Below are 54,150 nucleotides of genomic sequence, written 5' to 3' on the forward strand. Positions count from 1 at the left end.
CGGCGCTGTGCGCCGGGGCCCTGGGTTTGGACTCTTCACCAACTACCAGCTCGTGAGCCGGCCTCTGCTACCGCTGTTCGCCGTACCGGCCGATCCAGCGGGGATCGCTTGACTGCGTAACCGAGAACCACCTCCGTACGACGATGGGACTGCGGTACCCGCCCGGCGAACTTCAGCCCCGGCGGGCGATCCTGGTGATGTCGTCCTCTCCTTCTCCTCGGTGATCTTCGTACTGCCACTTCGGTCTTGCGGTCTTCCGTCGGCCTTGCTCACTTACCCGGCCGACATGAGGAACATTAGCCACCTTGACGCCGAAAGTCTACTTCCGTCACGTTAGATTTTCGTTCAGGTCCGGCGGAGCTTCCCTCCGGCTCCGATGAAGGTTTCTTCAGCGGATCTTCATGGAGTTCTTCGGTAGCTCTGACGGGATCTTCAGCGGGTTCTCAGGTGCAGCCGCCAAGGTTGACCCATGACCGAGAACCAGCCGCCCCAGCCGCAGAACCAGCCCGGTGACGACACTCCGGCGCAGGGTTCGACGTTCGGCAACCAGCCTGCACAGCAAGCACAGCAGCCTGTGATGCCGACGTACGGCTCGGGCTCACCTGAGCGCACACAGCAGCTGCCGATGGGTGGCTACGGCCAGCACCAGCAGCAGTACGCGCCCCAAGGTGGGCAACAGTGGCCAGGGCAGCACCCCACGGGCGGTGGCGGTGCTGCTCACCAACAGGGCGGGCAGTTCGGGATGTCCGGGACGCATCAGGGGGCGTCACCGGGCCCGAACTGGCCGTTCGGCCCGCAACCGGCCCAGTCTGAGCCCCCGAAGCCGCTGAAGCGGCGCGGTCTGGCTCTGGTGGCAGCCACCGCGTTGCTGGTCGGTGCAGCCGGGGGTGTCGGCGCCGCAGCCGTCTACTCGGCTACGAACGACTCCAGTACTTCGGCCCCGTCGGTGACCGCTCCGCTCAACGGCAGCCAGGCCGCGCCGGTGTCGGCGCCGGACGGCTCCGTGCAGAACGCGGCCTCCAAGGTGCTGCCGAGCGTGGTGAAGATCGGCGTCGCCACTTCACAGGGTGCGGCCACCGGGTCCGGCATCGTGATCAGCAAGGACGGCCTGATCGTCACCAACAACCACGTGGTGGCGGGCGCCGGCAACGGCGGCAAGATCCAGGTGATGCTGAACGACGGCCGGACGATGAACGCGACGATCGTGGGCACCGACCCGCTGACCGACCTCGCGGTGATCCGGGCGGAGGCCAACGACCTCACCCCGGCCGTGCTCGGCAAGAGCGGCACCCTCGGTGTCGGCCAGGGCGTCGTCGCGATCGGTTCGCCGTTCGGGCTGGAGGCGACCGTGACCAGCGGGATCGTCTCCGCGCTCAACCGGCCGGTCACCTCGGGCGACGAGCAGCAGGACAGTACGACAGTCTTCCCAGCAATCCAGACAGACGCCGCCATCAACCCTGGTAACTCAGGCGGCGCACTGATCGACCTCGCCGGCCAAGTGGTCGGAATCAACAGCGCGATCAAGACCGCCGGAGGATCGGGACAATCCGAAGGCGGCAACATCGGCCTGGGCTTCGCAATCCCGATCGACCAGGCCAAGCCGATCATCGACGAGCTGGTGGCCAAGGGCAAGGCCACACATGCACGGCTCGGAGTGGGTGTCGGCGACGCGCAGTCTTCCGCGGCGTTCCAGCAAGGAGCGACGATCGGCGAGGTGACGTCCGGCGGTGCGGCGGACAAGGCCGGCCTGAAGACCGGTGACGTGGTCACCGCGATCGACGGCAAGGTGATCGCGTCAGGGGACGCGTTGGTCGCCGCGGTCCGTTCGCACCGCCCGGGCGATGAGGTGACCATCACCCTCACCCGCGCAGGCAAATCCCAGCAGGTCAAGGCCACCCTCGGCTCCGACAACGGAAACCCGACCGGCTGACCCCCCGATCTCCGTCGTCCCTATCCCCCCCGGGGACGGCGGAGCACCTCCCTGATAGGGACTCCGACCGCCCACCGAGCGGCCGGAGTCCCGTTTTTGTGGAGGTCAGATGTACTGGTTACGGAACGAAGCGAGGTCGCAGTTGATCACGTCGTTGCGCTGGACGTCCCGAAGGCACAGCTGAACCTCCATCCGCAGGATGTTCCTGTCCGGGTTCGAGAACCCGGAGCTGACGAAACCCTCCGTGTGATCCGCACATCCGGACGAGTCCCCCTGCCACGGCGACCACTCCGAGTACGCGCCGTTCCCCCAGATCACCCTCGACCGGACATACACGCCGTACCCGTCACCGGAACCGTCGCCGGCACAGTGGTCCTGGGCGTAGCCCTGCTGAAACACCTTGTGCTTCCCGGTGAAATCGACCGATCCCTCGGCGCTACCCCAGCCACTCGGGAACGGCGAGATCGCCGACGTCAAGTAGTAGTTTCCGTTGGCCGCGGCCGGCGTGGCACCGGCGAACAGCCCAGCGGCCAACAGCCCCACCACGGCCAGAATCCTGACGATCTTCACAGCCGATCACCCCTGTCATTCTCGCCGCCGGGACGGCGGCGTGGGCGGAACGAGTTGGCCGGACTGTAGCCGCCCGGTCCGCGCGCGGGAAGGCTCGGCGTGGGTGCTTTCCGGGGTTAATCACGTGCGGCGGTCAGGTCGAGGCGCTAGCGTCCGGGCCTATGACGATGTCTCGGGAGCGGCCGCCGTATGTGGCGGATGAGCGGACTCTGCTGGTCGGCTGGCTGGATCAGCAGCGGGCGCTGGTCCGGTGGAAGTGCGAGGGGCTGGCTGCGGCGGACGAGCAGCGGTCGGTACTACCGACCTCGCCGTTGATGACGGTGGCTGGGCTGGTCTCGCATATGCGCTGGACCGAGCACTGCTGGTTCAACGTGCTGTTCCTGGGTGAGTCGCATGCCGACAACCCGCAGTTCCGCGAGGAGCCCGAAGACCTCGACATGATGGTCCCCGGCGTCGTGCTGTCGACGCTGCTCGACGACTTCGAGGCCCAGTGCGCCAAGTCGAACGAGATCGTCGCGGCCCACTCCCTCGACGACACCGGCAAACACCCGGACTTCAAGGCCTCGCAGGCGACGCTGCGCTGGATGCTTCTCCACATGCTCGAGGAAACGGCCCGGCATGTCGGGCACCTGGACACCATCCGGGAGCTGCTCGACGGCGGCAAGGGCTACTACTAGTCGGTCATCTCCCAGAGGAGCACCTCGGCGCCTTGCGGGCCGGCGATCACGCGTTGACCGTCGGCTTGCGTCACGCGTGCCGCGTCGGCCGGGCCGAGCGCGACATCCTCCAGCATGACGTTGCCTGTAGCAACAAATAGGTGTGCGCGAGGCGCCTGCGGTAACTGGATCGCGTCACCGGGGGCGAGCCGGGCAACGGAGAGGCCGGCTCGCGGTTGGTTGATGGTGATGGCTGTGGTGGCCTTGTGCTTCGGCAGACCGGAGGCGATCGGCACGAGCTCGCCGACCGGGCTGACTTCCGCTTGCTGGTACGACGGCGTGAGGTCGTACTCGCCTGGGCGGACCCACATTTGCACGTACCGGACGGGTTCTTCGGCGTCGTTGCGTTCGGAGTGGAGAATGCCGCTGCCCGCGCTCATGCGCTGGACCAGGCCGGGGTAGATGATGCCGCTGTGGCCCTCCGAATCCTGGTGGAGCAGGGCTCCCCGTAGTACCCAGGTGACGATCTCCACGTCCTGATGCGGATGCGTGTCGAATCCAGTGCCGGGGGCAACTACCTCGTCGTTGTGGACCATCAGCAGGCCGAAGCCGACGTTCGCAGGATCGTAGTACGGGCCGAAGGAGAAGGAGTGTCGCGAGTCCAGCCAGTCGCTCCGCGTGCGGAACCGGTCGTCGGCACGATGGATCTCGACACTCATGCGCCCAGTCTCGCACTGCTCAGAACAGCGCCTCCTGGTCGTCTCGCCGCGGCGCTGGTTCGAGTTTCTCCAACGGGACGGTGAGTTCGGCATCGGCGGGTGCCCGCTCGAGCGTCCAACCGGCCAGCAGGTGGGTATCGAGCAAGAGCAGTCCGGCGGGCGTTTCGGCGTACAGGTCACTTCCGATCGCGCAGATGATCCGCCCGGCGATCACCCCACCTGCCACCGGCTCAGTCATCGCCACGTCGGTATGCAGTCCACCCTCGGGCAGCCCGTACCGCGCAACGTGATCGCTGACCCGAGCCTCACACCGAACCTGCCCCTCAGGCCAGTCCACTGCCGCTGCCCGCTCAACCACCTCCAAGAGCCCGGTACGACGCTCCGCCGCGCTCCCCGGCTGCACCCGCGCAGCCCTCTTCCGGCTGATCCCGACCCGATCCGGCAGCCCCAACGTCGCCCCCAGCGTCATCTCCACCCGCCGGGCCCCCACCAGACTCCCCGCCGAAATCATCACGGACGCCAACGCCCCCTGCTCCAGCAACCGAGCCTCACCCCGCTCGACCGCCGTGATCCCGACCTTGATCACGCTCCCGTGATGAGCCAGATAGACGTTGTACGGCCGAGGATCGTCCAGCCGGGTATCAGCCGCCACCGAGTTGGCCCGCTCCATCCCCTGACAGTCCACGCACTGCCCACTACGCCCACCCGCCGCCAACACCGTCCGCGTCGAGCACCCCAACCGCCGCCCGGCCCGCCAAAACCCCACACACCGCCGCTCCCCCACAAACCCAAACCCCAACTCACTCCCAAGCGCCAGCGGGCTACGACGGCTGACATCCCGCCCATCCACAACCCACTCCAGCTGGGCAACCCCATCCACCCACCCAACCCCACTAACCCGCCAGCCACCCTCACCCATCCAGCATTCCTACCACCGCCCACAGACACTCCCCGCCCGTCACCAGCCAACGCGAGCAGATCCCCACCACACCCGCACCCGCACCCGCACCCGCACCCGCACCCGCACCCGCACCCAAGGCCAAGGCGCCAACCCCGGAAGACTGCGCCATACCGGCCAGGCCAGCCGAGGCGGGGAGCGACGAGGCCGGCCGCGCCCGAGCCAACGCCGGAGTCCGGGTCAGGGGTGGGTGGGAGCGACCGGAGCAGAGAGCGACGAAGGAGCGAGCAGCGCAGGGCGCGTGGGCGAGTACCTGCCCCCGGCGTACTAGCTGGTTTGTTCGCTCATGGTCCAGACGTGGCGGAGGGCTTGGCCGCCCGCGCCGTCCGGGTTCTTGGCGAAGCTTTCGACGAACTGGCTCATGTGGTCTTGCCAGCGGCGGTCGATCGGGTCGTTGGACAGCTGGGCGACGGCGGCTTCGTAGTCGTCGCACTCGACCAGGTGGAACAGGTCGCGGCCGCTGCGCCAGATGCTCCAGTCGTGGATGCCGGCCTGGTTCATGACGGTGATCAGTTCGGGCCAGACGCGGGCGTGCTCGAGCTCGTAGGCCTCTTCGGTACCGGGGATCAGCCGGCTGTGCAGTGCTAGGCGGGTCACAATCGTGCAGGATACGCCGGGGCTTGACCGAACCGTTATCCGAACACCCCGTGATCGCCTCGACGTGGCCGGTAGTCCCTGGCAGGTTAAGGGGCTGTTCTGGACACCGCATTCCCGGCAGGAGGACCCATGCTCGAGCGGAGCGTTCCGTGGCCGCCCGGTACGCCGAACTGGGTGGACCTCGCCGCCGACGACGCGTGCGCCGCCGCCCGCTTCTACGCCGGCCTGTTCGGCTGGAGCTGCGAGCAGCAGAGCACCCGCGACTACCGGGTCTGCAAGCTGGACGGCTCGGATGTGGGCGGCATCGGCCCCAAGCAGCCAGGCACCGAGCACCTCCCGAGCCGCTGGACCACCTACCTGGCAACCGATCACCTAGACCGCACGCTCGACGCGGTGACGGCGCACGAGGGCACCGAGCTGCTTACCCGCGAGGTCGAGACGCACGGACGGATGGCGATCGCCGCCGACCCGAACGGCGCGATCTTCGGGCTGTGGCAGGCCGCCGAACACATCGGCACCGAACGCAGTACCGATCCCGGCATGCTCGTCTGGAGCGAGGCGCTCAGCGAGGACTTCGAGACGGCCAGGGCGTTCTACACCGCCGTGTTCGGCTATCGGGCAGAGGAGATCGGCGGTGACAACCGGTACGCCGCCCTGTACGCGGCCGACAAGCCCGTCGCGGGCACCGGCGAGCTCCGCCCCGACTTCCCGGCCGGTACGCCGCCGCACTGGCTCCCGTACTTCGCTGCGTCCAGTACCGACCAGACGGTCGACCAGGCCATCACATCAGGCGGGGAAATCCTCGGCGAACCACTGGAAACCGACTTCGGCCGGATGGCCGTCCTGGCCGACCCCGAAGGAGCCCGCTTCGCCGTCATCCAGCTGGGCTGACGATTCGGCTGACGGCTCGGCTGACGCCGGGAGCCAACTAGTAGCGGCAGCCGCGCGTCGTACGGAGGTATGGCCGGTGCCCGCGTGAGTATTTTCCCTCTCGTGGCAGGCTGGCCACACGCCGAAGACTGTTCCAGGTGTGTACCCGTCGCCGTGCGAGAGTTGAGAACGTGAAGCGAACTGCTGCCATCGTCTGTCTGAGTGCCGTCCTCGTCACCGCTGGTTGTACCGACAGCAAGTCGGACAGCGGGGGCAAGCCAGACCCCAACAACGAGAAGCAGGCCTCCGCGGAGGTGGTCAAGAACTTCGCCGCCGCCTGGGTCAAGGCGTGGGCGCCGGACGGCAAGCCCGACGCGGCCGCCGCGCTCACCGACACGCCGGCCACCTTCGGCAAGCGCCTGGACGAGGTCGACTCCGCGCTGGTCGCACAGTCCGTCACGGTCACGCCGCAAGGCGACCCGAAGTGCTCCGACGACAACAACTGCACCCAGGATCTCGCCGTCGAGGCCGTCCTGCGCGGCATCGGCACGATGAAGTGGACGAGCACGGCCGCCGCCGTGAAGACCGGTGACGCCTGGAAGATCAAGGCCTCCGGCGACACCATCTACCCGGGGCTGGGTGAGTCGAACTACCTGAAGCGCGTCCGCGCGCTGCCGGCCCGCGCGTCGATCCTCGACCGCAACGGCCAGCCGCTGACCGCGAACCGCCAGGTCGTCATCGTCGGAGTTGCCTCCGGCAACGTCGCGACCGCGGCGACGTACGCTGCTTTCAAGGCCAAGCTCGACGTCGACGGCGCCAAGCTGAAGGCGCGCGCGATCGCGGCGCCGGCCGGTCAGTTCGTGGACGCGATCACGATCCGGATGAACGAGTGGCAGGCGCTCGCGCCGACCTTCGGCAAGTTGCCCGGCGTGCTCACGATGGGCGGCACGCAGTCGCTCGCGGAGAGCCCGACGTTCGCCCGCTCGCTGCTCGGCACGATGAAGACGGCGACCGAGGAGACGTTGAAGAACGCCGGCCCGACAGCGTCGGCCGTCGACCAGGTCGGTACGACGGGCCTGCAGTACTCGTACCAGCAGCAACTCGCCGGTACGCCGGGCGGCACCGTCACCTTGCGCGACGGCAAGACCAAGCTGACCATCAAGACGGTCTTCTCCCAGCAGGGCAAGCCCGGTACGCCGGTGAAGACCACCATCGACCCGAAGCTGCAACGGTTCGCCGAGGCCGCGCTGGCGACGAGCAAGCTGCCCGCCTCGCTGGTCGCGATCCAGCCGTCGACCGGGCAGATCCTGGCCGCGGCGAACGGTCCGACCGCGACGAACTACAACCGCGCCTTCCTCGGCCGGTACGCGCCGGGCTCGACGTTCAAGATCGTCACCTCGGCCGCGCTGCTCGGCAGCGGGCTGACGGTCAACACGCCGCTGCCGTGCACCAACACGATCAACGTCTTCGGCAAGACCTTCAAGAACTACGACGGGCTCGCGGCGTACGGCAACGGCCCGATGCAGAAGGCGTTCAACGAGTCCTGCAACACCGCGTTCATCTCCCAGCACGCCCGGCTCAAGTCGGACGGGATGACGAAGGCGGCGGCGATGTTCGGCATCGGCCAGGACCTGAAGCTTTCGGTTCCGGCGTACGGCGGTGAGGTACCGGCTCCCAAGGACGACGTCGCCGAGGCCGCCTCGATGATCGGCCAGGGCACCGTCACGGCCAGCCCGCTGGCGATGGCGCTGGTCGCCGGCGCGGTCCAGCACGGTACTGCGCTCAAGCCGGTGCTCGTCCCCGGCAAGGACCCGGCCGGCGCCGCCGCCAGCCCGTTGCCCGCAGCAACCGTCGCGGCCCTCCGCACCTTCATGCGCACCACCGTCACCGGCGGCACCGCGCACGCCCTGGCCCCCTACGGCAGCGCCGCCGCCAAGACCGGCACCGCCGAGGTCGTCGCCAACGGCAAGGTCATCACCAACGGCTGGATGGTCGGCTACCGAGGCGACGTGGCCTTCGCCGTCATCGTCGAAGGCGGCGTCTCCGGCGGCAAAGCAGCCGGCCCCATCCTCGCCAACTTCATCAGCAAGTTCAGCTGACCATCCAGAATTGTCGGCGGCGGCATCTACCGTCGCCGACATGACTGGTACCGAGCAGAGCCGGGCGATCGTCCGGCGGTACTTCGACACGATGGCCGCGCGGGACTGGGACGCTTTCGGCGCGGTGCTGGCCGAGGACGTCGTGTACGAGCTGCCGCAGACCGCGGAGCGGATCGTCGGGCGGGAGCGGCTGGTCCGCTTCAACCGTGAGTATCCGGGCGATTGGCGGCTCAGCGTGAGCCGGCTGATCGTCGACGGTGAGAGCGCCGCCGGGTCGATGAACTTCACGGTCGGTGAGGAGGAGATGGTCGGGCTCGTGTACCTCGAGCTGGCGCGTGGGCTCATCGTCCGGGTGACCGACTTCTGGCCGGAGCCCTACGAAGCCCCTGCGGGGCGGGAACATCTGACCGAGCAGGGAGTTGGCGGAGTGGATCGGCTCAGCCGGCCCGGTGCTTCCTAAGAAGTCCCTTAACGGGCGGGGTTTCGGGGTTTTCGTCACCTAGAGTTCTCAGATGGAGACCCTGACCTGTCCGAAGTGCCGTGGTTCGATGCGTACGTATGAGCGCAGCGGCGTCACCGTCGACCAGTGCACGGAGTGCCGTGGGATCTTTCTGGATCGCGGCGAGTTGGAGAAGCTGGTCGACGCGGAGGTCGCCTACAACGGGCCTCAGCCTGTGCACCAGCAGGCTCCTCGGTATGAAGACAAGCGGTACGAGGACAAGCGGTACCAGCAGTATCCGCAGCGTAAGAAGAAGAAGTCGTTCTTCGACGAGTTGTTCGACTGAGACGGGCTAGTGGTGGCGGCCGTGGAAGGCGGGTTCGCGTTCTTCCTCGGTGATGCCGCCCCAGACGCCGTACATCTCGCCGACGACGGCCGCATGGTCGGCGCATTCGCGGCGGACCGGGCAGGTGCCGCAGAGCGACTTGGCGACGAGTTCGCGGGCGCGTTTTCGCAGGCCCCGCTCGGATTCGGCGGCGAAGAACAGCTCGGGGTTCACGCCCTGACAAGCGGCGTGATCCTGCCATTCCCAGTTCTCGATCATCGCGGAAGGCAGGCCTTCCGGCGCCTTGGTGACCGCCCCAGCCGGCGGCTTCCGCCTCACTGGGCGATCCAACGTTGCTCAGCCATCACAGACACCTCGTACCTGGTCGGGTTTCGCGCGGCTGTCTGCATAGCCGCCCGCACCCGACCAGGTACCCGCCCTCAAACGTGGGCTACTTCGAGACCACGATCCGCATCGACGTGCCGAGCTGGCTCATCACCCGGATCTTCACCCCGGCATGCGGCACCTTCACGCCGTACGACGGGATCTTCGACGTCCAGAAGTTCAACCGGTCGTCGAAGGTCGGCACCGCGTCCTGGCCGCGCACGTAGTTCTTCTTGCCGGCCACGGTGAGGTTGAACGAGTCCGACTTCTGCAACCCGAAGGTCGAGTCGTAGCTCTGCACCGTGCCCCGCCAGTACGTGCCGTCGAGCCGCACCCGCGGTTCCGGGTTCGCATCGATCGGCAGCCACTGCCCCTCACCGGGGTGAACGGCCGTCTCGTTGTTGTTCTGCGAGGTGTCCCAGTACGACACCAGCAGCCCGTCCTGGTACGGGTAGTGCTCGACCCAGTTCGGCCGCGGCGCCCCGACGAAGTTGTACGGGCCGTACTGCAGGTACCGGTTGAACGAGTTGTACGTGTAGTTCGATGCCAGGTAGTAGTTGTCGTAATCCCGCGTCACCGACTCACCGGACGGTTCGAACCCAACCGCGGTCCAACCATTCACGCCGCTCTCGGCGCCGTCGGAGAGCAGCGTCTTGCCGCCCGCCACCAGCTTGACGTCGTCGGCGAAGAAGCCCAGCTCATGCGTCGCGGCGTCGGTCGCATACCGGAACCGCAGGTCGATCGTCTTCCCCGCAAAGGCCGACAGATCGAACGAAGCCGGCTGCCACCCCAAGCTGTCGCCGTCGATCCCGTTCGCCTCGGCCGCCTTGGTGATGCTGCCCGGGATGGCCTTCCAGCCCGAGCCGTCGTTCACCTCGACGTACGCGTAGTCGCACGCGTCCGCGCCACAGTCCTCGATCTTCCAGTTCGCCTGGAACGCCAGCGACGCCTTGCCGGCCGGGAGAGTCACCTTGCGGGTCAACGTGTTCGACAGCTTGTCGCCCGTACCGCTCCACCACGACTTGGTACCGGTGACAGGCTTGACCAGTTGCGTCGTCACCTTCTTCTTCGGCAGTACGACGACAACGCCCTGCGCCCGCTTCGAGTTGTACTCGTGCGGCCCGAGGTCAATGGTCTTGGTCTGCCCGGCCTTCACTGTCTCGTAGTCGAGCCAGCCCAGCTGCAGCTTGTCCCAGGTACCGAGATCCTGTGGCTTCAGCCCGATGCCGAGGTCGCCCTTGGAGCCCGAGCGGGACTGCGACATCACGCTCCACCAGTTCACCGGGTTCTGGCTCGGCTTGCCGGAGGTGTCGTAGTGGTCCGGCAGCCCGAGGTCGTGACCGTACTCGTGCGCGAAGACGCTCAGCCCGCCGTTCTCCGGCTGGATCGTGTAGTCGCCGATCCACAGCCCGGTGCTGCCGATCTGGGTGCCGCCGAGCTTGTTCGCCGACGGCCCGCTGGTGTGGTTGCTGAACGCGTACCAGCGGTGCGACCAGATCGCGTCCTCGCCCTGATGCGGGTCGCCGTCGGCCTGGTCGCCACCGGCGTGCACGATCTGGAAGTGGTCGATGTAGCCGTCCGGCTCGTTGAAGTTGCCGTCGCCGTCGTAGTCGTAGCGGTCCCACTGGTCGTACGAGGCCAGCGTGGACTTGATCTGCGCGTCGGTCTTGCCGGCCGCTTCCTGGCCCTTGACCCACTGCCCGACGGCGTCGCTGATCAGGTTCCAGGTGTTGCCGCAGATGTTGTCGTCGCAGGGGACGCCGTTGCTCCGCCCGTACCGCGCCTCGTTGTAGGGCACCTTCACCCAGTCCGAGACGGTGCCGTCGACGCTGTACCGGCCCGACGACTGCTTCTCGTAGTACGTCTTCACCGAGTCGCCCTTGCCGAAGTACAGCTGGCGATAGTGGTCAGGTGAGTAGTCGGCCTGCCAGACAGTGGAGTTGTCGGTACTCCGGTCCGGCGCCGGGATCGCGTTGTGCAGCGGGCCGTCGTAGGTGAGCGGCCCGTCCGTGTTCGGGTCGGTGTCCTTGTCCGGGAAGTCCGGGTGCCGCTTGTTGCCGAACTCGGCCAGGATCACGAAGATCTTGTCCGTCTTCTCGCGCGCCAACTCGACGTACTGGTCCTTGCGCTTGGCCGCGAGCTTGTCCTGACCACTGGTCGCCGGTACGTCGATCTGCCGGCCGACCCTGACCACCTTGCTGGCGCCGCGCTGCTCGACCTTCGCCGAGCCGTTCAGCACATTGGTCAGGGCACGTTCGCGCAGGTCACGGCGCTTGTCCTCGAGAGCGTTGGGTAGTTCGTCCGGTCCGGCCTTGACCGCGGCCGGTCCGCTGGGGGCATCACCGTCGGCCGGAGCCGGGCCGGCGACGGACTGCGGCAGCTGGCCGAGCCCGGTCAGTACCGCGAGACTCAAGACCCCGATGGCCGTCGTCCGTGCGGGTTCGAAGCGCACACATCCTCCTGGGGGTTCGCCGGCGCCGGCAGGCGCAGCGGCGGCCCCGCGCCGGACAGGAGCCGGTGGCAACTATCGAGCGCGAGGCTATCGCACCCAGGGTCACCACCCGGTGACCTTGAGCGATGAAGCCCGAGGATGTCCGCTCTCCGTACGGCGACCTGCCGCGGCGGTATGTTCGCCAGATGAGCACACCGTCCATCACTCTCCGGCCGCCGACCGCCGCCGAGTACGCCGACTGGATGACCCGTGGTTGCGAGGACTACGCCACCGACATCGGCCCCGCCCGCGATCTCGATCCGGCGGCCGCGCTGGAGGCCGCCTATCAGGAGTTCGGCGCGCTGCTCACCGATGGGCTGGAGACCGAGAACCAGCTGGTCTGGCTGGCCTGCCACGACGACGAGCCGGTCGGCAGCCTGTGGATCGGCACCCAGAAGACGACCCCGTTCATCTACCTGGTCGAGGTGCTCGCCGAGCAGCGCGGCAAGGGGTACGGCCGGGCGATCATGCTGGCCGGCGAGGAAGAGTGCCGCCGCCGCGGCTACACCCACCTCGCCCTGAACGTCTTCGGCAGCAACAAGGTCGCCACCGGCCTGTACGACTCCCTCGGCTACGTCGTCGTCACCCAGGAAATGCGCAAGGAGCTCTAACGGCCCTTGGCCAGGTCGGTGACTGCGTCGAGATGCTTCGGCGACCAACCGAGTTCGCGCTTGGCGCGGTCGCCGCTCATCCGCTGGTCGAGCGTGTAGGCCTCGGCGATCGGCCCCATCCGCTCGGCCGCCTCAGCCGCCGTCAAGGGCTCGAAGCTCCCCGGCCGGCCAGCAGCCTCGGCCAGCGCCGGAGCCAACTCCTTGAACGGCACGTTCTGCGCGACCCCCAGATACAGCGCCCCAGCCGGAGCATCCAGCGCCAGCACATACAACTCGGCGATGTCCTCGACATGGACGAGCGTCGTGTGGTTCACCCCGTCATCGATCACCGGTACTGCGCCAGTCGCGCGCGCCGGCTCGACGAAGAACGCCTCGATCAACCCGGCCGACCGCCCGTAGACGAGCCCGGGCATCACCAGCACCGGCCGCGATCCGCTCGTCGCCGTCGCCAGCACCTTCGCCTCGTTGTCCAACCGCCAGGCCGTGATCGCCGGCGGGTTCATCTCGGCCGTCTCGTCGATCACGCCATCGGTGTCGCCGTACACCCAGACACCGCCCGTATGCACGTACGCTCCACGCCCGCCGAGCCCTTCGAGCATCGCCTCGGCGGCGGCCAGGTCGATGGTGGCTCCCTCTGGGCTGTTGACGGCGCCGAGGTGAATGACCCCATCAGCAGCCGCTGCGGCGGTACGGAGTACGTCGAGATCCGTCAGGTCACCAACGACTGCCTTGGCGCCCAGCGCGGTGACCGTGTCGACGGCCTGGTCGCTGCGGGCCAGCGAGGTCACCTCGTGGCCGTGCCGGAGCAGCGCCTCGATCGTCGCGCGGCCGATGTAGCCGGAGCCGCCGGTCAGAAATACCTTCATCTGTGTGCCTTTCTGTCCTCTCCAGCCTCCGTTCGTCGCGCTCCGTAGTCCAAGACCTGTTCTGCCGTCTGTGATACCTCTGGGGTATGAGCACCGCACCGGGCTGGTGGTTGCTGCACGTCGACATGGACCAGTTCATCGCCGCCGTCGAGATCCGGCGCCGGCCTGAGCTGCGCGGGCTGCCGGTCGTGGTCGGTGGATCGGGTGATCCCACCCAGGCACGCCAGGTGGTCGCTACCGCGTCATACGAGGCGCGCGAGTTCGGCGTGCACTCGGGGATGCCGTTGCGGGCCGCTTTCAAGAAGTGTCCGGAGGCGGTGTTCCTGCCGACCGATCCGGCCGCGTACGACGCCGCGTCGGCCGAGGTGATGGGGACGCTGCGGGAGTTTCCGGTGATCGTCGAGGTGTGGGGGTGGGACGAGTGCTTCGTCGGTGCGTCGACGGATGATCCGGAGGAGTTGGCTGGGGCGTTGCGGGCCGCAGTACTGGAACGGACTGGGTTGGCGTGTTCGATCGGGATCGGCGACAACAAGGTGCGGGCCAAGCTGGCGACCGGTTTCGGTAAGCGGGACAGCGGGAGCGGTGAGGGCGTCTATCGGCTGACGGCGGAGAACTGGGTCGAGGTGATGGCGCATCGGCCGGTCCGTGAGCTGTGGGGTATCGGCAGCCGGATGTCGCAGAACCTCAACGAATTAGGGCTTTTCACCGTTGCCGACCTCGCGGCGGCCGACCTCGACGTGCTGACGAAGCGGTTCGGTCCGCGGATGGGCGCATGGTATCTGTCGCTCGGGCGTGGGCTCGGGGACACCGAGGTGACCGACGTACCGCGTGAGCCGGTGTCGCGCAGTCATGAGGAGACGTTCGCGACCGATCTGGTCACATTTGAGGAGGTCGCCGAGGAGTTGCGGCGGATTGCCTTAGCTGTCACTCGTGAGGTGGTCGCGGAGGGGCGGAGCGTTCAGCGGATCGCGGTGAAGGTGCGGTTCACGTCGTTCTTCACGCCGATCAAGAGCCGGAAGCTGCCTGACATCACGCAGGATCCGGAGGTGGTCGCGGCGGCCGCGCTCGTCCTGCTGGAGAAGTTCGAACTGCGCCGGCCGGTACGGCTGCTCGGCGTCCGAGTGGAGTTCCCGCGGGACTGAACTTCTGGCATTGGATCGGCGTCCAACGGGCATGTTCACCCGCGCAACCGCGATCGGCGCAGCTGTCGCCGTCCTCGCTACCGGCGGTCTGGCCACCGCTGCTGTGGCTCGCTCGCATTCTTCGTCTGATGGTGCCTGGAGCGACGTCGGCGGGGCACCGGCGGTGAAGAAGCCCGCGGCCACTCAGTCCAAGCCGGTCGGCAAGGTGCCGGCGTTGAAGGCGGCACAGGTCCGCTACCGGCGTCAGAGCTGGGGTGATTCGACGACCAAGGCCTACATCGGCATCTTGGCTCCGACGGGCTGGAAGAAGGTGAAGCTGACGCCGTTGGAGGCCAAGTTCACCAGCCCCAACGGCTTGTGGAACCTGCGGGTCGACGCCACCGAGAACGACCAGCTCCTCAAGACCGCCACCGACGACCGGTACGCCCTGATCAAGGCGTCTGTCGCGGACTTCCACCTGATCGCCCGCACCACCGGCAGCACCCCAGCTGCCGAGCACAGCTACCAGGGCATGGTCTTCCACCACGAGACCCTCACCTACACCTACACGGACCCCACCCGCGGCCCACGCCTGGTCATCGACCGCTTCGTCTCCCTGGACACCAACCCGCACCCCCTCTTCGAAACCACCACCGGCGGCCGTCCCCAAGACGCCGCCGCCCTGGCAGCAGTCACCACCAAGGCAACCGAAGACTTCATCCGGCTCCCCTAGCCGAACTCAGACGGACTGTGGATCGTGCCGCGCGGCACCAGCCGACCAACGCAGCTGCTACCCCGTGCCGCAGCACCGCCGGCGGAGCGCAGCGCACGCATAACCCCTACGAACGGCCTCGACGCGCCGAGGCAATCGTTTGCCTGAGGAGTTGTGCGTGCGCTGGGAGTCGCCGTTGCTACCAGCAACCAAGAGCCGGTCGGGCGGGGGCCGTTGGGGGCGAGGTTGCGTTCCCACCATTCCGCCCGTTGGGTGCTCCCGCTCGTCCTTGGGGACAGGGGCGCCGTCAGGTGAGGTTGTAGGTGCGGCGGGCGGTGGTGGCGAAGATGGCTTCGCGTTCGGTGGCGGTGAGGGTGGAGGTCAGGTCTTCTGCGGCTTGGACCACCTCTGGGTACGACGCGGCCAGGAGGCAGACGGGCCAGTCGGAGCCGAACATGACCCGGTCGGGGGTGAAGGCGTCGAGTACAACGTCGACGTAGGGCTGGAGGTCGGAGACCTTCCAGTCGGTCCAGGACGCCTCGGTGACCATGCCGGAGAGTTTGCAAGTGACGTTGGGGTGGGCTGCGAGGGCTCGGATGCCGCTCGCCCAGGGCTCCAGGTCGCCGCCGATCACCGGCTTGGAGATGTGGTCGACCACGAAGGACAGCTGCGGAAGTGCTTCCACTGTCTCCAGAGCCGCCGGAAGATGGGGAGTCTTCGTCAGCAGGTCGTAGACCAGACCGGCGTCCGCGATCGCGGTGAGACCGGCCCGTACGTCGTCGCGGCACAGCCACCGCTCATCCGGTTCGTCGTGCACCTGATGCCGGATGCCTTTCAGCCACTCGCCGTCCGGCCGTTGCCTCAGCCCCGCCAGCGCGTCCGCGACATCTGCCGCCGTGAGATCCACCCAGCCGACCACACCGGCCACCAAGTCGTTGCTAGCAGCAACTTCCAGGAACTCCGGCGTCTCGGCCGCCACTCCCACCGTCTGCACCAGCACGGTCGCGGTCACGCCGGCCTCCGCGGCAAGCGGAGCGAGGTCGTCGATCGAGAAGTTCCGCCGAACCGGATCCAGCTCCGGCCCGACCATCCAGGTCTGCTCCCGAACATTCAGATCCCACACATGGTGGTGTGCATCAACCCGCCCGCTCACAACCCACTCCAGTCCATCGCCCAGCCCGCTCCACCCGCCGCGCTCGCTCCGACAGCCGCGCTCGCTCCGATTGCTCCGCCGGCCGCGCCGGCTTCCCTCGCCGTCATGCCGGTGCCGGGGCTTCCGCGTGGATCAGGCGGATCACCTGCTGACTCATCGTGTCGTAGTCGTGGTCGTTGGCGACCTCGCCGCGGACCCGGTGGTCGCGCATCACCACGACGCGATCGGCCAGCGTGATCATCTCCGGCAGGTCCGAGGTGATCAACAGGATCGCCAGCCCGTTGGCCGCGAGATCCCAGATCAAGGTGTGGAAGGCATCCTTGGTCCGTACGTCGATGCCCACTGTCGGCTCGTCGATGATCAGGATCTCGGTCTTCGCCGCCAGCCACTTGGCCAGCGACACCTTCTGCTGGTTGCCGCCCGAGAGCGTGCCGGCCAGTTGCTCGGCCGACGCGATCCGGATCCCGAGCTGCTCGACGTAGTCGGCGACCAGCGCCGACTCCGCCTTCTTCGGCACGTAGGACAACCCCGGGATCCGCCCGAGCCGCTTCAGCAGCCGGTCCCAGACGGTGACCGCGATGTTGCGGCTGACCGACTGCTCGAGGAAGACGCCCTCCTCCTTGCGGTTCTCGGTGACGTACCCGATCTTGTGGTTCTTCAGCGCGTCCCGCACGTTCCGGATCCGCACCGCCTCACCACGCACCCGTACTTCGCCCGCGGTGATCCGGTCCAGCCCGAGCAACGCCTTGGCCAGCTCGCTCCGGCCGGCTCCGACGAGTCCGTAGAGCCCGACGATCTCACCCGGCCGGACGGACAGATCCACATCCGCGTGGCCGGTCGCAGTACCGACTCCCGAGAGCTCCAGCAAAGGCGCCGCGTCGGGGACTGTGCGCGGCGGCAGCGTAAGGGCCTCGTGCACGCGACCGACCATCAGGTCGACGACCTGGTCGCGTGTCAGGTCGGACAACGCGCCCGACTCGAGCACCGACGAGCCGTCCCGCAGCACGGTCACCGTGTCGCAGATCTGGAAGACCTCTTCGAGCTTGTGGCTGACGAACAGCACCGACCGGCCGTCGTTCTTCAGCTTCGCGACCACCCGGAAGAGCCGCTCGGCCTCGTTGGGCGTGATCGAGGCGGTCGGCTCGTCGAGCAGCAGCACCCGGCTCTCCACCGACAAGGCCTTCGCGATCTCGACCAGCTGTGCTTGAGCAACGGACAGCTCTGTCACCGGGAGGTCCGGATCGAGGTCGAGGTCCAGCTCCGCCAGCCAGCGCTTGGCCTCGGACCGGATCCGGCCGCGGTCCACCAGCCCGCGGGAGGTCGGCAGCTTCTGGAGCAGGATGTTCTCCCCGACCGTGAAGCCCGGGATCAGGTTGCGCTCCTGGTGCACCACGCCGATGCCGGCCGACGCCGACTCGTGCGGCGACCCGAAGGCCACCGGCCGTCCGTCGAGCAGCAAGCGCCCGCCGTCCGGCTTGTACAGGCCGGTGATCACCTTGATCAGCGTCGACTTGCCGGCGCCGTTCTCACCCAGCAACGCGTGCACCGAACCCGCTTCGAGCTTCAGCGTCACGCCGTCGAGCGCCCGGACACCCGGGAACAGCTTGTCCACCTCGGAGGCTTCGAACAGCGTCATGACACACCTCCGGCCACGGCCGCGTCCGGCGCTTTGACAACGGTTCTTCGCTCTTGCCGACGGGTCCGCACCTGACCGAGCACGACCGAGCCGAGCACGACGGTGCCGACGACGAAGTTCACCCAGCTCGGTTCGAGTGAGAACTCGGCCCGGGCGGTGTCGACGAAGCGCACGATGAAGGCGGCCAGCACCGTGCCGAGCACGACCGCCGAACCACCGGTCAGCAGGGCGCCACCGATGATCGGCGCGGCGAAGCTCGGCAGCAGCCAGTCGCCGCCGATGCTCTTGTTCACTCCGGGCGAGGACGCGATGGTGAGGATCGCCGCGACGCCGAGGATCGCGCCGGACAGGGTGTGCGCGATGATCACGGAGCGGTCGTTGGAGATCCCGGAAAGCCTGGCGGCGATGGGGTTTCCGCCCGAGGCGAGAAGTTGTCGCCCCGGCACGGTCCGGCGCAGCATCAGCGCCAGTAGTCCGGCCACCGCCAACGCGACCAGGAAGATCAACGGGAGCACCCCGAACACGGCGTACGAGCCGAAGCTCTTCAGGCCTTGGGGATACGCGTCGACGGTGCGGGTGCCGACGAGCCGGTACTGGACGCCGAGCAGCACGGTCATCGTGGCCAGCGTGACGATGAAGCCGTTGATCCGGGTGAGCACGACGAGCAGACCGTTGGCCAGGCCGGCCAGCGAAGCGAGCAGGAAGCCGATCAGCAGCGCGAGCGGGACCGGCACGCCGTGGTCGGCCATCAGTACGCCCATCGCGCACGCGGCGAACCCGCCGACGGCACCGACGGCGAGGTTGAGTTGACCCACGGCGAGGACCACCATCTGAGCCAATCCGATCAGCACCGGCACCGCAAGGAACTGAAGCAGCACTCGCAGTGAATTCGCCTCGAGCAGATCACCGTGCGAAGCGATCACCAGGAAGACGAAGAACACCACGCCGATCACCAGCAGCGTCATCTCGGTGGTCCGCGCGAATCTCAGCAGGGACTTCATCGCTCCTTCACCCCCTGCCGATCGGACAGCACTGTTCGGAACCGGTCGGTCGACAAGGCGACGAGCAGGATCAGGCCGAGGTAGATGTTCAGGCTCTCGAGCCCGACGCCCAACAGATCAAGGCCTTTCCGGATCACCGAGGTCAGCGCGGTACCGAGCAACGTGCCCCAGACCGAGATGAAGCCGCCGGCCAGCAACGTCCCGCCGAGGATCGGGCCGAGGAACGACGGCAGCATGAACTCCTCGCCGATCGTCGCCTTGATCGACCCGGTGCTCACCGCGAGCATGAAGCCCGCCAGCGCCGCGAGGCAGCCCGACATCGCGTGCGCCGTGATCACGCGCCGAGCGGTCGGGATACCCGACAACTCGGCCGCCTTCACCGACGTACCGGTCATCAAGAGCTCGCGACCGAGCTTGGTCCGGCTGTAGATCCAGCCGACCACGACCATCGCGATCACGGCGAACATCGCCAGCTGCGGTACGGCGGGCGATCCGCAGACGTTGCCGATGCAGACGTCCGCCAGCGAGTAGTTGCGCAGCTCGCGCATGCCCGGGGGCTTGGTGACGAAGGCCGCGTTGTCGGTCAGCCCCGTGTAGACGAGTGGGATCAGGCCGAGCAGGAGGAAGTCGAGCGCGAGCGTGACGACGAAGGAGTTGACGCCGGTCCGGGCGATCACCCAACCGGCGAGGGCGCCGATCGCAGTACCGGCGACCAGGCCGACCAGCAGTCCGGCGTACAGGCTGAAGTGCCACAGGTCGTACGAGATGCCGGTGATCATCATCGAGAAGGCCGCCATCCGGCCGACCGCGAGGTTCATGTGGCCGATCGACAGCACGCACATCTGTGCCAGACCGACCACGGTGAACATCGCGATGTCGCGCAGCAGCGGGAAGACGACGAGTTGCTGGTTGAAGAACGCCGGGCGCAGGATCCCGAAGAGCGCGGACAGGGCCACGACCAGGATCAGCAGGCCGATCCGCTGGTTGGCCCACCACGGAGTACGTCCGCCGCGCGGCTGCTCGACCGGCGCGTCCGGCTCCTGCAGGGCGGCGGTGGCCGTCTCCGAGACGGGTGCGCTCACGAGACCCGCCGGTCGTCGATGGCGTCGCGGTCCCAGTCGATCCCGAGACCCGGTTCGTCCGGTGCGACGGCGTGCCCGTCGGTGATCTCCATCTCGGACTTCGTGATCGCGCGCAGTTGCGGGATGTGTTCGACGTACCGGCCGTTCGGTACCGCCGCCGTCAGGCTGACGTGGAGCTCCATCAGGAAGTGCGGGCAGACCTCGAGGTTGAAGGTCTCGGCCAGATGCGCCACCTTCAGCCAGGGGGTGATGCCGCCGACCCGGGCGACGTCGACCTGGACGATGCCGGCCGCGCCCGAGGCGACGTACTCGCGGAACTGCGAGATCGAGTACATCGACTCGCCGACCGCGATCGGGATCGAGGTCGACTCGGCCAGCCGGACGTGCCCGGTCAGGTCGTCGGCAGGCAACGGCTCCTCGAACCAGCTCAGGTCGAGCGGCTCGAAGGCGCGGGCCCGGCGCTTCGCCTCGGCGTACGTCATCGACTGGTTGGCGTCGACCATGATGTCGAGCGCCGGCCCGACGGCGTCCCGTACCGCCGACAGCCGCTGGAGGTCCTCGTGGACCCGCGGCTTGCCCACCTTGAGCTTGACCCCGGGCCAGCCGGCCTTCTGCGACTCGAGCGCGCCGGCGACGAGCTGGTCCGTGGTCAGGTGCAGCCACCCGCCCTCGGTGTCGTAGAGCGGGACGCGCTGGCGGAACCCGCCCGCGAGACGCCAGAGCGGCTCGTCGGCGCGGCGGCAGCGCAGATCCCACAGGGCGGTGTCGACGGAGGCCAGCGCGAGCGAGGTGATCGCGCCGACCGTGGTCGCCCGGGTGGAGGCGAACAGGTCGAACCAGATCGCCTCCACGTTGCGGGCGTCGGCACCGATCAGCCGGGGCAGGAGGTGGTCGCGCAGCATCGCGAGGACGGCGGTACCGCCGGTACCGATCGTGTAGGAGTAGCCCAGCCCGACGTACCCGTCGGTGGTCTCCAGCTCGACGAAGACGGTCTCCTGCTTGAGGAACGCCTGGACCGCGTCGGTCCGGACGGTCTCCACCTCGAGATCGACCAGGAACGCCTCGGCGCGACTGATGGTTGTCTTGGGCAAGGTGTGCACTCCGGTCACTTGCAGCTCAGCTGGGCTGCGAAGTCCTTCTGCAGCTCGGTCGTCTTGGCCTTGCGCTCGGCGTCGTACGTGTCGACGTTGGCCTTGGTGACGACGAACGAGCCGGAGTCGACGATCACGCCGGGGGTCTTCATCGTGCACTGCTTGGAGCCGAGCAGGGCGAGCAGCCAGCCGCCGACGTACGCCTGGCCGACCGGGTTCTGGGTGACCGTCGCGGCGACGCCGCCGGACTTGATCCCGGACAGGATCTTGGCGTCGTCGTCGATCGCGACCACCTTGATCGGGAGCTTGCTGCTGGCAACCCCGTCGGCGGCGGCCACGGCCGGGTTGTAGGCGGTGGTGACGATGCCCTTGATCTCCTTGCCCTTCGACGCAAGCAGGTCGGCGACCGCCTTCTGCGCGGTCTGCAGGTCCTTGTCGATGTCGGTGATCACCGGCAGCTCGGTCACCTTGCCGTTGGTCTCGGCGATGGCCTTCTTGACGCCGGCGATCCGGCGCTGGGTGTTCGAGTCGACGTTGTTGCCGGTCAGGTGCACGATCGTGCCTTCGCCGCCGATCGCCTCGATCGTCGCCTTGGTCGCCTTGTACGCCGCTGCCTCGACGTCGGTGGACAGGCAGAAGTCGGCCGAGTTGGTGTCACCGGCCGGGCAGGAGGCCAGCGAGCCGACCGCGAAGCCCTTCGACTTCAGGTCCTCGAAGGTGGAGTTGATGTCGGTCGGCGACACCCCGAAGATGCCGAACGCGTTGTAGCCCTGGGCGGCCAGCGAGTTGATCACGTTGTTCTGCTTGCCCTGGTCCCACTCGCCGGTTTCGTTGAACGTCACACCACCGAGCTTGAAATCGGTCTTGTCCTGCTCGGCGGTGGTCTTCCAGGGCTGGAAATAGGGGTGCGCGCCACCGGGGATGAGGGCAAGCTTGACGCTCGAACCGTCCTTGAGCTCGACCGGGCCGCTCGAAGTACCGGTGGAAGCATCGTCTCCGGAGGTGCCGGTGGCGTCGTTGGAGCTCTTGGTGCTGCAGCCGGTTGCGGCCAGCGCAACGACGGCCAGCCCGGCGGCGGTTTTCCGGTAGATCGAGTGGACGGTCATGGGGCTGGCTCCTCAAAGATCCTATAGGATATTGCGTAGCTGATGCTGCCGCTTCACACTGGTGGCGTCAAGACTTGTCGTCATAACGACTGTGCACACCGCCGGTCGGGCATGATGGGGCTTCGGGAGGAGCGACTGTGACAGATGCGCATGTGGGTCTGGCGGGGCAGCTCGCCCGGCTGCCTCAACGGCAGGTGCTGAGCGACGACGTCTACGAGACCGTCAAGGGCCTGATCATGGACAGCGTGGTCGAGCCGGGCACCCGGCTGAACATCGACGCGCTGACCCGCGAGCTGGGTATCTCCCAGACGCCGATCCGCGAGTCGCTGGCCCGGCTGGAGTCGGACGGGCTGGTGATCAAGGAGCCGCTGCGGGGGTATCGGGTGTCTTCGCGGCTGACTCGCGAGGAGTTCGAGGACCTGTTCGAGTACCGGCTGCACATCGAGCCGTGGGCGGCCGGCCGGGCGGCTGAGCGGACCGGAGCCGAGGACATGGCTCGGTTGAAGGACGAGATGCTGAGCTACACCGACGTACCGGATCGTCCTGACTACGACAGTTACAAGGCGATGGCCGCGCACGATCAGCGGTTCCACGACCTGGTGCTGGAGCTGTCGGGCAACGAGACAGCTCGGCAGTCCTTCGCGCGCACGCACTGTCACCTGCACCTGTTCCGGCTGTACTACGGCGGCGGGATCGCGACCAAGGCGTTGCGCGAGCACAAGACCGTCGTGGCCGCTGTTCGCAAGGGTGACCCGGTTGAGGCGGCGGCCGCGATGAAGGCACATATCGAAGCGTCCCGGGCCCGGTTGCGGCCTGTGTTCGACCAACTCTGACTCTCTCTTAGGAGTGTTTGTGGAACTGCTGCGCCTCGGCGCGGTCGGCGAGGAGCGCCCGTACGTGCGCGCCACCGACGGCACCGTCTACGACCTGAGCTCCGTCACCGCCGACATCGACGGCGCCTTCCTCGCCTCCGACGGCATCGCTCGTACCCGCACCGCGCTGGCTGATGGCTCCCTGCCGGTGGCTTCGGTCGAGGGGCTCCGCGTGGGCGCCCCGATCGCGAAGCCCGGCGCGGTCGTCTGCATCGGCCTGAACTACGCCGCCCACGCGGCCGAGTCGGGCGCCGAGCCGCCGAAGAACCCGGTCCTGTTCTACAAGCACCCGAACACCGTCGTCGGCCCCAACGACGACATCCTGGTCCCCCGCGGCTCGACCAAGACCGACTGGGAGGTCGAGCTGGCCGTAGTCATCGGCAAGACCGCCCGCTACCTCACCACCGACGAGGAAGCCCTGGCCTGCGTCGCCGGCTACACCATCTCCAACGACGTCTCCGAGCGGGCCCTGCAGCTGGAGGTCTCCGGCGGCCAGTGGTCCAAGGGCAAGTCCTGCGAGACCTTCAACCCCTTGGGCCCCTCTTTGGTCCCCGCTGACGAGATCTCCGACCCGCAGGACCTGGCCCTGAAGTCCTGGGTCAACGGCGAGCCCCGCCAGGACTCCAACACCCGAGACATGATCTTCTCGGTAGCCGCCCTGATCCGAGACCTCTCCCAGTACATGACCCTCGACCCGGGCGACATCGTCAACACCGGCACCCCCGAAGGCGTAGCCCTCTCCGGCCGCTTCCCGTACCTGTCAGCCGGCGACACCGTCGAATGCGAAATCCAAGGCCTAGGCAAACAATCCCAAACCCTCACCCAAGCCTGACCACCCGGAGCTGCGTGGGGGCCATCTCCCCCACGCAGCCACCGCGGAAGTCCAGACCAGGGCGGCGGCCATGGTCGCATTCGATCCCGACCGCGCTCTCGACAACTCTGTCGACTACCGGTTGATGATGAACGGGTTCGTGACGCTCTTCTGGAGTCCTGAGGTTCTGGCCAACACCGTCGATTGGCTGGCCGAGCATGGTTATCGACTTGCCCGAGCGGATGCATCCACCCGCTCCACCTCGGTCCTGTGGCGCCGTGGATGAGATTTCGTTGTCGGTGCCGGCGTATCGGCGTGAGGTCGGCGTCGTCGCGCGGATCCAGGCTACGAACCGCTCGACGAGGAGTCGGTTTCGCTGCTGATCTCGCGGCGTTGATCCTGGGTGTGGGGCACCCAGGAAGAGACGGCCTTCCTTGGGGGGCGTTCTGAGCGTTGACTCGGTTCAACGAATCGGGAAGGCGAGTCAGTTGAGCATCGTGATTGTTACCGGGGGCAGCCGTGGTATCGGGGCTGCTACCGCTATTGCCTGTGCCGAGCGGGGCATGGGGGTTCTGCTTACCTACAACAACAATCCGGAGTCTGCTGAGCGGGTTGTGAAGGAGATCGTCTCGGGCGGCGGTACGGCGGCGGCGTTGAAGCTGGATGTGGCGGACAGTTCTTCGTTCGCGGGGTTTGTCGGTGAGGTTCGGGTGGCTTTGCGGGAGACGTGGGGGCGGGATGGGTTTGAGTACCTGGTGAACAACGCGGGGTACGGGCTTTACAACCCCATCGCTACGGTGACCGAGGATGAGTTCGACGGGTTGTTCAAGGTGCATCTGAAGGGGCCGTTCTTTTTGACGCAGGCCTTGTTGCCGTTGATGGTCGATGGTGGGCAGATCGTCAACATGGTCAGTGCTACCAGCCGGACGGCGACCGTCGGAGTTGCGCCGTACGCGAGTTTCAAGGGTGGGCTGGAAGTGCTCACGCGGTACATGGCCAAGGAGTTCGGTGCGCGCGGGATCCGGGCCAACTCGATCGCGCCTGGAGCGATTCGGACGGAGCTCGGCGGCGGGCTGACCGATGAGTTCGAGGCGTTGCTGGCTTCGCAGACGGCACTGGGACGGGTCGGTGAACCGGAGGAAGTGGGACGCGTCGTCGCGAGCCTGCTGTCCGACGAGAACCGCGGGGTCAATGCTCAGTCCATCGAAGTCTCCGGCGGTTTCCTCATTTAAGGAGCAGGATGCTCGACCATGTTTTCATCTCGGTGAGTGAGCTCGATCGCTCGATCGCCTTTTATACAAGGGTTTTGGCGCCACTCGGCATCACGACTCGGGTCGACTACGACGGAGCCGACGGTCCGCCGGGGCACCCGGATCTCAAGGGGTTCGGCGCCGATGGGCGGATCTTCTTCTGGCTTCGGTCCGGTGACGTGGACAGTCGCGCCGCGCACGTCGGGTTTGTCGCGAACAGTGAGGCGGAGGTGGATGCGGCCTACGCGGCGGCGATCGAAGCGGGGGCCACAGACAACGGCGTACCGGCTGCACGCGTTTACTACGACCCCCGCTATTACGCGGCCAATGTGTTAGATCCGGACGGCTACAGTCTCGAGTTCGTCTACAAGAGCTGGCAGCACTGAACTCAGACGGCCGCGCCGAACCACTTGCCCAGTTGGGTTTCCAGGGATTGCTGGTCCTCGCCGATCCAGACGACGTGCCCGTCCGGGCGCAGCAGGGCGGCGGGGAAATCCAGTTCGTCGCTGCCGTCGACCACGTGGTCGACCCGGTCGGCCCAGCCGCCGATCGAGAGTTTGCCGGACTGATCCAGGAGCAGGCCGCGGCCCTGATGCATCAGGGCGTACAGGCGGTCGTGCTTCAGGACCACGTCCTTCAGCCGGCGACCGAGGAGATGCGGGCCGTCGCCGAAGTCGTACCGGATGTCGACCGACATGATCAGCTGGGTCAGGTACCGGTTCACCTCGTCGAAGTCCATCAGGTCGGACACCAGGCGGCGTACGGCCTGTCCGGCGGGATCGTTGGACATCATCACGCCTTGGGCGACGACGTTGTCCAAGACGCTGGCAGCAACCGGGTGCCGCTCGACGTGGTAGCTGTCGAGCAGGCCATCCGGTGCCCAGCCGTTGACCTCGGCGGCCAGCTTCCAGCCGAGGTTGAACGCGTCCTGGATGCCGAGGTTGAGGCCCTGCCCACCGATCGGCGGGTGCACGTGCGCCGCATCGCCGGCCAGCAACACCCGGCCGGTCCGGTACTGCTCCACGAGCCGCGTGGCGTCGCTGAACCGGGACGTCCAGCTCGGCGAGTGCACCCCGAAGTCGGTACCGGCCGTGGCGATCATCTGCTTGCTGATCTCCTCGATGGTCGGTGGGATCCGCGGATTCTCCGACACCCCGGCGGCCGGTACTACGACGCGGTACATCCCGTCCCCGACCGGCCCCGCGCCGAACCACAGCTCGGTCTTGCGGACCTCGGTCATCACCTCGGTGACGGTCTCCGGCGACGCGGTCAGTTTCAGCTCGGCCAGCAGCGCCTCCCTGGTCGCCTCCTGGCCGGGGAACGCGACGCCGATCAGCTTCCGCACCGTACTGCGGCCGCCGTCGCAGCCCACAAGGTAACGCGAGCGGAGTTCGGTACCGTCAGCCAGCTCGACCGTCACGCCGTCGTCGTCCTGGCTCAGCCCGACCAGCTCGGCTCCGCGCCGGATGTCGGTGCCGACCTCAGCGGCGTACTCGGTCAGCACACGGTCGGTGACTGGCTGGAGGATGCCCAGCGTGTACGGGTGGTTGGTGTCGAGGTGCTCCGGCGCCGGCTTGCGGATGCCGGCGAAGAAGCCGCCCACCGGGTACTTCGTGCCGAGCGCCAGGAACCGCTCGAGCAGCCCGCGCTGGTCCATCACCTCCACGGTGCGCGCGTGCATACCGAGCGAACGGACGATCGGAGACGGCTCCAGGAGCCGCTCCAGGACGACCACCTGGACGCCGTGCAGTCGCAGCTCGGCGGCCAGCATCATGCCGGTCGGTCCGCCACCGGCGATGATCACGTCAATCATTCACAATCCCCCCAAGGTCGCTTTTGCCCTGATTTTGTTCAGGTTTCTGGCTACGGCGAGTGATTCTCCAGCACACCCCGGGCCTTGCGGCAAGCCCACCCCTGCGCTATAAATTGGTTGTGGCAAGGAGATGCACTTCTCCTTGCCTATTGTTTTGCCCATGACCTCAGTTGTGCGCACGGTGACCTTCGACGCCCGTGACCCCTACGAACTGGCCGGCTTCTGGCTCAAGGTACTCCGCGCCGAGCGCCCCGCGGACGACTTCCCCGGCGAGCAGTACGCCGCGGTGAACACCCCCGAGGTGAACCTCCTCTTCGAACAGAACAACGACGAGAAGACCACCAAGAACCGCCTCCACCTGGACCTGGTCCCCGACGGCCCCCGCGACACCGAAGTCGAATGGCTCCTCACCCTCGGCGCCACCATCACCGCAGACTTCCGAGAGCCCGACGGCACCGGCTGGGTCGTCATGCAAGACCCAGAACACAACGAATTCTGCGTCCTCCGAAGCGCCGCCGAACGAGAAGCCACCAGCTGACCCACTCGTCGGACGGGTGCGTGGGGAACTAGTCGGTGCGTGGGGTTTGGCCGGTGAAGGTTATTCGCCAGTCTGTGGTCCAGGCGTGGACTGTGATGTCGAAGCCGTTGTGGTGGGCGGATAGGCGGTGGTGGCCGGCTTCTGGTGGGGTGGTTTCGGTTTGCCAGCCTCGGGCTTGGAGGGCGGCGGAGGCGGCGGCTATGGCCCAGGCTGGGTCGGGTGAGGTTGGGTTGCCGGTTTCTACGGTGACGCTGGAGACGGTGGCGGGGGCCCGGCCGTCGAAGAGGGCGCCGGGGTTTACAGGGCCGGGGTCGTGGGTGACTACCGGGCGCTGGGTTGGTACGACGATTGCTGCGACCGCGAGTAGTTCTTCGCGGAGGAACTCTCGGGCGTCGGTCATCGCTGCGGCCCCCGGGGTTGTCGTGAGTGCGCTGGGCCAACGGGTCTCGACGGGATACGCGCTCCGTCCGGGACGCTGCCGGGCCGGCGAGAGCCGTCCGCGGGCTGGCGGGAGCCGTCGGCAGGCTGATGGGAGCCGTCGGGGCGGCGGGAGGTTTCGGTGGCGCGGCGGGCTGTTTCGCGGGTGGGGTTGGTGACTGCCACTACACCGTCATACACCTTGGCGGCTGCGCCGGAGAGCTTTCGGAGGCCGGGGCCCCAGGCCAGGTGGGTTTCTTGCATCGGGGTGGTGTCGGTTCTCGAGATGTGGGCGAGGTCGCCGCGGACCACTCGGCCGACGTTGCGCAGGGATTCGCTGTTGGTTCGGTAGTACTCGTTGTGCCAGTGCACGGAGACCGCCTCGTCGGAGGCCAGCGGATCGGCTGTTGCCATCCGGATCGCGTCGGGGAAGTCGGCGGGATCGGGGCCATGCCATTGGGTGTAGGCGACGTAATCGCCCGGTGCGCGTTCGACGTACAGGCGCGTCGGCGGCGCGACCAGGTCCGTTGCCTGGTCGACGTGTTTGTCGATGCCCGGGCTGCCGGTCATGACCACCCTGTCCGGGTGCGCGCCGTTCAGCAGGGCCTGCCCGACCACCTCGGTGCCGTAGCTGTGGCCGACCACCGTAACCATTGCCGAGGGCAACTTGACCTCGGACACCGAGTCGATGAAGGCGGCCAGGCGAGGCGCGGCCTCCAGCGCGGGCGCCTTGCTCATCGCGGCGGGGATCCCCTGCGGCGAGTCGTAGTCGAGCCAGACGATCACGGCGGTACCAGGCCCAGCCTCATGCCGGATCGCCTCACCACGGTCCGCCTGCCCGCCGAAAGTCTCCAGCGAGTTGCCCATCCCAGGCACCAGTAAGGCCACGTTGCGCGCCGACGACAGATCACCCAGTACTTCGACGGCCCGCCCCTGACCCTCGACATCGACGGACCAGAAGTGCCGGTACCGCTGCACCGGTACGACGTTGCCCGAGGCATCGGCCTCGGCAGTCAGCACCGGCCTCAGGAGGTCGTTGACCGTGTCCAGCCGAGTACGGTCCTGCTTGCTCGCAGTCTCCGCGTCGACCGCCGCCTGCAACCGCTCACGCGCGGCAACCAGCAGCGCATGGTTCGCCTCGAACCGTGCGTCGAGCTCTCCCGGCATCGCGACTCCCCGTCAGCACGCTGTCACCGAAACCTCACCTTGGGCTCCCGGCAGTGTGGCACCCGAAGCCCCGGACGGGAAGAGCCGGCTCAGCTGGTTCGCACGGTATCGAGGCGTCGCCGGGCAGCAATCGCTACGACGACCAGCACCAACAGCAGGACCACGGGCGGTCCGGCCCGCCGCACGTACTCCCCGGCGAACCCCCGATCGATCATGTCCGTCCCGACGCCGGTACACGCGCCCCGCTCCCGCGGATCCAGCACAACAGGGATCTCCCCACCAACCGTGCGCCCCGGCAACTCGCTGTGCGCCAGGTCGACGAAACACTCCTGCCCGTCCGGCCCGGCCACCCACACCGTCTGCGCCACCCCACGATCATCCGCCAGCCCCAACTCGAGAACCTTCGCCGTACTCCGGGTCCCGTCCGCCCGCAGCCAGTCCAGCTCCTCCGAGTCAGCTCGCACACTCCGGATCCCGTGCGCCGCCCAGATCAGCAGCACCGCCGCGATCAGTACGGCGGCCCCTGTCAGCACCCGCGCCGGAGTACTGTCACCGGCCAACCTCCGCAGGACACTCATCCGATCGCCGCCTTTCGTCGCAGCCACCCACTGGAATCGAGCAGCGCGAACAACCCACCGCCGGACACCAGCAGTCCGATACTGATCACCGTCGCGGCAGAGTCAGCGGCCGGGTGCAGCAGCCACGCCCAGCCGCGCACCTCGTTGTCGATGTTCTTCCCGAAGAAAAAGGTGCAGAGGGCAAGTAAACACGACGGCAACCAGGCCAGGTCAGCGCCCAGCAGCGCGGCGCCGGCCAGTCCGGCTCCGAGGAATGCCGCCGCGTTCCTCGCTGCCGTTGCGACCGTACCGGCCTCCTCCGCCCCACTGGCCGCCGCTGCCGCGAGACCGACGGCCACGACGGTCAGCACGAGGGCCCAGAACAGCCGGGCGCCGGTCAGACGTGAAGAAGCGACCATCGACTCCAAGGTCGCCATCGCCGTCGCAGTCGCACCTGCGAGCGGAATCGTCAGGATGACCGGCAGCAGCGGCGAGCTGCGTACCACCGCGTCGCCCGGCACGAAGGGAACTCCGATGTTCTGACCCTGCAGACAGTAGGACAGCGCCAGCAGGGCGAGCAGGATCACGCCGGTGCGCAGCGTCCAGCGCGAGCGGACGAAGTACAGCACCGGCAACCGTACGGAGCTCGGGGAGAGACTCATCTGGGCAGCGCCACGGAGGCCGAACAGTTCCAGACGCCGGTGAACAAGGTCGCCAGCGCTCGATGCTGCTCCTCCTTGGTCCCCCGATCGAGGGCCTGCACAGCTTCCGGCGGAAACGAGCCGTCCTCCACCGAATCCGTCCGGGTCTGCAGCCAGCCGTCCAGTGCGGCCCGAGACATGATCACGTTGTCCGGCGGACCCGCCGTCGCGGTCAGGTCGTCGCACATCTGCGCCCCGGAGAACGCCCGCGCGACCTCCCGGCGGAGCGCGCGTTCGTCATGCAGGGTCGCGCCGGACACTAGCAGGCCGGCCTGGCCCTTCGGCACCGACGTGGCACCCCGCGAGATGACGTCGACCCGGGCCGGTCCCGAGGTGACGCCGCCAGCTCGGAGGGCGGTGACGGCCCGGCCGACCGCGGCGTCGATCTCGGCCCGCTTGGAGACCATGGACATCGGCACACAGACCTCCGGGCTGGAGCCGGCACACTGTCGAGGCTCCGGATGCAGCTCGAGCATGGGTCCTGAGTAGACCCAGACCAGGATCACCGAGACCACCGCTGCCACGGTCAAAGCAGTCGTCCGCAGCAGGTCGGCCAGGCGCCCCCAAGATGACCAGCGCAGCGGTAGGGCGAGCAGTACGACGGCCACATACAGGGCCGCCTTGGGCCACAGGTAGCCACCGGCATACCGAAGATCGACGAAGTCGGCAGCGCCGGTACCGACCTGGGTGAATCGCCGAAATCCCCACTGCGCCAGCAAGGTGTTCGCGGCAAGCATTCCCAACAGCAAGGCGGGTGCGGCGAGCGGACCGTTGCTCACTCCACCGATCAGGGCCCCGAAAGCACAGCAGGCCAGCACGGCGATGAACTGCACCAGGAGGGCTCGCGGATCGATCTCGCCGATCGCTCCGGATACGCGGGCGATCACCAGGTGAGTCGTGACCACGATGCAGTGGACAAGCACGGCGACGATCCCGACCGGGAGCCAGCTCGCTCGCCAGATCAGTCCCGGGACGGGAAGCCCCTCCTGCAGGCCCTTGAGGCTGAGGCGCCAGCGGTAGGCGTTCCAGGCACAGACACCGGCCAGAACCGGGCCCGCGAAGAAGAGGTAGACGCCCGGACGATCGGCAGCACGCGGATACTCGAACCGCCAGAGATCGAACTCCGAGACCAGGCCGTAGCTGGCCAACCCCAGCAGGACCGGGAGCAGCAGCGCGCAGGTCCACAACGCCAGGCGGTCCGCCAGCCACCATGGAGAGGATTTCCGCAGGCCCGGTTCCGCGGCCGGTGGCGTCTGACGCAGGGTGGTACCGGCGGCGCTCATTCGGACTCTCCGTCCACGCCGGTCAGCCGCAGGAACGCCTGCTCCAGCGGCGACGCGAAGGTGGAAGCGGTCGTCTCGCCCGCCCTGACCAGGTCGCCGAAAGCCCGCGAGGTTCCCTCGTAGACGACCCGGCTGCCAGCCAGTACGACCATCTTCCCGTCGGTCAGATCGACGTCCTCGAGCAGATGAGTGCTGCAGACGATCGCGACCGTCGCCGACAGTTCGACCAGCAGCTCGCGCATCTTCACCCGGCGGCCTGGATCGAGCCCGACAGTCGGTTCGTCGAGCAGCAACAGCTGTGGGCCGTGAACCAGAGCCTGTGCGATACCGGCGCGGCGAACCATGCCACCTGACAGCTGGTCGAGCCGCTCGCCGGCCCGGTCCGCCAGTCCGACCGTGGCCAGCGCCTTCGTCACCGCTTCGTCGATGCTTGCGGTCGGCAACTGCCTCAACCAGGCCATGTAGGCGACGAAGTCGCGGACCCGCATATGGCCGGGATAGCTGAAGTCCTGCGGCAGATAGCCGATCTGACGGCGCAGCTGGGTGCCGCTCAGCCGGCCGGTCCGCTGTCCCAGCAGATCGATCCGGCCGGACCGCGGTGTCTCGGCCCCCAGCAGCAGCCGGAAGAAGGTGGTCTTGCCGGCACCGTTCTCACCGACGAGAAAGGTGAGGCCGTCCCCGATCCCTACGGATACCTCGCGCAGTACCTCACGACGGCCGTAACGGAAGGACACTGCGTCTAGTTCGATGATCGGGGACGACCCCATGGTCTACCTGTTCTCTGCTAGCTGGATGTCGGGCCGGTCGGCGTCAGTCGTCGTACTTCGCGCCACGCAGGTACGACCCGCTCGCGCAGGTGTCGGGAGCCGACACCACGTTCCAGCACGTCTTCATCTGGCCGCGACCGCTGTTCCCGGTCGGGTCGACACCGTTCCAGGTCTCCCAGTACTTCCAGGAGCTGCTCGCGTTCGAGCCCGAGTTGCTCGAACCGTGCCCGTGCCAACCCGTCTGGCACGAGATGCCGCCGCCGGCGTCGGACCAGGAGCTCACGTAGCAGTAGTTCCCGTTGGAGTACCAGTCGTGCTGGGTGAAGGCTCCCCGGTCACCACCGTTGTACCCCGACACTGCCCGGGATGCGGACCAGTCCTGGATGCGCGAACCGCGCCCCGCATCCTCCTTGTATCCCTGCCAGCTCCCGTAGGAGTATCCGGCAGGCTTCCAGCCGGCGAAGTTGACGGCCTGCGGACTCGACGACGATGCCCACGGACCGCCGGGCAGCGCTTCGGCAAGACTCGCCCCACCCACGACCGCGACTGCTGTTCCCACCAGCACCGCGGTCAGGCGTCTACGACGATTCATCTGTTCCTCCCTCGTCCCGGCTCGATGAGCCGGGCTCGGCGCCGGTCGGTGGCCTCACGCTCACGACTCGGCTCCGCTTACGGTAGGTACAGACGCAGTCACCGACAATGAAAAAGTCTATGCCAAAAGTGGCAATCCGGTCGGCGCCGGTGGGAAATCGATGCCCGAAGCACCAATGCGGTTGCCCCCGGCAAGCACAGGCGGCCGGGGGCAGGTCGTGACTCAGCGGAAGGCGAGTGACCAGTTGCCGGCGTGGGCCGACAGGTGGAGGACCGACAGAGGGCGTACGTCGACATGCCGCAGGGACTCGGCGGGTGCGTCGAGGACGTAGAGCACGGCCGCCCGGACCACCGCCGGGTGCACCACCGCAGCCACCGTACGCCGATCCGCCTGGCCCCGGTCGCCGTTATCCACAACCCCGGAGCCATCCGCGTCGGAGCCGCCGAAACCCCCAGCGCCCGCAGACCGAGTCAGGTCGCCGAGCCAGTCGGCCACCCGCGTGATGACGTCGTTCTCGGTCTCGCCACCGGGTGGGGCCGTGTGCGGACGCTCGAGCCAGGTCGCCACCGCACCCGGCGATGCCTCGAGCAACTCCTCCAGCTCGCGCCCGGTCCAGTCGCCGTACTCCCGGTCTCGCAGCGCCGGCACCACGACGGGCGACAACCCCAGCGCCGACGCCGTGGCCAGCGCGGCCGTCTCCGGCCCGCAGTAGATCTCGTCGGCGACGATCTTCAGCTCGCGCGCCGCCTCGACCCCAGCAGGGTCGGGTGCGGCGTCACCGCCGAGGACCAGGCCCCGGAGGGCGGGAGTCAGCGCATGCGCGACCAGCGTCAGAGACGTCAAGCGGCAACCACCTCAGAGTCGACCTTCGCCGTACGACGGTCGATCGCCGCCGCGTAGCCGAGCCCGAGGAGCAGCCAGAGCGTGGTCTGGGTGCCCAGCGAGGCCAGCCGGAACTTCCAGAGCAGCGTAGCGGGGAACGTCTCCGGAACCTCGTTGATCGCGGGCAGCAACAGGTACGCGGCGACCACGGTCAGCAGGAACGCGCCTCCACCGACGGCCAGCCGGATCCAGGGAGCAGTGCCGAAGCGGGCCGACCAGCGCGACGCGGCGACGCCGGCCCAGACGGCGAGCAGGCCGATCACCAGGGTCAGCAGGTAGGTGATCGTCCGCTTGGTGATCGTGTCGGGGTCGCCGACCGCGGGCGGGTTCGGTGGGTACTTGAGGAACGGGATCAGCACGATCCCGACGTACCCGGCGGCGGCCAGCCCCAGGGCGGCGTACGAGTCGCTGCTGGTCCGCAGGCGGCGGCGCAGGAGCGTGAAGCCGACCGCGAAGATGCCGCCCAGCGCAACGCCGTACAGGGAGGTGGCCAGGAACAGCCCGGCTCGCTGGCCGTCACGGCTGATGAGGGGCTTCTCCTCGGCCTCGTGGCTGTGCCCGGCGGTCGAGCCGTCGTCATGGCTGTGCGCGGCCGCGTTGGCCTCTTCGATCGCGATCGCGGAGTCGATGTGCGATTCGCCCATCACGTACGCGAAGGTTCCGGCCAGCAGGCCGGCGAAGAGTCCGACGATCAGTCCGCGCACCAGGAGGGATCCGAAGGTGCGCATGGCAGTCCTGTCGTTCAGAGAGGTGGTACTACGGCAGGACTCAGTGGCACGGGACGCCGAGCAGGTGCCGGCCGTCGTGCATCAGCTCGTGCAGGTACATGCCCGAGCGCGACAGGGCGCCCTGGTCGAAGCCGACGAGGTACGCGAGCATCAGCGCCAGGACGACGGTGACGAGAGCGATCGCGAGCAGCCGGGGCGAGATGGCCGGGACTGCGACTGAGCGAGCAGGCGTGGTTGCCGACATCGGAGACCTCCTAGGGAAGTGCGCGTCCCTAATCGAAAGGCTGCTGGTGCCTGAGCGTCCTGACTCACGAGCAAGCTCGTTCACAGTGGCGCGGCCGTACCGGTCTCTCACCGGTTTCCCTCATGGCACCGCAGGTTGTCCCCCGAAAGGTAGTCGCCCGCTTCCACCGGGGTCAACGCGCTGACCACGCCCAGGTGATCTTTCCCACCCGGGCGCGGTCGGACAACGGCTCAGCGGTGGTACGTCACCTCCAACTTGGCGCTGTCGCCGTAGAGCTTCTTCCACTGGAGCCGGTCGCCCTCGTTGGGAGCCCGAAGCCCCAGCGTCACGAACTGGTGCTGCGCGTCCACAGCCTGCTGCACGACGTCCGGCCCGATGGCGAAGGTCAGCTTCTGGTCCGGCTGCCCGGCGCCGGGATAGGCGGCACCTGATGCCGAAGCGACCAGACCGAGCCATGAGCCGGCGAAGGTGTTCCAGGTCACCGGTACGTCGGGGTCGATCGGAGCCGTCGACCACAGCTCGACCGGCGTCGGATTCGGACCCGGTGTGTGGTCGAGAACGATCGAGAAGCTGACCGACTCGATCACACCAGCGGCCAGCTCGGCGATGCTGAACCGGAACATCGATCGCCAGAGTCCGCTGCCGCCGAACTCGAGCCCGGCTTTGGCGCGATCGCGATCGAAGGCCCAGTACGACGTACTCGCCCTGGCCTGGTTGATCTGGGTCCACGCGTCGGTGGACTGCGCGAAGGTGAGTGTGCCGGAGGCGCTGGCCTGACCGGCCGACAGGACAATGGGAGCGGCGACCGCCGCGGCGGCGAAGCCCAGGACGGTACGCCGGCTGTGTGTCTGCATGTGGATGGGGTCCCTCGGGATCGACGATTCGGGATCCTCACCGTGCCAGCTCGGACTAGACCGGAAAACCGTTTCGAAGGTGGTCGAAGGTCTGCTCCGAGGCGCGAAAAACTCCGGGCGGCAGGGCGGCGAGCCACCTACCCTGAGGAGATGCCTTCCGCTCATCACCTGGTCGCCTTTGCGATCACCGCATTCATCATCATCGTCGTGCCTGGGCCGAGCGTGCTGTTCATCGTCGGGCGCGCGCTGACCGTCGGGCGGCGTGAGGCGGTGCTGACGATGCTCGGCAACACCGTGGGGGCCGCGGTGATGCTGGATGCGGTGTCGCTCGGCCTCGGGGCGCTGATTGCGGCCAGTGCGATCGCGCTGACGATCGTGAAGCTGGCGGGCGCGGCGTACCTCGTCTATCTCGGCGTGCACGCCTTCCGCTCTCGCAAGTCGCTGGCCGAGGCGCTGAGCAGCGGCGTCAAGCCGGGGAGCGCTCGCCGGGCGCTACGTCAGGGCTTCCTGGTCGGCGTGACGAACGCGAAGACGGCGGTGTTCTTCGCGGCCGTCCTGCCGCAGTTCGTCGACAAGAACGCGAGCACCTCGGCGTCGGTGCAGATCCTGCTCCTGGGCACGGTCTTCCTGCTCATCGCGCTCTGCTCCGACGGCCTCTGGGCGCTCGTGGCGGGCACGGCGAGGAACTGGTTCGCCCGCTCACCTCGCCGGCTCGAAATGGTCGGCGGCACCGGTGGCCTGATGATCATCGGCCTCGGCGCCAGCATCGCGGTTACCGGAGCGAAGGACTAGCGGAGCGCCACCACACACCAAGCCGGCGAGGCCGAACGCGGCCGCGCTCAGCATGGGTCGGGTGGTGGGCGCTCAGGCGGGTTGGCGTGTGGTGGCGGTCCGCCTCCCGGCCAGGACGCCGATCAGGGCGAGCAAGGCGGGTAGGCCGAAGGCGGTTAGGTAGGCCGTGGTGGGTGAGTGGGGGTAGATGGCGGCGAAGAGGGTGCCGCCGATGGCCAACACCGTGGCTGTGGCGAGGGCGTCGCTGAGTTGGAGGGCGGAGCTGTTGGAGCCCTGTTCCTCGCGAGTCGAGTACTCGAGGACCAGTACCGAGACGGTCGGGAAGACGGTACCCATGCCGAGGCCGGTCAGGCCCCAGCCGAGGATGCCGACGATGACCGGGACGTGCGGGTTGAGCGTGAGGGTCGCGGTCACGATGCCCAGGACGATCGAGACCATGCCGGCCTGCAGGAAGACCGAGTGCGAGAACGGCTGGACCGGCCGGCCCCGGTACCACGACGCCGTCGTCCAGGAGAGCGCGCTGACCGTCAGTACCAGCCCGGCGAACGCCGGCGACAGCCCCCGCTCGCGAGTCAGCATCAGCGGCAGGAACACCTCAGCGCCGAACCCCGCCGCCGCGACCAGCCCGCGCAACGCGATGACTGCAGGCAGCCCGGACGAGATCCGGAACGTTCCCTTGGGCAACAACTTCGGCGCGAAGACCGCAACCCCGGCCAGCCCCAGCACAACCAAAACAACCTGCAGCGTGCCCCTCTGCTGACCGCCGTAGCTCAATACCCCGACGCCGACAGCCGCCGCGATCGCCCAGAGTGCCTGCCGATCCCACAAAGATCCCGCCTTCACGACCGACCCGGCGTTGGCACCGGCCAGCCCGGGCCACATCACGAGCACCGCCGGAACGGCCAGCGCCGGTACTGCGAGGAACACGATCCGCCAGCTCGTGTGCTCGACGATCAGCCCGGCGATCGCCGGCCCGACCAGCGACGGCACGACCCAGCCGGTGGCGAAGGCGGCGAAGATCCGGGCCCGGAGCTCCGGCGGGTACAGGTGTCCGACGACGACGTACAGGGCGACTGTGACCAGACCGCCGCCGAAGCCTTGAATGATCCGACCGGCGACCAGCACCTCCATCGTCGGCGCGGCTCCGGCGATGATCAGACCGAGCAGGAACCAGCCGGTGCCGTACCAGAGCGGCCGGATCGGGCCCTTCAGATCACTCCAGGTGCCCGATACGACCATCGCGACCACACTCGACGCGAGCGGGCCGCCGAACGCGAGCGCGTACAGCGCCAGCCCGTCGAGCGCCTGCGCCACGGTCGGCATCGCGGTGGTGACGGCGAGGTTCTCGAACGCGATCAGGGTGATCAGCGCGACCATCCCGATCGTCAGCGCCCGGTACTGCGGCGCCAGCACGCCGGCGGCCCGGGGTTCGATCGCGGTGTCGGCCGGCTGGTCGGCGGTTGTCGTCATGCCGAGCAGCCTCATCCATCAAGTGCACTTGAAGTCAACGCGGTGAGTTCAAGTGCACTTGATGGAGGTCAGGCAACGGCGGCGAGGACGAGCGCGATGATCGGCGGTCCCGCCTGCAGCACGGCCGACCGGCCCATCCGGCGGTCCGAGGCGATCAGCACGATGCCGGCGCCGGCCATGCAAGCGCAGGCGAACAGCGCGATCGCGTGGCCCTTGTCGCCACCGGCGATCAGTCCGCCGATCGCGCCGAGGGCGAGGAACAGGTTGTAGAAGCCCTGGTTGAAGGCCCACGGCTTGGAGATCGTTGCCTCGGCCTCGTTCGGGATCAGGAACCGCTTGTAGGTGCTCGGCTTCATGAAGAGCAGGCTCTCCATCGCGAAGACGGCAAGGTGGAAGACACCGGCGAGGACGACGAAGATCTGCGCGATCGTGTTCACGAGCGAACGGTACCGCGAGTCACGAACGCACGAGCCGGATTGTCGATGAAGAGTTGTGTCGCGATCTCAGCGCCGAAGGTACGGACCAAGCGCGGTCGTAGGCCGGTCAGCAGGTAGGGGATGCCGGGGCCTTCGCCGGTGGCTGCCCGGGCTCGGGCGGTGGTCGTGTCGCCGCCGAGCAGCAGGCGGTCGGCGTACCCGGCGTCGATGAGCGCGGCGAGGCAGTCGAAAAGGCGTGGATCGGTCGCGTTGTTGGCTCGCGACGGGCCGTCGAAGGCGAGGAACGATCCCCGCGCGGCCAGTTCGAGGTGGAACCGATGATCCGGGAATCGGTTGAGATGCCCGAGGATCACACTCTCCGGCGCGACGCCGGACTCGTCGACCAGCAGATCCAGTACTGCGTCCGCCGCGCTCCCCAGCTCGTGATGGATGGCAATCGGCGCCCCGGTCGCGTGCTGCGCCGCGGCGGCGGCGATCATCACCACCCGCGCGTGCTCATCAAGAACGTGGAACCCGCCGGCGACCTTGATCAACCCCGCCTTGACGCCGCTGTCGCCGATCCCCTCGGTCAGCTCACGCACGAAGATCTCCGCAAGCCGCGGCCGCACCTCGTCCACCAGCCCAGCGGGGTAATGCTCCGCGCGATGCAACCCGGTCGCCGCAACGAGGTGAATCCCTGTGTCAGCAGAGATCTTGGCCAGGTCGGCCGCTCGGCGACCGAGCCCGTACGGCGTCCACTGCACGATCGCCTGCCCACCCGCAGCCTTGAAATCCCTGACCTCAGCAGCCGCCGCGTCGGCATCATCCAGCTCTTGCCCCGGCAGCAACGCACTCCGAAAGAACAGATGATCATGCGAGTCAGTAACCCCAAGCTCCCCAGCCGGCAGCTCCCCCAACACAGTCCTGACCGTCACGCCTGTCCTTCCCCACAACAAAGTTGAGCCCGCCCAGGCTATGCCTGGGTGGGCTCAACTCGGTAAGCAGTTCTCGCCGAGCCGGCGAGTGGCCGGAGCGAGCTAGCGGCGATGCCGCGGGCTAGTGCCCGGGGCCGCGTCGCCGGCCCGTACCGGTGGTTGGCTAACGGCTACGCCGCGCGCCACCGGCACGGGTGCCGGCGGAGAATGCGGCTGCTCCAGCCGGACGGCTGCTGGCGCCGGGGGTGGTGGTGCTGTAGGTCTTCGGCGCGGCCGATGAACCGCCGCGACCTTGGGACCGGGTCTTAGTCTGGCTTCCGCCAGTGCGGCCGCCGCCCTGTCCACCGGAGCCGTTGCCCCGGCCGCCACCGCTCGCACCGCGACCTGCACCAGCGCCTGAGCTGGTTGCGGAGCCGGAGCGCTCGGAGCGAGGGCCGCCTGCGCTCTTGCCGGAGCCGGAGCCAGTGCCCCGGCCTGAGCCGGTGCCGCGTGTGGAGCCGGCGCCTCGTGCGGAGCCAGATGCACCGCGGCCTGCGCCGCGACCGCGACCGCCGCCGCCTGCTCGGCGTACGTCGTCGTCGGCGACCACCTTGATGGTCGGGGTGACGAAGGTGCGTTCGCCGGGGGCCAGCTCAGCGAGCAGCGGGTCGCCGACGCGGAGCTTGGTGACCGTGGCGGCGATACCGGCCTTGCGGGTGAGGTCGCGGACGTCGCGGACCTGGTCGTCCGTCATCAGCGTGACGACGGTGCCCTCGGCGCCGGCGCGGGCAGTACGGCCGGACCTGTGCAGGTACGCCTTGTGCTCGATCGGCGGGTCGGCGTGGATGACCAGCGTCACGTCGTCGACGTGGATGCCGCGCGCCGCGATGTCGGTCGCGACCAGCGTCTTGGCGGAACCGTCGGAGAAGGCCTCCAGGTTGCGCGTCCGAGCGCCCTGCGACAGGTTCCCGTGCAGCTCGACAGCCGGGACACCCTGCGCGATGAGCTTCTTGGTGAGCGACTTCGCGCCGTACTTCGTCCGCGTGAAGACCAGCGTCCGGCCCGGCGCCGCGGTCAGGTCGACGAGCACCGGCAACCGGCTGTCGGACTGAACGTGCAGCACGTGATGGGTCATCTTGGCCACCGGCGACTGCGCCGAGTCGACGCTGTGCGTGACCGGCGACTTCATGAACCGCTTGACCAGGACGTCGACACCGGCGTCCAGCGTGGCCGAGAACAGCAGCCGCTGGGCGTTCGCCGGAGTCGCCTCCAGGATCCGCCGGACGGCGGGCAGGAAGCCGAGGTCGGCCATGTGGTCGGCCTCGTCCAGCACGGTGATCTCGACCTGGTCGAGCTTGGCGTGACCGGTCTTGACGTGGTCCTCGAGCCGGCCCGGGCAGGCGATCACGATGTCGACGCCGCGCTTCAGCTGGGTGATCTGGGGACCCGCGCCGACGCCACCGAAGATGGTCATCGTGCGCAGGTCGAGCGCGTCGGTCAGCGGCGTGATGGAGGCCTGGATCTGCGTCGCCAGCTCCCGCGTCGGCGCCAGGATCAGCGCGCGCGGGTGGCTCGGCCGGCGCTTGGTGCTGCTCGTGGTGAGCCGGGCCAGCACGGGCAGGACGAACGCGTAGGTCTTGCCGGAACCGGTCCGGCCGCGGCCGAGCACGTCCTTGCCGGCCAGCGAGTCAGGCAGCGTCGCCGCCTGGATCGGGAACGGCTTGAGGATGCCGGCGGCCGCCAGCGCCTTGACCAGCCCGGCGGGTACGCCGAGGTCGTCGAAGGTCAGGTTCTCGTCGACGACGGTCGGTGCGACCTCGGCGTACGACGCCTGCTTGCTCTCGGCAACCCCGCGACCGCTGTCGGCGGAACCACGGCGACCGGCCTCGGAGGCGGTCACCGGCCGGCCGGAGCCGGCCGCGGAGTTGTTGCCGTCGGCACCGGTACGGCGCCGGCGACGGGGGCGCGCCGGGGCCTCACCCTGGGCGCGCGGGGGTCGTGCTGAGGTAGAAGGGGTGGAATTGGGCGTGGTGTTGCTGGGGCGGCGTGCCGCCATGAAGTACTCCAAAAGATCGGGGGTCGTCCTGCCCGGCGCAGCTTTTGAGCCGCGGCGCGTGGTGGTCGACTGCTAGCGCAGCGTATGCACTGAGATCGGCCCGAGGCAGAACTGGGCGGGCCGTCACATTCAGTGTACGGCACTGGCCGACCTCTGGCAGAGAGTTACCTGATCTGGGTATCTTTCCGCCGTGACCGCCGCTGAGGAGTACCGCGTAGACCCCCCGACCGTAGGCACCGAGCGCGAGCTGCTGCAGGCCTACCTCGACTTCCACCGGGGCACGTTGCTGTGGAAGACCTCGGGACTGACCGGGGAGCAGCTCACCGAGAAGGCGATCGAGCCGTCCACGATGAGCCTGATCGGGCTCGTCCGGCACGCGACCGAGGTCGAGCGCTACTGGATCCAGATCTGCCTCGACGGCCGTTCGTTCGACCTGCTCAAGACCTGGAGCCAGGAGTTCCCCGACGGCGACTTCGACCTGGTCGACCCCGAGCGCGTCGAGGAGGACTTCGCCGACTTCCGCGAGACGACCAAGCTGAACGACGAGATCCTGGCCGGCTATGACCTCGACCACACCTTCGTCCGCCCACGGGTCGGCACCGAGCACACCGTGCGCTCCCTGTACTTCCACCTGATCCAGGAAGCCGCCCGCCACAACGGCCACGCCGACCTCTTCCGCCAGCACCTCGACGGCTCGACCGGCGAGTAGTACTCAGACGCCCTTGAGCTGGCGGATCACGCCGACCAGGTCGTTCACGACGCCCTTCACACCGGGGATGCGGGTCAGCCGCAGCAACCTGTCCACCAGCGGCACTGTGCTGGTGATCAGCAGCTTCGTGCGGCGCAGCCCCGAGCTGTCGTCGTGCACCCAGAACAGGACGATCCCCATCTGCATGAGCCAGAGCAGCTCCGGCAGCTCTGCTCGCAGGTCGGCGGGGAGCTTGAGGTCCGAGCCCTCCACCACCTGACGGAAGATCTCGATACTCGCCTCCCGGGCCGGCCGGGACTCCTCACTGAACGGTGACAGCGGGCTCTTCGGCTCGGCCGCCGTCTTGAAGAACGTCCCGGCGAACTCGTGATAGGGCTCGGACACGTCGAGCCAGCTCCGCAGTACGCCGGTGAGCCGCTTGGTGAACGACTTGTCGCCGGACAGGATCTCCTGCACTGCTTCGCGATGCAGCACCTGCAGGTGGTCGTAGTACGCCTGCATCAGGTGCTCTTTGGAGCTGTAGTAGTAGTACGCGTTCCCGACCGACACCCCCGCCTCGGTGGCGATGGCCCGCATGGTCGTCTTCCCGTACCCCTGCTCCCGGAACAACCGCAGAGCCGTCGACAGAATCAGCTCACGCGTCTGCTCACCCTTGGCGGTCGCACCGTCCGTCACATCCGTCAGCGTAGTCACCCCCGATCAACTCCGAGTTCCTGCTCCGCAACCCCGCCGCCACCTGCACCATCGCCCGCGCCACCGGCCGCATCGCCGGACTTGCCAGCCGTACTGCGGTCGCCCGGTACTCCCAGGTCGCCCACAGACACACGATCCACGCCCGGTCGCCGACGTACACCGCTCCGTCGTCGGCGACCACCGTCACCTCGCGCAGTGTGGCCGCATGGTCCAGCTCCGGGTAGCGCCGCCTGGCTTCCGTCGACCCCGCCGCGACGAATCCGAGCCGCACCACTCCACCCAGGCCGTTCGGCCCTGGCTTCTGCCCCGCCAACCACTCCTTGAAGCGCCGGCAGAGGCCGCACTGCGCGTCGTACAGGACCACCAGCTCTTGCATGGTTCGTCAGTAGCCCGAGGGCATCGGCTGCTGGGTGCCGGTCAGCGGAGGCTGGAAGGGAGCGGTACCGACGAAGGTGTTCGCGGGGACTGGGGGTGTGGTCATCTCCTCCAGGCGGCTGCGGCGGCGGATCGCGTTGAAGGTCCAGACGTTGAGGAGGTGCAGGACGCCCAGGACGACCATCACGATGCCCAGCTTCACGCTGAGTTGCTCGAGTACGCCGCGGGCGTCGACCACGGTGCTGCCGGACCGCAGGAAGAGCGTGACGAAGCCCAGGTTGACCAGGTAGAAGCCGACCACGAGCAGCCGGTTCACCGCGTCGGCGAAGTCCTCGTTGCCGTGGAACACGTCGACCAGGAAGATCCGCCCGTTCCGGCTCAGGGTCCGCGCCACCCAGATCGTCAGCGGCACCGCGATCAGCAGGTAGATCAAGTAGGTGACCACCGTCATTCTCACCACGTCCTCACGTTTTGAACACGTTCAACTCTCTGACAGGACGACAGTAGGCCTGCTTCTTGAACATGTTCAAGAAGCAGGTTCGGTGAGCTGGGTCTCAGCGGATGCGGAGGCCGCGCAGTACTACGGCCGCCGGGGTGGCCAGTACGTCGGGACGCTCCCGCGGGTCTTCGTCGTACGTGACGAGGTCGCCCTCCCCCTCGAGGCCGAGGAACTCCCGGGCGCAGGTGCTCGCGGCCTCCAGCGCCTGGGTGACCGTCAGGCCGTGGCGGACGAGCTGCTCGACCTCACCTGCGACCGTGCCGACGACGTCCGAGCCAGCTAGGACGCGTACGCCGTACTGGCGGGCCAACTGCAACATCGCCGCCGCCTTCTCCGACCTGGCTTGCCTGCGCGCACGGCGCTCGGGGGTGTCGTTCTCCGCGCCGAACATGGCCGCCGAGAGGGTCGGAGTCCACGCTCCGCCCCGGGCGCCCAGTACTTCGAGATCCTCGGCGGTGAGGTCATCACCGTGCTCGACAGAGTCGATCCCCGCCCGCACGAGCTCGCTGACGAATGGAGTCTGGGTGTGTGCCGCGACTCGGGCGCCGCGAGCATGGACGGCGGCAACCATCTCGGCGACGGCGTCGGGCTCGTAGTTCGGGGTCACCGCGCTGCCGCGGATCGGGCCGTCGGGGCCGACCGCGGGGAAGTCGCCGACGAGCTTGATCCACGTGGCTCCGGCGTCGATCTCGGCCTCGACCGCAGCGATCAGGCCTGCGGCCGGTACAGGTTCGTACATTCCCGGGAAGTAGCTGTCCGCCGGCGCGACGAACCGCCCGGCCGCGAGTACGACTGGCCGGCCGTCCTCGGGGCCGGCGGCAAGCTTCAGGGTGACGGACCGATTGCCGCCGACATCCCGCAGCGCACCGACGCCGGCCTGCGCGAGGTCGTCGAGCATCGTCCGCGCCTCGGTCTCGCCGAGCAGTACCGGTCCGTGATCGCCGACGCCGAAGGTCAGGTGACAGTGCGAGTCCACCAGCCCGGGCAGCGCGAACCGGCCGGGCAGTGTCTCCCGGTCGCCTGCGCCCGCTTCGAGATGGACTTGGTCGCCGGCCGGCAGGCCGATTCCGTCGAACACCCAGGTCGCCATGGCCCGATCCTCCCCGGAGATCAGCTCATCGCCCGGCAGAATGCTGGCCATGGCGCTCAAGGAGAAGCACCTGGATCGCTGGGTGCAGGCCTACCGGCGAGCCTGGGAGTCGAACGATCCCGAGCACATCGCCGCCCTGTGGACCGAGGACGCCGCCTTCTACCGCCGCCCCGACGAGGAGCCGGTACTGGGCCGCGACGCGATCGTGAACGCCTGGCTGGAGGTCGCCGACGCGCCCGGCGAGACGCTGTTCGAGTACCAGGTGCTGGGCTTCGGCGACGGCGTCGGCTTCGTCCGCGGCTGGACCACGTACCAGACCGACCCGCTCGGCGAGTACAGCAACCTGTGGGTGATCCGCCTGGACAAGGACGGCCGGGCGCACGAATTCACCGAGTGGTGGATGGAAAAAGCCTGAGGTCGTAGGATCGGGATCAGGCACTCAGGGTGCCACCGGTCCGCGGGAAGGGCTCAGCCCACCTGATCTCGAGGTTGAGTTTGCGGTATCCACCTCCTTTCTCGCCTGACGACGCGGACAGCAGGCACGCAGAGAGGAGGTCGCCATGCCGACCCGTAATCTTCCGAACTCGCCGCGCCTGGAGCACCTGAAGAACCAGGCCAAGACCCTGCTCAAGCAGGTCCGCGCCGAGGATCCCGAGGCCGTCGCGCTGGCCGCCGAGTTCTATCCCGTGAGCACGCTCGCGGACGCGCAGGTCGCGATCGCCCGCAGCTACGGCTTCGCCAGCTGGCCCCGGCTGGTCCACCATCTCGAACTGGTCGACCGCTACAGCCGCTCCCCGCACGAGGCGCCGAGCAGCTCGAACCCGATCGAAGAATTCCTCAAGCTGGCCACGCTGCACTACGGCCAGGACGATCCGGCCCGGCAGCTGGCCGCCCGCGAACTCCGCGATGAAGTTGCATTGAGCAACATCTACACTCAGGTCGTCGCAGGGGAAGTCGAGGCCGTCCGGGCCTCGCTGGCCGACGAGCCATCGCTGGCGAAGCGAGAAGGTGGTCCGTTCCGCTGGGAACCCCTTCTGTACTTGACGTATTCGCGCCTCCCCGTGCCCACCGAAGCACCGCTGGAGATCGCGAAACTGCTGCTCGCCAACGGCGCCGATCCGAACGCCGGCTATCTCTGGTCGGGCATGCCGTCACCCTTCACCGCCCTGACCGGCGCCTTCGGGCGAGGCGAGGGCGACCAGCCACCGCACCAGAACCGGCTGGAACTGGCTCGCGTGCTGCTCGAGGCCGGCGCCGATGCGAACGACAGCCAGACGATGTACAACTGCGGCCCCGGCTGCCCACCGCCGTACGACGACGACCACCTGGCGCTACTGCTCGAATTCGGTCTGGGCAAGGGCGACGGCGGCCCCTGGCACGAGCGGATGACGACGGCGCACCCGACTCCGCGGCAGCTGTTGGAGGACGAGCTGGTCTTCGCTTCCTCCCAAGGCCTGCTGCACCGGGTCGAGTTGATGCTTGCTCAAGGCATCGATCCTGATGCGCGCGGAACCGAGCACCCGGGCTTCTGCGGCCATCGTGCCTACGAGCTGGCGGCGGTGGCCGGCTACACCGAAGTCGCTGAGCTGCTGGAGGCCGCGGGCGCGGCACCACTGGATGACGTGCACGAGTTGTACGCCGCCGCCCTGCGGGGCGAGTCGGTTGCCGCCGACCCGGAATTGGCTGCGCGGGCAGTACGGCGGAATCCGTTCGTACCGATCCGGGCCGCCGAAATGGGGCGGACAGAGGCGATGGCGCCTTTGCAGGAACTCGGATTCGACCTGAGCGTGCTCGCGATGAACACGCCTCTCCACCAGGCGGCCTTCCACGGCCACCTCGACACCGTCAAGAAGCTGATCGAACTCGGCGCCGACCCGTCGATCGAGGATCCCTCGTACCACAGCACGCCGCGCGGGTGGGCCGAGCACAACCACCAGCAAGCGGTCGTCGACTACCTGGACAGCCTCAAGGGCTGACGGTCAGGAAGAGGAACGAGCCGAAGATCATCAGGTGGACCGCGCCCTGCAACAGGGTGGCCCGGCCGGTCGCCAGGGTGAGCATGCTGACCACCACGGTCAGCGCGAACAGCACCATCTCCTTGCCGCCCAGGCCGAGGACGAGCGGCCCGTCGAGCCAGATCGACGCGATGGCGATCGCCGGGATCGTCAGTCCGATGCTGGCCAGGGCCGAGCCGAGCGCGAGGTTGAGGCTGGTCTGGAGGCGGTTCCGCAGTGCGGCTCGTACTGCGGCAACCGTCTCCGGCAGCAGCACCAGCAAGGCGATCACGACGCCCACGACCGCGAGCGGCGCGCCGGCCGCCTCGACCGCGGACTCCAGCTTCGGTGACACCGTCTTGGCCAGGCCGACGACAGCGATCAAGCAACCGAACAACAACGCAAGACTCACCAGGGCGACCCCGGTGCTGGGCGCTTCGGCATGGACGTCTTCTGCATCCTCCTCGGCTGCCTCAGTCACCGGAAGGAAGTAGTCGCGGTGGCGGATCGTCTGGACGAAGACGAAGACGCCGTACATCACCAGCGAAGCGACGCCCGCGAAGGCGAGCTGAGCCGCGCTGAACGTGGCGCCCGGAGTACTGGTCGTGAAGGTCGGCAGCACCAGGCTGAGCGTGACGAGTGCCGTCATCACCGCGAGCGCGCTGCCAGACGCGTGCACCCGGAACTCCTGCGTCTTGTGCCGCAACGAGCCGACCACGAGCGCGAGCCCGAGGATGCCGTTGCAGGTGATCATCACGGCGGCAAAGACTGTGTCGCGGGCAAGCGAAGCGGCCTTGTCGCCACCGGACGCCATCAGCGTCACGATCAGTGCGACCTCGATCACCGTCACCGCGAGTGCGAGGATCAGCGTTCCGAACGGTTCGCCGACCCGGTGCGCCACGACCTCGGCGTGATGAACGGCCGCGATCACCGCCGCGCCGAGGCCGGCGCAGATGAGGATGAGCAGGATCACACCCGGCTTGCTGCCCCAGGACACGGCAAGGACGATGAGCGCGAGTGGGGGCACGGCCAGACTCCAGCGCGGCAGCCCGGAAAGCACATGAGTCTTTGTCATCCCCTGTGATTCTATCGGTTCCATGGAGATCCGAGAGGCCGTCGCACAGGACTGGGACGCGATCTGGCCGTTCTTCCGCGACATCATCACCGCGCGTGAGACCTACACCTACGATCCAGAGCTGACCTTCGAGCAGGCTCAGGCGATCTGGATGTCACCGTCGTCGTCCCTGCCGGCGAGGACGACGGTCGCGATCGATGCCGAGGGCAAGGTTCTGGGCAGCGCGAACATGTACCCGAACCGCCCCGGCCCGGGCGCGCACGTCGCCAGCGCGAGCTTCATGGTCGACGCCGCCGCCCGCGGCCAAGGGGTGGGCCGGGCGCTCTGCCAGGACATGATCGACTGGGCCGGCCGCAGCGGGTTCCGGTCGATCCAGTTCAACGCGGTGGTCGAGTCCAACACCGCCGCCGTGCGGCTCTGGCAGTCACTCGGCTTCGAGATCGTCGGCACCGTGCCCGAGGCGTTCCTCAGCCCCGCGCACGGCTACGTCGGACTGCACGTGATGCACCGGCCGCTCCGGAAGCCGGCGCTCTAGAAGGAGGCGAGCTCCTCGGGGGTGAAGGCACGCAGTACGCAGAACTCGTTGCCTTCGGGGTCGGCCATCACGACCCAGGAGGCGGACTCGTCCTGGCCGACGTCGACCCGCTTGCCGCCGAGGGTCTCGATCCGGGCGATCTCGGCCGCCTGGTCGGTCGGGCGCAGATCCATGTGGACGCGGTTCTTCAGCGACTTGGTCTCGTCGGCCGGTACCCGGAGGAACAGGATGTCGGGCACGATGCCGTCCTCGGGGCTGCCCTCCGGCGGCTCCAGCACGGACTCCTTGTCCACCTCGTGGGTGATCCGCCAGCCCAGCACCTCGGCCCAGAACCGCGCCTGCGCGGCGGGGTCGATCGCGTCGTAATTCACACACTGCACCCGGATACTCATGGCCGACACCCTCTCATCGCCGAGGTTCCATCTGCTTTGATCGGGGGCATGACCGACTCGCGCGCCCGCCGGCTGTGGAAAGTCCTGGAGCCGTTTCACGCGATCACGTACTTCGCACCCGACACCCGCAAGGCCACTGACGCGCTTGGCCTGCGTGGCGGCTGGATGAGCTACTTCGCCTGCCGGGCCGCTCCGCTTGGCGCGGTCAGTCCCGAGCTCGTTACGGCGATCTTCTACAACTTCCACCCGTCGATGGTCGCCCGCGCTATCCCCGACGCATGGACCTTCGCCACGCCCGCGCAGCTCCTGACCACACGCCTGCAGGCGGTAGACAGCGCAGTACGCGCCTTCCCCGGCTCAGACCCAGCCGGTACGCCGATACGCCGCGCCGCCGAATTGGCCCGACACGCAGCCGAGCTGGCCCCGACGGCCGGCCGGCCCCTTGCAGCGGCCAACGCAGCACTCCCCTGGCCCGACGAGCCCCACCTCGTGTTGTGGCAAGCCACCACGATCCTGCGGGAGTCTCGCGGCGACGGACACGTCTCCGCGCTGGTCGCGGCCGGGCTGTCTCCGTGCCAGGCGCTCGTGACCCTGTCCGCGGCGGGCGGCCCGTCCAAGGAGGTCTTCCAGCTCAACCGGCGCTGGAGCGACGACGAGTGGGCGGCCGCGTCCGAGGATCTCCAGGCACGCGGGTTGCTCACCGCGGACGGCGTACTGACTGATGCCGGGCAGTCGCTGCGGCAGTCGGTCGAGGACACGACTGATCGACTCGCCGAGCAGGGATGGGCAGCCTTCGGCGACGCCGACGCGGAGGAGCTGGACCGGCTCGTCCGGCCGATCAGCGGCGCGATCATTGCCGCCGGCTTGGTACCGGACGACAATCCAATGGCGATGCGCTGGGACGCTACACCGCCTACGGGGCACTAACGCTTCTGCGGACCCCGGAAAGTGACGTAGAGCAGGGAGATCCCGAAGGCCGCGACCACCGGGCCGATGACCGCCCAGATCTGCTTGCCCGACATCGAACTGCCGCCGATGTAGCCGAGCCCCTGCAACGCCCACACCACACCGAGAACCGTCAGCAGCAGGCCGAAGGCCGCCGGTAGCGCTTTCTTCATCTCACGACCCTAGCTGGGTCGAGATGAGTTGGATCGCCTTGGCCAGGTCTTCACCCTTGGGCGCCTTCTCGGGGTCGAAGAGCCAGAGGGCGATCACGCCGAGCATCAGCGCCTGGTAGAAGGTGCCGACCTGCTGGACCGTCTCCGGGTCGGTGTTCTCATCGGCCGACCCGAACAGCATCGCCAGCCCCTCGCGCGCCTCGCCCTGCATCTTCGACAACGCCTCGAGCAGCTCAGGCAGATGCGCGCCCAGGCTCAGCACCTCGTACTGCGTGACCCACAGCGCGCGCGTCTGCGGCGACTCCAGCGTCTTCACCGCTTGACCCCAGGTGGCGGCGAACCGCTCCCGGACGTCGACCTCACCCGGCAACTCGGCGCTCATCGCCTTGCCGACGTCGGCGCCCCACTCGTCCAGCGCCTGACGCATCGCCTCGTTCATCAGCGCTTCCTTGGACCCGAAGTGATAGCCGATCGCGGCCAGGCTCACCCCGGCCGCCGTCGCGATGTCGCGCGCGGTGGTCCGGCTGTAGCCCTTCTCCATCAGGCAGGTCTTCGCGCCCTCGATCAGCGCCTCGCGATTTCCCATGCCACGATCCTAGCCGACGTCTGACACAAACGTCTTGCACAACTGTCTTAGACCATCGTACAGTCGTCTCGTCACCCCACCTCCAGGAGCTGAAAATGACGAACAAGACGGTGCTGATCTCGGGTGCGAGCGTCGCCGGACCCGCGCTGGCGTTCTGGCTGGAGCGCTTCGGCTACACCCCGACCGTGGTCGAGCGGGCGCCCGAGCCACGGCCCGGCGGCTACGCGGTGGACTTCCGCGGCGCCTCGCTGAAGGTGCTCGAGCGGATGGGCCTGCTGGATCAGGTCCGGGCGAAGGCGACCGAGCTCGGCGAGCTGACGTACGTGAACGAGGCGGGCAAGCCGGTCGCCGTGATGAAGTCGACTGTGCTCAGCGGCGAGCTCGAGGTGCTCCGCGGCGACCTGGTCGAGATCCTGTACGACGCCACCCGGGCCAAGGTCGAGTACCTGTTCGACGACTCGATCACGACACTGCGGCAGGACGAGACCGGCGTCGACGTCACCTTCGAGCGCAGCGGCTCGCGGCGCTTCGACCTGGTGATCGGCGCGGACGGGCTGCATTCGAACGTACGCCGGATCGCCTTCGGGCCCGAGTCGCAGTACATCCACGATCTCGGTTACTACAACTCCGTCTTCACCGTCCCGAATCACCTCGGCCTCGACCACACGGCCCGGTTCGTGAACGTGCCCGGCAAGACGGCCGGCACCTACAGCGCGCGGGACAACACCGAGGCGAAGGCGCTGTTCTACTTCACGTCGGAGCCGTTGAAGTACGACCGGCACGACGCGGCGGCGCAGCAGCGGATCCTCACCGACGCCTTCGCGGGAGTCGGCTGGGAGGTACCACGGCTGCTGTCCGGTATCGCCGGGTCGCCGGACTGGTACTTCGACTCGGTCAGCCAGATCAAGATGCCGAGCTACTCGATCGGGCGGATCTCGCTGGTGGGCGACGCGGGGTACTGCGCTTCACCGCTGTCCGGGATGGGGACGAGTCTCGCGATCGTCGGGGCGTACGTGCTGGCGGGTGAGTTGGCGGCGGCTGGTGGCGATCACGTGCTGGGCTTGCCGGCGTACGAGGAGCGGATGCGGGGGTTCGTCAAGGCTTGCCAGAAGCAGGGAAAGGACAGTGGCCAGTGGTTTGTGCCTGGTAGCAAGGCGTTTCTGAGGATCCGGAACCTGAACTTCAAGCTGCTGCCGTACCTGCCGTGGCGCAAGCTGATCGACGAGCTGCCATTGAAGGTGGGCAACTCGATCGAGCTGCCGGACTACTCGGTCAACGCGTCCGCAGACCTGCCTCAGCAGCCTGGAGCACAGCAGCGGTGAGGGCGTCCAGGACGGCGGAGTCGAGCTTCCAGTGCTGCCAGTACAGCGGCACATCGACATACTTGCCCTGGGCAACCTCTACCAAGCGGCCGTCGGCCAGCTCATCCTCCACCATTTCCTCCTCGATCATCCCCCAGCCGAGGCCGAGCCGGATCGCCCGGACGAACGGCCCCGGCGCGGGGATCGAGTGGGTCGGCGGGTCGAGCCGGCGCCGGGTGACTTTGCGGAGCAGGCGGTGCTGGAGCATGTCCTTGGCGTTGAAGACGATCATCGGCGCAGTTTCGAGTGCCTCAGGCAACGGTTTGCCGGTCAGCCAGCGGTCCGCGAACTCGGGGGTGGCGACGGAGAGGTACCGCATCTTGCCGAGCGGTTGGACGCGGCAGCCCTGGACCGGTCGGGGATCGCCGGTGACCGCGGCCAGTACGGTGCCGTTGCGCAGCAGCTCGGCCGAGTGGTCCTGGTCTTCTTGGTGCAGATCGAATGCGGTCACCAGCTCGGGCGGGACGGCGAAGAGAACGGGCAGGAACCAGTTGTTGAGTGAGTCGGCGTTGACCGCGATCGGGAGGCGGAGGCCTTCGAGCCTTCCCTTGACGGCGGCGATCGTCTCGACCTCCAGCAAGGAGACCTGGCGGGCGTGGCGTAGTACGGCCTCGCCTGCTTCGGTGGCGCGGGCGGGTTTGGTCCGCTGGACCAGGACATGGCCGAGGCGGCTCTCCATCGCTTTGATCCGCTGACTGACCGCCGACGGCGTGATCATCAGCTTCCGGGCCGCCGCATCGAAACTGCCCTCATCGATCACGGCCGCGAAAGTGTCCAGCTGAGCTGAGTCGAGCTGCATTTTCGCCTCTTAAGAACTGCTAATGGTGGCGTAGGAAGTTTAGCTGGTTTGTCTTCGGGTCGGCTTCTACGGTCGAGGCATGCCCCTGCTTGCCGGCTTTGCCACCACACTGTCGCTGATCGTCGCGATCGGCGCGCAGAACGCCTTCGTCCTCCGCCAAGGCCTGCGCCGCGAACACGTGCTGCCGGTGGTACTGATCTGCGCGCTCTCCGACGCCGTGCTCATCTCGAGCGGCATCGCCGGCCTCGGCGCGTTGATCACCGGCAGCCGGACCGCACTCCACATCGCGCGCTACGGAGGCGCACTCTTCCTTCTCACGTACGCCGTGATCGCGGCTCGCCGGGCCCTGAACCCGTCGGCGCTCAGCCCGGCCGATCACGCCCCGAGCGCCTTGCGCAGCGTCGTACTGACCTGCCTCGGATTCACCTATCTCAACCCGCACGTGTACCTGGACACCGTCGTCCTGCTCGGGTCGCTGGCCAACCAGCGCGGTACCGATGGTCGCTGGATCTACGGCCTCGGCTCGGTCTCCGCCAGCTTCGCCTGGTTCTTCACGCTCGGCTTCTTCGCCCGGCGGCTCGGCCCGATCTTCGCTCGCCCGCGCGCCTGGCAGTACCTGGACGGCACCATCGCGCTCCTGATGGCCGGACTGGCAGCCTGGATGCTGGTGGGATAAATGGCAGGCGCCCGGAGCGCGGAAGATGCCAGGATGCCAGGCATGGTTGAGCGCGCTTTGAGCTTCGGGTCGGTGGCGGAGGCGTACGACCGGTTCCGGCCGGGGTATCCGCTGGAACTCCTCGAGCTGGTGACGGAGTACGCCGGTGAGCCGCCGATCCGGACGGCGCTCGAGATCGGCGCTGGGACTGGCAAGGCGACGCGTCTGTTCGCGCAGGGCGGGATCGCGGTCACGGCGACCGAACCGGACGCGGCGATGCTCGCGGAGTTGCGCAAGCAGTTGCCAGCAAACGTCACCACCGTGCAAGCCGCTTTCGAGGACTTGCCGCTGGATACGTCGTACGGGCTGGTGTATTCGGCTGCGGCGCTGCATTGGACCAACCCGGTGGGCCGGTGGGAGCGGATGGCCGCACTCGTCCAGCCGGGTGGGGTGTTCGCCAACTTCGGGGTGCCGATCCAGCTGGCCGATCCGGATCTCCAGGAGGCGGCGCGCGCGGCCCGCTTGCCGTACTTGGATGACGACGGCGTGCCATCGCCCGACGGGACATCGGCGGATCGCCCGATGCAATGGCCGGGCACGGAGCTTGAGCAGTCCGAGTGGTTCACCGATGTACGGCAGGTGGTGATCGAACGGCTCCTGCCGATGAGCGCCGTCGACTACGTCGGGCAGCTCTCGACGGTTTCGGCGTACGTGCTGCTCTCGCCCGC

The 54,150-nt window shown here is 68.0% G+C and carries 62 protein-coding genes and 1 riboswitch (1 of these 63 only partly in view); of the genes, 24 read left to right on the top strand and 38 right to left on the bottom strand.

Translation table 11 applies throughout. The features are described 5' to 3' along the window. The first annotated feature begins 469 nt into the window (after positions 1-469). Entirely contained in the window at positions 470-1,930 is a 1,461-nt protein-coding gene (locus ABD116_RS37240) for a S1C family serine protease (RefSeq protein ID WP_343981917.1), read from the top strand. 105 nt (positions 1,931-2,035) lie between these two features. Here ABD116_RS37240 and ABD116_RS37245 read toward each other — a convergent pair whose 3' ends face one another. Beyond that, positions 2,036-2,500, bottom strand: a complete 465-nt coding sequence (locus tag ABD116_RS37245) for a hypothetical protein (RefSeq protein ID WP_343981920.1) — start codon at positions 2,498-2,500, stop codon at positions 2,036-2,038. Positions 2,501-2,661: 161 nt separating this feature from the next. Here ABD116_RS37245 and ABD116_RS37250 point away from each other — a divergent pair, with 161 nt between their 5' ends. Next, complete coding sequence (locus ABD116_RS37250; protein ID WP_343981922.1) at positions 2,662-3,177, top strand: DinB family protein; 516 nt, start codon at positions 2,662-2,664, stop codon at positions 3,175-3,177. On the opposite strand, the gene ABD116_RS37255 is transcribed toward ABD116_RS37250, so the two are convergent. The 3 genes from ABD116_RS37255 to ABD116_RS37265 all read right to left on the bottom strand — a co-directional run bounded on the left by ABD116_RS37255 (position 3,174) and on the right by ABD116_RS37265 (position 5,430). Next, positions 3,174-3,875, bottom strand: coding sequence for a pirin family protein (locus ABD116_RS37255; protein WP_343981925.1), 702 nt, complete (start codon positions 3,873-3,875; stop codon positions 3,174-3,176). The two genes, ABD116_RS37250 and ABD116_RS37255, sit on opposite strands and share 4 nt — an antisense overlap. Before the next feature lie 19 nt (positions 3,876-3,894). After that, positions 3,895-4,794 (bottom strand): DUF2797 domain-containing protein, encoded by a 900-nt coding sequence (locus tag ABD116_RS37260; RefSeq protein WP_343981928.1) that lies wholly within the window; start codon positions 4,792-4,794, stop codon positions 3,895-3,897. Between the two features lie 306 nt (positions 4,795-5,100). After that, complete coding sequence (locus ABD116_RS37265; RefSeq protein WP_343981931.1) at positions 5,101-5,430, bottom strand: L-rhamnose mutarotase; 330 nt, start codon at positions 5,428-5,430, stop codon at positions 5,101-5,103. A gap of 129 nt (positions 5,431-5,559) precedes the next feature. On the opposite strand from ABD116_RS37265, the gene ABD116_RS37270 reads away from it, so the two are divergent. The 4 genes from ABD116_RS37270 to ABD116_RS37285 all read left to right on the top strand — a co-directional run bounded on the left by ABD116_RS37270 (position 5,560) and on the right by ABD116_RS37285 (position 9,184). Beyond that, entirely contained in the window at positions 5,560-6,321 is a 762-nt protein-coding gene (locus ABD116_RS37270; protein ID WP_343981934.1) for a VOC family protein, read from the top strand. Positions 6,322-6,491: 170 nt separating this feature from the next. Beyond that, a complete protein-coding gene (locus ABD116_RS37275; protein WP_343981936.1) occupies positions 6,492-8,399 on the top strand; it encodes a penicillin-binding transpeptidase domain-containing protein in 1,908 nt (635 codons plus the stop codon). A 40-nt stretch (positions 8,400-8,439) separates the two neighbouring features. Then, positions 8,440-8,859 (top strand): nuclear transport factor 2 family protein, encoded by a 420-nt coding sequence (locus tag ABD116_RS37280; protein ID WP_343981939.1) that lies wholly within the window; start codon positions 8,440-8,442, stop codon positions 8,857-8,859. Between the two features lie 52 nt (positions 8,860-8,911). Then, on the top strand, positions 8,912-9,184 hold the full coding sequence (locus ABD116_RS37285; protein ID WP_343981942.1) for a TFIIB-type zinc ribbon-containing protein: 273 nt from the start codon (positions 8,912-8,914) through the stop codon (positions 9,182-9,184). A gap of 6 nt (positions 9,185-9,190) precedes the next feature. On the opposite strand, the gene ABD116_RS37290 is transcribed toward ABD116_RS37285, so the two are convergent. Then, complete coding sequence (locus tag ABD116_RS37290) at positions 9,191-9,502, bottom strand: WhiB family transcriptional regulator (RefSeq protein ID WP_425552233.1); 312 nt, start codon at positions 9,500-9,502, stop codon at positions 9,191-9,193. A gap of 112 nt (positions 9,503-9,614) precedes the next feature. Next, the gene (locus tag ABD116_RS37295; protein ID WP_343981945.1) at positions 9,615-11,999 is read right to left on the bottom strand and encodes an immune inhibitor A domain-containing protein; all 2,385 of its coding nucleotides are present in this window, start codon (positions 11,997-11,999) and stop codon (positions 9,615-9,617) included. Positions 12,000-12,184: 185 nt separating this feature from the next. Here ABD116_RS37295 and ABD116_RS37300 point away from each other — a divergent pair, with 185 nt between their 5' ends. Beyond that, positions 12,185-12,649, top strand: coding sequence for a GNAT family N-acetyltransferase (locus tag ABD116_RS37300; RefSeq protein WP_343981948.1), 465 nt, complete (start codon positions 12,185-12,187; stop codon positions 12,647-12,649). On the opposite strand, the gene ABD116_RS37305 is transcribed toward ABD116_RS37300, so the two are convergent. Further along, positions 12,646-13,515, bottom strand: a complete 870-nt coding sequence (locus ABD116_RS37305) for an NAD-dependent epimerase/dehydratase family protein (protein WP_343981951.1) — start codon at positions 13,513-13,515, stop codon at positions 12,646-12,648. The genes ABD116_RS37300 and ABD116_RS37305 overlap by 4 nt on opposite strands. A gap of 86 nt (positions 13,516-13,601) precedes the next feature. Here ABD116_RS37305 and ABD116_RS37310 point away from each other — a divergent pair, with 86 nt between their 5' ends. Together ABD116_RS37310 and ABD116_RS37315 are read left to right on the top strand one after the other, a co-directional pair. Beyond that, positions 13,602-14,657, top strand: coding sequence for a DNA polymerase IV (locus ABD116_RS37310; RefSeq protein ID WP_343981954.1), 1,056 nt, complete (start codon positions 13,602-13,604; stop codon positions 14,655-14,657). A gap of 31 nt (positions 14,658-14,688) precedes the next feature. Beyond that, on the top strand, positions 14,689-15,369 hold the full coding sequence (locus ABD116_RS37315; RefSeq protein WP_343981957.1) for a hypothetical protein: 681 nt from the start codon (positions 14,689-14,691) through the stop codon (positions 15,367-15,369). A 286-nt stretch (positions 15,370-15,655) separates the two neighbouring features. On the opposite strand, the gene ABD116_RS37320 is transcribed toward ABD116_RS37315, so the two are convergent. The 6 genes from ABD116_RS37320 to ABD116_RS37345 all read right to left on the bottom strand — a co-directional run bounded on the left by ABD116_RS37320 (position 15,656) and on the right by ABD116_RS37345 (position 22,417). Next, on the bottom strand, positions 15,656-16,501 hold the full coding sequence (locus tag ABD116_RS37320; RefSeq protein WP_343981960.1) for an amidohydrolase family protein: 846 nt from the start codon (positions 16,499-16,501) through the stop codon (positions 15,656-15,658). A gap of 103 nt (positions 16,502-16,604) precedes the next feature. After that, the gene (locus tag ABD116_RS37325) at positions 16,605-18,137 is read right to left on the bottom strand and encodes a sugar ABC transporter ATP-binding protein (RefSeq protein ID WP_343981963.1); all 1,533 of its coding nucleotides are present in this window, start codon (positions 18,135-18,137) and stop codon (positions 16,605-16,607) included. Continuing rightward, a complete protein-coding gene (locus ABD116_RS37330; RefSeq protein WP_343981966.1) occupies positions 18,134-19,138 on the bottom strand; it encodes an ABC transporter permease in 1,005 nt (334 codons plus the stop codon). The genes ABD116_RS37325 and ABD116_RS37330 overlap by 4 nt, the downstream gene beginning before the upstream one ends. Then, complete coding sequence (locus ABD116_RS37335) at positions 19,135-20,220, bottom strand: ABC transporter permease (protein ID WP_343981969.1); 1,086 nt, start codon at positions 20,218-20,220, stop codon at positions 19,135-19,137. Before ABD116_RS37335 ends, ABD116_RS37330 begins: the two co-directional genes overlap by 4 nt. Further along, positions 20,217-21,320, bottom strand: coding sequence for a mandelate racemase/muconate lactonizing enzyme family protein (locus tag ABD116_RS37340; RefSeq protein WP_343982256.1), 1,104 nt, complete (start codon positions 21,318-21,320; stop codon positions 20,217-20,219). Before ABD116_RS37340 ends, ABD116_RS37335 begins: the two co-directional genes overlap by 4 nt. A gap of 5 nt (positions 21,321-21,325) precedes the next feature. Beyond that, positions 21,326-22,417 (bottom strand): sugar ABC transporter substrate-binding protein, encoded by a 1,092-nt coding sequence (locus tag ABD116_RS37345; RefSeq protein ID WP_343981972.1) that lies wholly within the window; start codon positions 22,415-22,417, stop codon positions 21,326-21,328. 137 nt (positions 22,418-22,554) lie between these two features. Here ABD116_RS37345 and ABD116_RS37350 point away from each other — a divergent pair, with 137 nt between their 5' ends. From ABD116_RS37350 to ABD116_RS37370, 5 genes are all read left to right on the top strand, one after another. Beyond that, positions 22,555-23,250: a GntR family transcriptional regulator gene (locus ABD116_RS37350; protein WP_343981977.1), complete on the top strand. Its 696-nt coding sequence runs from the start codon at positions 22,555-22,557 to the stop codon at positions 23,248-23,250. Between the two features lie 19 nt (positions 23,251-23,269). After that, positions 23,270-24,121 carry a fumarylacetoacetate hydrolase family protein gene (locus ABD116_RS37355; protein WP_343981980.1) on the top strand — a complete coding sequence of 284 codons (852 nt, stop codon included), beginning with the start codon at positions 23,270-23,272 and terminating at the stop codon, positions 24,119-24,121. Positions 24,122-24,191: 70 nt separating this feature from the next. Then, on the top strand, positions 24,192-24,386 hold the full coding sequence (locus ABD116_RS37360; protein ID WP_343981983.1) for a hypothetical protein: 195 nt from the start codon (positions 24,192-24,194) through the stop codon (positions 24,384-24,386). A 211-nt stretch (positions 24,387-24,597) separates the two neighbouring features. Then, entirely contained in the window at positions 24,598-25,332 is a 735-nt protein-coding gene (locus tag ABD116_RS37365; RefSeq protein ID WP_343982258.1) for an SDR family NAD(P)-dependent oxidoreductase, read from the top strand. 8 nt (positions 25,333-25,340) lie between these two features. Then, entirely contained in the window at positions 25,341-25,736 is a 396-nt protein-coding gene (locus ABD116_RS37370; protein ID WP_343981985.1) for a VOC family protein, read from the top strand. 2 nt (positions 25,737-25,738) lie between these two features. Here ABD116_RS37370 and rox read toward each other — a convergent pair whose 3' ends face one another. Next, entirely contained in the window at positions 25,739-27,163 is a 1,425-nt protein-coding gene (rox, locus tag ABD116_RS37375) for a rifampin monooxygenase (protein ID WP_343981988.1), read from the bottom strand. A gap of 160 nt (positions 27,164-27,323) precedes the next feature. On the opposite strand from rox, the gene ABD116_RS37380 reads away from it, so the two are divergent. Further along, complete coding sequence (locus ABD116_RS37380; RefSeq protein ID WP_343981991.1) at positions 27,324-27,701, top strand: VOC family protein; 378 nt, start codon at positions 27,324-27,326, stop codon at positions 27,699-27,701. A gap of 28 nt (positions 27,702-27,729) precedes the next feature. On the opposite strand, the gene ABD116_RS37385 is transcribed toward ABD116_RS37380, so the two are convergent. From ABD116_RS37385 to ABD116_RS37435, 11 genes are all read right to left on the bottom strand, one after another. After that, positions 27,730-28,101 (bottom strand): hypothetical protein, encoded by a 372-nt coding sequence (locus tag ABD116_RS37385; RefSeq protein ID WP_343981993.1) that lies wholly within the window; start codon positions 28,099-28,101, stop codon positions 27,730-27,732. Further along, the gene (locus tag ABD116_RS37390) at positions 28,098-29,285 is read right to left on the bottom strand and encodes an alpha/beta hydrolase (protein ID WP_343981996.1); all 1,188 of its coding nucleotides are present in this window, start codon (positions 29,283-29,285) and stop codon (positions 28,098-28,100) included. Before ABD116_RS37390 ends, ABD116_RS37385 begins: the two co-directional genes overlap by 4 nt. 89 nt (positions 29,286-29,374) lie before the next feature. Then, entirely contained in the window at positions 29,375-29,863 is a 489-nt protein-coding gene (locus ABD116_RS37395) for a hypothetical protein (RefSeq protein WP_343981999.1), read from the bottom strand. Next, complete coding sequence (locus ABD116_RS37400; RefSeq protein WP_343982002.1) at positions 29,860-30,504, bottom strand: hypothetical protein; 645 nt, start codon at positions 30,502-30,504, stop codon at positions 29,860-29,862. The genes ABD116_RS37395 and ABD116_RS37400 overlap by 4 nt, the downstream gene beginning before the upstream one ends. Beyond that, entirely contained in the window at positions 30,501-31,826 is a 1,326-nt protein-coding gene (locus tag ABD116_RS37405) for a hypothetical protein (protein ID WP_343982006.1), read from the bottom strand. The genes ABD116_RS37400 and ABD116_RS37405 overlap by 4 nt, the downstream gene beginning before the upstream one ends. Beyond that, positions 31,823-32,593 carry an ATP-binding cassette domain-containing protein gene (locus ABD116_RS37410; RefSeq protein WP_343982009.1) on the bottom strand — a complete coding sequence of 257 codons (771 nt, stop codon included), beginning with the start codon at positions 32,591-32,593 and terminating at the stop codon, positions 31,823-31,825. Before ABD116_RS37410 ends, ABD116_RS37405 begins: the two co-directional genes overlap by 4 nt. Positions 32,594-32,636: 43 nt before the next feature. Next, positions 32,637-33,185, bottom strand: coding sequence for a hypothetical protein (locus ABD116_RS37415; RefSeq protein WP_343982012.1), 549 nt, complete (start codon positions 33,183-33,185; stop codon positions 32,637-32,639). A gap of 222 nt (positions 33,186-33,407) precedes the next feature. Further along, positions 33,408-34,028, bottom strand: coding sequence for a histidine phosphatase family protein (locus ABD116_RS37420; protein WP_343982015.1), 621 nt, complete (start codon positions 34,026-34,028; stop codon positions 33,408-33,410). Next, positions 34,025-34,795 carry a CbtA family protein gene (locus tag ABD116_RS37425; protein ID WP_343982017.1) on the bottom strand — a complete coding sequence of 257 codons (771 nt, stop codon included), beginning with the start codon at positions 34,793-34,795 and terminating at the stop codon, positions 34,025-34,027. The genes ABD116_RS37420 and ABD116_RS37425 overlap by 4 nt, the downstream gene beginning before the upstream one ends. Before the next feature lie 40 nt (positions 34,796-34,835). After that, positions 34,836-35,039 (bottom strand): CbtB domain-containing protein, encoded by a 204-nt coding sequence (locus tag ABD116_RS37430; protein ID WP_328331054.1) that lies wholly within the window; start codon positions 35,037-35,039, stop codon positions 34,836-34,838. A 54-nt stretch (positions 35,040-35,093) separates the two neighbouring features. After that, positions 35,094-35,158: riboswitch (cobalamin riboswitch) on the bottom strand. Positions 35,159-35,269: 111 nt separating this feature from the next. After that, positions 35,270-35,893, bottom strand: coding sequence for a hypothetical protein (locus ABD116_RS37435; protein WP_343982023.1), 624 nt, complete (start codon positions 35,891-35,893; stop codon positions 35,270-35,272). Between the two features lie 150 nt (positions 35,894-36,043). On the opposite strand from ABD116_RS37435, the gene ABD116_RS37440 reads away from it, so the two are divergent. Beyond that, positions 36,044-36,685 carry a LysE family translocator gene (locus ABD116_RS37440; protein ID WP_343982025.1) on the top strand — a complete coding sequence of 214 codons (642 nt, stop codon included), beginning with the start codon at positions 36,044-36,046 and terminating at the stop codon, positions 36,683-36,685. Positions 36,686-36,757: 72 nt separating this feature from the next. Here ABD116_RS37440 and ABD116_RS37445 read toward each other — a convergent pair whose 3' ends face one another. The 4 genes from ABD116_RS37445 to ABD116_RS37460 all read right to left on the bottom strand — a co-directional run bounded on the left by ABD116_RS37445 (position 36,758) and on the right by ABD116_RS37460 (position 41,541). Then, positions 36,758-38,155 (bottom strand): MFS transporter, encoded by a 1,398-nt coding sequence (locus tag ABD116_RS37445; protein ID WP_343982028.1) that lies wholly within the window; start codon positions 38,153-38,155, stop codon positions 36,758-36,760. Between the two features lie 68 nt (positions 38,156-38,223). Next, positions 38,224-38,592 carry a DUF1304 domain-containing protein gene (locus ABD116_RS37450; RefSeq protein ID WP_343982030.1) on the bottom strand — a complete coding sequence of 123 codons (369 nt, stop codon included), beginning with the start codon at positions 38,590-38,592 and terminating at the stop codon, positions 38,224-38,226. Continuing rightward, positions 38,589-39,506: a phosphotriesterase family protein gene (locus ABD116_RS37455; RefSeq protein WP_343982033.1), complete on the bottom strand. Its 918-nt coding sequence runs from the start codon at positions 39,504-39,506 to the stop codon at positions 38,589-38,591. Before ABD116_RS37455 ends, ABD116_RS37450 begins: the two co-directional genes overlap by 4 nt. A 163-nt stretch (positions 39,507-39,669) precedes the next feature. Further along, on the bottom strand, positions 39,670-41,541 hold the full coding sequence (locus tag ABD116_RS37460; protein WP_343982036.1) for a DEAD/DEAH box helicase: 1,872 nt from the start codon (positions 41,539-41,541) through the stop codon (positions 39,670-39,672). A 190-nt stretch (positions 41,542-41,731) separates the two neighbouring features. On the opposite strand from ABD116_RS37460, the gene ABD116_RS37465 reads away from it, so the two are divergent. After that, entirely contained in the window at positions 41,732-42,250 is a 519-nt protein-coding gene (locus tag ABD116_RS37465; protein WP_343982039.1) for a DinB family protein, read from the top strand. Positions 42,251-42,253: 3 nt separating this feature from the next. On the opposite strand, the gene ABD116_RS37470 is transcribed toward ABD116_RS37465, so the two are convergent. The 4 genes from ABD116_RS37470 to ABD116_RS37485 all read right to left on the bottom strand — a co-directional run bounded on the left by ABD116_RS37470 (position 42,254) and on the right by ABD116_RS37485 (position 44,958). Beyond that, positions 42,254-42,925, bottom strand: coding sequence for a TetR family transcriptional regulator (locus ABD116_RS37470; RefSeq protein ID WP_343982042.1), 672 nt, complete (start codon positions 42,923-42,925; stop codon positions 42,254-42,256). Continuing rightward, entirely contained in the window at positions 42,897-43,319 is a 423-nt protein-coding gene (locus ABD116_RS37475) for a thiol-disulfide oxidoreductase DCC family protein (RefSeq protein ID WP_343982044.1), read from the bottom strand. The genes ABD116_RS37470 and ABD116_RS37475 overlap by 29 nt, the downstream gene beginning before the upstream one ends. Before the next feature lie 6 nt (positions 43,320-43,325). Continuing rightward, positions 43,326-43,769: a hypothetical protein gene (locus tag ABD116_RS37480; protein WP_343982046.1), complete on the bottom strand. Its 444-nt coding sequence runs from the start codon at positions 43,767-43,769 to the stop codon at positions 43,326-43,328. A 103-nt stretch (positions 43,770-43,872) separates the two neighbouring features. After that, positions 43,873-44,958, bottom strand: coding sequence for an amidohydrolase family protein (locus ABD116_RS37485; RefSeq protein ID WP_343982049.1), 1,086 nt, complete (start codon positions 44,956-44,958; stop codon positions 43,873-43,875). On the opposite strand from ABD116_RS37485, the gene ABD116_RS37490 reads away from it, so the two are divergent. Next, positions 44,957-45,322, top strand: a complete 366-nt coding sequence (locus tag ABD116_RS37490) for a nuclear transport factor 2 family protein (protein WP_343982052.1) — start codon at positions 44,957-44,959, stop codon at positions 45,320-45,322. The two genes, ABD116_RS37485 and ABD116_RS37490, sit on opposite strands and share 2 nt — an antisense overlap. A 145-nt stretch (positions 45,323-45,467) precedes the next feature. Continuing rightward, the gene (locus tag ABD116_RS37495) at positions 45,468-46,883 is read left to right on the top strand and encodes an ankyrin repeat domain-containing protein (RefSeq protein WP_343982055.1); all 1,416 of its coding nucleotides are present in this window, start codon (positions 45,468-45,470) and stop codon (positions 46,881-46,883) included. Here the strand turns inward: ABD116_RS37495 and ABD116_RS37500 are convergent. After that, positions 46,873-47,976 carry a calcium:cation antiporter gene (locus ABD116_RS37500; protein ID WP_343982058.1) on the bottom strand — a complete coding sequence of 368 codons (1,104 nt, stop codon included), beginning with the start codon at positions 47,974-47,976 and terminating at the stop codon, positions 46,873-46,875. The genes ABD116_RS37495 and ABD116_RS37500 overlap by 11 nt on opposite strands. Positions 47,977-47,998: 22 nt before the next feature. Here ABD116_RS37500 and ABD116_RS37505 point away from each other — a divergent pair, with 22 nt between their 5' ends. Then, a complete protein-coding gene (locus ABD116_RS37505; protein ID WP_343982061.1) occupies positions 47,999-48,511 on the top strand; it encodes a GNAT family N-acetyltransferase in 513 nt (170 codons plus the stop codon). Here the strand turns inward: ABD116_RS37505 and ABD116_RS37510 are convergent. Then, positions 48,508-48,903, bottom strand: a complete 396-nt coding sequence (locus ABD116_RS37510; RefSeq protein WP_343982064.1) for a VOC family protein — start codon at positions 48,901-48,903, stop codon at positions 48,508-48,510. The two genes, ABD116_RS37505 and ABD116_RS37510, sit on opposite strands and share 4 nt — an antisense overlap. Before the next feature lie 48 nt (positions 48,904-48,951). Here ABD116_RS37510 and ABD116_RS37515 point away from each other — a divergent pair, with 48 nt between their 5' ends. Beyond that, positions 48,952-49,830 carry an SCO6745 family protein gene (locus ABD116_RS37515; RefSeq protein ID WP_343982067.1) on the top strand — a complete coding sequence of 293 codons (879 nt, stop codon included), beginning with the start codon at positions 48,952-48,954 and terminating at the stop codon, positions 49,828-49,830. Here ABD116_RS37515 and ABD116_RS37520 read toward each other — a convergent pair. Together ABD116_RS37520 and ABD116_RS37525 are read right to left on the bottom strand one after the other, a co-directional pair. Then, entirely contained in the window at positions 49,827-50,021 is a 195-nt protein-coding gene (locus ABD116_RS37520) for a hypothetical protein (protein WP_343982070.1), read from the bottom strand. The genes ABD116_RS37515 and ABD116_RS37520 overlap by 4 nt on opposite strands. A 1-nt stretch (position 50,022) precedes the next feature. Next, on the bottom strand, positions 50,023-50,607 hold the full coding sequence (locus tag ABD116_RS37525) for a TetR/AcrR family transcriptional regulator (protein WP_343982073.1): 585 nt from the start codon (positions 50,605-50,607) through the stop codon (positions 50,023-50,025). 95 nt (positions 50,608-50,702) lie between these two features. Between ABD116_RS37525 and ABD116_RS37530 the strand changes: the two genes are divergently transcribed. Then, positions 50,703-51,929 carry an FAD-dependent monooxygenase gene (locus tag ABD116_RS37530; protein WP_343982076.1) on the top strand — a complete coding sequence of 409 codons (1,227 nt, stop codon included), beginning with the start codon at positions 50,703-50,705 and terminating at the stop codon, positions 51,927-51,929. Here ABD116_RS37530 and ABD116_RS37535 read toward each other — a convergent pair. After that, positions 51,880-52,767 (bottom strand): LysR family transcriptional regulator ArgP, encoded by an 888-nt coding sequence (locus tag ABD116_RS37535; RefSeq protein ID WP_343982078.1) that lies wholly within the window; start codon positions 52,765-52,767, stop codon positions 51,880-51,882. The genes ABD116_RS37530 and ABD116_RS37535 overlap by 50 nt on opposite strands. A gap of 79 nt (positions 52,768-52,846) precedes the next feature. On the opposite strand from ABD116_RS37535, the gene ABD116_RS37540 reads away from it, so the two are divergent. Then, positions 52,847-53,443 carry a LysE/ArgO family amino acid transporter gene (locus ABD116_RS37540; RefSeq protein WP_343982081.1) on the top strand — a complete coding sequence of 199 codons (597 nt, stop codon included), beginning with the start codon at positions 52,847-52,849 and terminating at the stop codon, positions 53,441-53,443. Between the two features lie 42 nt (positions 53,444-53,485). Next, positions 53,486-54,150: the 5' portion of a class I SAM-dependent methyltransferase gene (locus ABD116_RS37545; RefSeq protein ID WP_343982084.1), read on the top strand. Its footprint extends 103 nt past the window's final position; only the first 665 of its 768 coding nucleotides appear in the window; the start codon lies at positions 53,486-53,488; the stop codon falls past the right edge of the window.

The sequence above is a fragment of the Kribbella koreensis genome (genome assembly GCF_039525325.1).
In the GTDB taxonomy this organism is placed as follows: domain Bacteria; phylum Actinomycetota; class Actinomycetes; order Propionibacteriales; family Kribbellaceae; genus Kribbella; species Kribbella koreensis.

Coding starts and splice junctions, on each gene's coding strand:
- ABD116_RS37240 (WP_343981917.1), top strand. CDS start 470: ATGACCGAGAACCAGCCGCCCCAGCCGCAGAACCAGCCCGGTGACGAC.
- ABD116_RS37250 (WP_343981922.1), top strand. CDS start 2,662: ATGACGATGTCTCGGGAGCGGCCGCCGTATGTGGCGGATGAGCGGACT.
- ABD116_RS37255 (WP_343981925.1), bottom strand. CDS start 3,875: ATGAGTGTCGAGATCCATCGTGCCGACGACCGGTTCCGCACGCGGAGC.
- ABD116_RS37260 (WP_343981928.1), bottom strand. CDS start 4,794: ATGGGTGAGGGTGGCTGGCGGGTTAGTGGGGTTGGGTGGGTGGATGGG.
- ABD116_RS37270 (WP_343981934.1), top strand. CDS start 5,560: ATGCTCGAGCGGAGCGTTCCGTGGCCGCCCGGTACGCCGAACTGGGTG.
- ABD116_RS37280 (WP_343981939.1), top strand. CDS start 8,440: ATGACTGGTACCGAGCAGAGCCGGGCGATCGTCCGGCGGTACTTCGAC.
- ABD116_RS37285 (WP_343981942.1), top strand. CDS start 8,912: ATGGAGACCCTGACCTGTCCGAAGTGCCGTGGTTCGATGCGTACGTAT.
- ABD116_RS37300 (WP_343981948.1), top strand. CDS start 12,185: ATGAGCACACCGTCCATCACTCTCCGGCCGCCGACCGCCGCCGAGTAC.
- ABD116_RS37305 (WP_343981951.1), bottom strand. CDS start 13,515: ATGAAGGTATTTCTGACCGGCGGCTCCGGCTACATCGGCCGCGCGACG.
- ABD116_RS37310 (WP_343981954.1), top strand. CDS start 13,602: ATGAGCACCGCACCGGGCTGGTGGTTGCTGCACGTCGACATGGACCAG.
- ABD116_RS37315 (WP_343981957.1), top strand. CDS start 14,689: ATGTTCACCCGCGCAACCGCGATCGGCGCAGCTGTCGCCGTCCTCGCT.
- ABD116_RS37325 (WP_343981963.1), bottom strand. CDS start 18,137: ATGACGCTGTTCGAAGCCTCCGAGGTGGACAAGCTGTTCCCGGGTGTC.
- ABD116_RS37330 (WP_343981966.1), bottom strand. CDS start 19,138: ATGAAGTCCCTGCTGAGATTCGCGCGGACCACCGAGATGACGCTGCTG.
- ABD116_RS37345 (WP_343981972.1), bottom strand. CDS start 22,417: ATGACCGTCCACTCGATCTACCGGAAAACCGCCGCCGGGCTGGCCGTC.
- ABD116_RS37360 (WP_343981983.1), top strand. CDS start 24,192: ATGGTCGCATTCGATCCCGACCGCGCTCTCGACAACTCTGTCGACTAC.
- ABD116_RS37370 (WP_343981985.1), top strand. CDS start 25,341: ATGCTCGACCATGTTTTCATCTCGGTGAGTGAGCTCGATCGCTCGATC.
- rox (WP_343981988.1), bottom strand. CDS start 27,163: ATGATTGACGTGATCATCGCCGGTGGCGGACCGACCGGCATGATGCTG.
- ABD116_RS37380 (WP_343981991.1), top strand. CDS start 27,324: ATGACCTCAGTTGTGCGCACGGTGACCTTCGACGCCCGTGACCCCTAC.
- ABD116_RS37385 (WP_343981993.1), bottom strand. CDS start 28,101: ATGACCGACGCCCGAGAGTTCCTCCGCGAAGAACTACTCGCGGTCGCA.
- ABD116_RS37390 (WP_343981996.1), bottom strand. CDS start 29,285: ATGCCGGGAGAGCTCGACGCACGGTTCGAGGCGAACCATGCGCTGCTG.
- ABD116_RS37395 (WP_343981999.1), bottom strand. CDS start 29,863: ATGAGTGTCCTGCGGAGGTTGGCCGGTGACAGTACTCCGGCGCGGGTG.
- ABD116_RS37400 (WP_343982002.1), bottom strand. CDS start 30,504: ATGAGTCTCTCCCCGAGCTCCGTACGGTTGCCGGTGCTGTACTTCGTC.
- ABD116_RS37405 (WP_343982006.1), bottom strand. CDS start 31,826: ATGAGCGCCGCCGGTACCACCCTGCGTCAGACGCCACCGGCCGCGGAA.
- ABD116_RS37410 (WP_343982009.1), bottom strand. CDS start 32,593: ATGGGGTCGTCCCCGATCATCGAACTAGACGCAGTGTCCTTCCGTTAC.
- ABD116_RS37415 (WP_343982012.1), bottom strand. CDS start 33,185: ATGAATCGTCGTAGACGCCTGACCGCGGTGCTGGTGGGAACAGCAGTC.
- ABD116_RS37425 (WP_343982017.1), bottom strand. CDS start 34,795: ATGCGCACCTTCGGATCCCTCCTGGTGCGCGGACTGATCGTCGGACTC.
- ABD116_RS37430 (WP_328331054.1), bottom strand. CDS start 35,039: ATGTCGGCAACCACGCCTGCTCGCTCAGTCGCAGTCCCGGCCATCTCG.
- ABD116_RS37435 (WP_343982023.1), bottom strand. CDS start 35,893: ATGCAGACACACAGCCGGCGTACCGTCCTGGGCTTCGCCGCCGCGGCG.
- ABD116_RS37440 (WP_343982025.1), top strand. CDS start 36,044: ATGCCTTCCGCTCATCACCTGGTCGCCTTTGCGATCACCGCATTCATC.
- ABD116_RS37445 (WP_343982028.1), bottom strand. CDS start 38,155: ATGACGACAACCGCCGACCAGCCGGCCGACACCGCGATCGAACCCCGG.
- ABD116_RS37460 (WP_343982036.1), bottom strand. CDS start 41,541: ATGGCGGCACGCCGCCCCAGCAACACCACGCCCAATTCCACCCCTTCT.
- ABD116_RS37475 (WP_343982044.1), bottom strand. CDS start 43,319: ATGCAAGAGCTGGTGGTCCTGTACGACGCGCAGTGCGGCCTCTGCCGG.
- ABD116_RS37480 (WP_343982046.1), bottom strand. CDS start 43,769: ATGACGGTGGTCACCTACTTGATCTACCTGCTGATCGCGGTGCCGCTG.
- ABD116_RS37490 (WP_343982052.1), top strand. CDS start 44,957: ATGGCGCTCAAGGAGAAGCACCTGGATCGCTGGGTGCAGGCCTACCGG.
- ABD116_RS37485 (WP_343982049.1), bottom strand. CDS start 44,958: ATGGCCAGCATTCTGCCGGGCGATGAGCTGATCTCCGGGGAGGATCGG.
- ABD116_RS37495 (WP_343982055.1), top strand. CDS start 45,468: ATGCCGACCCGTAATCTTCCGAACTCGCCGCGCCTGGAGCACCTGAAG.
- ABD116_RS37500 (WP_343982058.1), bottom strand. CDS start 47,976: ATGACAAAGACTCATGTGCTTTCCGGGCTGCCGCGCTGGAGTCTGGCC.
- ABD116_RS37505 (WP_343982061.1), top strand. CDS start 47,999: ATGGAGATCCGAGAGGCCGTCGCACAGGACTGGGACGCGATCTGGCCG.
- ABD116_RS37510 (WP_343982064.1), bottom strand. CDS start 48,903: ATGAGTATCCGGGTGCAGTGTGTGAATTACGACGCGATCGACCCCGCC.
- ABD116_RS37515 (WP_343982067.1), top strand. CDS start 48,952: ATGACCGACTCGCGCGCCCGCCGGCTGTGGAAAGTCCTGGAGCCGTTT.
- ABD116_RS37520 (WP_343982070.1), bottom strand. CDS start 50,021: ATGAAGAAAGCGCTACCGGCGGCCTTCGGCCTGCTGCTGACGGTTCTC.
- ABD116_RS37525 (WP_343982073.1), bottom strand. CDS start 50,607: ATGGGAAATCGCGAGGCGCTGATCGAGGGCGCGAAGACCTGCCTGATG.
- ABD116_RS37530 (WP_343982076.1), top strand. CDS start 50,703: ATGACGAACAAGACGGTGCTGATCTCGGGTGCGAGCGTCGCCGGACCC.
- ABD116_RS37535 (WP_343982078.1), bottom strand. CDS start 52,767: ATGCAGCTCGACTCAGCTCAGCTGGACACTTTCGCGGCCGTGATCGAT.
- ABD116_RS37540 (WP_343982081.1), top strand. CDS start 52,847: ATGCCCCTGCTTGCCGGCTTTGCCACCACACTGTCGCTGATCGTCGCG.